The 48,875-nt window shown below is 72.1% G+C and carries 44 protein-coding genes and 1 riboswitch; of the genes, 13 read left to right on the top strand and 31 right to left on the bottom strand.

Annotation, left to right across the window (positions count from 1 at the left end; translation table 11 throughout):
* Positions 1-109 precede the first annotated feature (109 nt).
* Complete coding sequence (locus ACZ5GT_RS35695; protein ID WP_469034815.1) at positions 110-1,462, bottom strand: class II 3-deoxy-7-phosphoheptulonate synthase; 1,353 nt, start codon at positions 1,460-1,462, stop codon at positions 110-112.
* A gap of 67 nt (positions 1,463-1,529) precedes the next feature.
* On the opposite strand from ACZ5GT_RS35695, the gene ACZ5GT_RS35690 reads away from it, so the two are divergent.
* Together ACZ5GT_RS35690 and ACZ5GT_RS35685 are read left to right on the top strand one after the other, a co-directional pair.
* Complete coding sequence (locus ACZ5GT_RS35690; RefSeq protein ID WP_469034813.1) at positions 1,530-1,628, top strand: trp operon leader peptide; 99 nt, start codon at positions 1,530-1,532, stop codon at positions 1,626-1,628.
* Between the two features lie 103 nt (positions 1,629-1,731).
* Positions 1,732-3,612: an anthranilate synthase family protein gene (locus ACZ5GT_RS35685; protein ID WP_469034811.1), complete on the top strand. Its 1,881-nt coding sequence runs from the start codon at positions 1,732-1,734 to the stop codon at positions 3,610-3,612.
* Here the strand turns inward: ACZ5GT_RS35685 and ACZ5GT_RS35680 are convergent.
* The 5 genes from ACZ5GT_RS35680 to ACZ5GT_RS35660 form a co-directional block, all read right to left on the bottom strand.
* Positions 3,564-4,559 carry a 2-hydroxyacid dehydrogenase gene (locus ACZ5GT_RS35680; protein WP_469034809.1) on the bottom strand — a complete coding sequence of 332 codons (996 nt, stop codon included), beginning with the start codon at positions 4,557-4,559 and terminating at the stop codon, positions 3,564-3,566. The genes ACZ5GT_RS35685 and ACZ5GT_RS35680 overlap by 49 nt on opposite strands.
* Before the next feature lie 197 nt (positions 4,560-4,756).
* Positions 4,757-5,782, bottom strand: coding sequence for a 6-phosphofructokinase (locus ACZ5GT_RS35675; RefSeq protein ID WP_469034807.1), 1,026 nt, complete (start codon positions 5,780-5,782; stop codon positions 4,757-4,759).
* A gap of 80 nt (positions 5,783-5,862) precedes the next feature.
* Positions 5,863-6,540, bottom strand: a complete 678-nt coding sequence (locus tag ACZ5GT_RS35670; protein WP_469034803.1) for a response regulator — start codon at positions 6,538-6,540, stop codon at positions 5,863-5,865.
* A complete protein-coding gene (gene macS, locus ACZ5GT_RS35665; RefSeq protein ID WP_469034800.1) occupies positions 6,537-7,796 on the bottom strand; it encodes a MacS family sensor histidine kinase in 1,260 nt (419 codons plus the stop codon). Before macS ends, ACZ5GT_RS35670 begins: the two co-directional genes overlap by 4 nt.
* Positions 7,797-7,830: 34 nt before the next feature.
* Positions 7,831-8,589, bottom strand: a complete 759-nt coding sequence (locus tag ACZ5GT_RS35660; RefSeq protein ID WP_324783766.1) for a lysophospholipid acyltransferase family protein — start codon at positions 8,587-8,589, stop codon at positions 7,831-7,833.
* 132 nt (positions 8,590-8,721) lie between these two features.
* On the opposite strand from ACZ5GT_RS35660, the gene ACZ5GT_RS35655 reads away from it, so the two are divergent.
* Together ACZ5GT_RS35655 and ACZ5GT_RS35650 are read left to right on the top strand one after the other, a co-directional pair.
* On the top strand, positions 8,722-9,501 hold the full coding sequence (locus ACZ5GT_RS35655) for an alpha/beta hydrolase (RefSeq protein WP_469034798.1): 780 nt from the start codon (positions 8,722-8,724) through the stop codon (positions 9,499-9,501).
* Positions 9,494-10,063 carry a hypothetical protein gene (locus ACZ5GT_RS35650; RefSeq protein WP_469034796.1) on the top strand — a complete coding sequence of 190 codons (570 nt, stop codon included), beginning with the start codon at positions 9,494-9,496 and terminating at the stop codon, positions 10,061-10,063. The genes ACZ5GT_RS35655 and ACZ5GT_RS35650 overlap by 8 nt, the downstream gene beginning before the upstream one ends.
* Before the next feature lie 264 nt (positions 10,064-10,327).
* Here ACZ5GT_RS35650 and ACZ5GT_RS35645 read toward each other — a convergent pair whose 3' ends face one another.
* From ACZ5GT_RS35645 to ACZ5GT_RS35620, 6 genes are all read right to left on the bottom strand, one after another.
* Positions 10,328-11,074, bottom strand: coding sequence for an endonuclease/exonuclease/phosphatase family protein (locus ACZ5GT_RS35645; protein ID WP_469034794.1), 747 nt, complete (start codon positions 11,072-11,074; stop codon positions 10,328-10,330).
* Between the two features lie 72 nt (positions 11,075-11,146).
* A complete protein-coding gene (locus ACZ5GT_RS35640; protein WP_469034791.1) occupies positions 11,147-12,100 on the bottom strand; it encodes an ROK family glucokinase in 954 nt (317 codons plus the stop codon).
* A gap of 122 nt (positions 12,101-12,222) precedes the next feature.
* On the bottom strand, positions 12,223-12,789 hold the full coding sequence (locus ACZ5GT_RS35635; RefSeq protein WP_469034788.1) for a DUF5304 domain-containing protein: 567 nt from the start codon (positions 12,787-12,789) through the stop codon (positions 12,223-12,225).
* A gap of 57 nt (positions 12,790-12,846) precedes the next feature.
* The gene (locus ACZ5GT_RS35630; protein WP_469034785.1) at positions 12,847-14,025 is read right to left on the bottom strand and encodes an ArsA family ATPase; all 1,179 of its coding nucleotides are present in this window, start codon (positions 14,023-14,025) and stop codon (positions 12,847-12,849) included.
* Between the two features lie 69 nt (positions 14,026-14,094).
* On the bottom strand, positions 14,095-14,616 hold the full coding sequence (locus ACZ5GT_RS35625) for an SRPBCC family protein (protein ID WP_469034783.1): 522 nt from the start codon (positions 14,614-14,616) through the stop codon (positions 14,095-14,097).
* 117 nt (positions 14,617-14,733) lie between these two features.
* Positions 14,734-15,531 carry a metallophosphoesterase family protein gene (locus tag ACZ5GT_RS35620; RefSeq protein ID WP_469034781.1) on the bottom strand — a complete coding sequence of 266 codons (798 nt, stop codon included), beginning with the start codon at positions 15,529-15,531 and terminating at the stop codon, positions 14,734-14,736.
* 294 nt (positions 15,532-15,825) lie between these two features.
* Between ACZ5GT_RS35620 and ACZ5GT_RS35615 the strand changes: the two genes are divergently transcribed.
* On the top strand, positions 15,826-17,622 hold the full coding sequence (locus ACZ5GT_RS35615) for an AMP-dependent synthetase/ligase (RefSeq protein WP_469034780.1): 1,797 nt from the start codon (positions 15,826-15,828) through the stop codon (positions 17,620-17,622).
* Positions 17,623-17,664: 42 nt separating this feature from the next.
* On the opposite strand, the gene ACZ5GT_RS35610 is transcribed toward ACZ5GT_RS35615, so the two are convergent.
* Positions 17,665-19,296 carry a GMC oxidoreductase gene (locus ACZ5GT_RS35610; RefSeq protein WP_469034779.1) on the bottom strand — a complete coding sequence of 544 codons (1,632 nt, stop codon included), beginning with the start codon at positions 19,294-19,296 and terminating at the stop codon, positions 17,665-17,667.
* 39 nt (positions 19,297-19,335) lie between these two features.
* Positions 19,336-20,478 (bottom strand): glycosyltransferase family 4 protein, encoded by a 1,143-nt coding sequence (locus ACZ5GT_RS35605; RefSeq protein WP_469034776.1) that lies wholly within the window; start codon positions 20,476-20,478, stop codon positions 19,336-19,338.
* Positions 20,479-20,669: 191 nt separating this feature from the next.
* Between ACZ5GT_RS35605 and ACZ5GT_RS35600 the strand changes: the two genes are divergently transcribed.
* On the top strand, positions 20,670-21,899 hold the full coding sequence (locus ACZ5GT_RS35600) for a glycosyltransferase 87 family protein (protein WP_469034774.1): 1,230 nt from the start codon (positions 20,670-20,672) through the stop codon (positions 21,897-21,899).
* 99 nt (positions 21,900-21,998) lie between these two features.
* Here the strand turns inward: ACZ5GT_RS35600 and ACZ5GT_RS35595 are convergent, their stop codons facing one another.
* The 5 genes from ACZ5GT_RS35595 to ACZ5GT_RS35575 all read right to left on the bottom strand — a co-directional run bounded on the left by ACZ5GT_RS35595 (position 21,999) and on the right by ACZ5GT_RS35575 (position 27,292).
* Positions 21,999-23,189: a hypothetical protein gene (locus tag ACZ5GT_RS35595; RefSeq protein ID WP_469034771.1), complete on the bottom strand. Its 1,191-nt coding sequence runs from the start codon at positions 23,187-23,189 to the stop codon at positions 21,999-22,001.
* Between the two features lie 32 nt (positions 23,190-23,221).
* Positions 23,222-24,235, bottom strand: a complete 1,014-nt coding sequence (locus ACZ5GT_RS35590; RefSeq protein ID WP_469034769.1) for a C40 family peptidase — start codon at positions 24,233-24,235, stop codon at positions 23,222-23,224.
* A 186-nt stretch (positions 24,236-24,421) separates the two neighbouring features.
* A complete protein-coding gene (locus ACZ5GT_RS35585; protein WP_469034767.1) occupies positions 24,422-25,456 on the bottom strand; it encodes a C40 family peptidase in 1,035 nt (344 codons plus the stop codon).
* A gap of 212 nt (positions 25,457-25,668) precedes the next feature.
* Positions 25,669-27,012, bottom strand: a complete 1,344-nt coding sequence (locus tag ACZ5GT_RS35580; protein ID WP_469034763.1) for an NYN domain-containing protein — start codon at positions 27,010-27,012, stop codon at positions 25,669-25,671.
* 37 nt (positions 27,013-27,049) lie between these two features.
* Positions 27,050-27,292 (bottom strand): hypothetical protein, encoded by a 243-nt coding sequence (locus ACZ5GT_RS35575; protein ID WP_324783782.1) that lies wholly within the window; start codon positions 27,290-27,292, stop codon positions 27,050-27,052.
* Positions 27,293-27,456: 164 nt separating this feature from the next.
* On the opposite strand from ACZ5GT_RS35575, the gene ACZ5GT_RS35570 reads away from it, so the two are divergent.
* The gene (locus ACZ5GT_RS35570) at positions 27,457-28,236 is read left to right on the top strand and encodes a rhomboid family intramembrane serine protease (RefSeq protein WP_469034761.1); all 780 of its coding nucleotides are present in this window, start codon (positions 27,457-27,459) and stop codon (positions 28,234-28,236) included.
* Complete coding sequence (locus ACZ5GT_RS35565) at positions 28,233-28,514, top strand: Lrp/AsnC family transcriptional regulator (protein WP_469034759.1); 282 nt, start codon at positions 28,233-28,235, stop codon at positions 28,512-28,514. Before ACZ5GT_RS35570 ends, ACZ5GT_RS35565 begins: the two co-directional genes overlap by 4 nt.
* A gap of 45 nt (positions 28,515-28,559) precedes the next feature.
* Here ACZ5GT_RS35565 and ACZ5GT_RS35560 read toward each other — a convergent pair whose 3' ends face one another.
* The 6 genes from ACZ5GT_RS35560 to ctaE form a co-directional block, all read right to left on the bottom strand.
* Complete coding sequence (locus tag ACZ5GT_RS35560; protein WP_469034757.1) at positions 28,560-29,921, bottom strand: aminotransferase class V-fold PLP-dependent enzyme; 1,362 nt, start codon at positions 29,919-29,921, stop codon at positions 28,560-28,562.
* 199 nt (positions 29,922-30,120) lie between these two features.
* Positions 30,121-30,237, bottom strand: a riboswitch (SAM riboswitch).
* 74 nt (positions 30,238-30,311) lie between these two features.
* A complete protein-coding gene (gene trpD / locus ACZ5GT_RS35555) occupies positions 30,312-31,376 on the bottom strand; it encodes an anthranilate phosphoribosyltransferase (RefSeq protein WP_469034755.1) in 1,065 nt (354 codons plus the stop codon).
* Between the two features lie 123 nt (positions 31,377-31,499).
* On the bottom strand, positions 31,500-33,137 hold the full coding sequence (gene qcrB, locus ACZ5GT_RS35550) for a cytochrome bc1 complex cytochrome b subunit (protein WP_469034753.1): 1,638 nt from the start codon (positions 33,135-33,137) through the stop codon (positions 31,500-31,502).
* Entirely contained in the window at positions 33,134-34,192 is a 1,059-nt protein-coding gene (gene qcrA / locus ACZ5GT_RS35545; protein ID WP_469034751.1) for a cytochrome bc1 complex Rieske iron-sulfur subunit, read from the bottom strand. Before qcrA ends, qcrB begins: the two co-directional genes overlap by 4 nt.
* Positions 34,189-34,998 (bottom strand): cytochrome bc1 complex diheme cytochrome c subunit, encoded by an 810-nt coding sequence (gene qcrC / locus ACZ5GT_RS35540; protein WP_469034749.1) that lies wholly within the window; start codon positions 34,996-34,998, stop codon positions 34,189-34,191. The genes qcrA and qcrC overlap by 4 nt, the downstream gene beginning before the upstream one ends.
* 79 nt (positions 34,999-35,077) lie before the next feature.
* A complete protein-coding gene (gene ctaE / locus ACZ5GT_RS35535; RefSeq protein ID WP_360745116.1) occupies positions 35,078-35,698 on the bottom strand; it encodes an aa3-type cytochrome oxidase subunit III in 621 nt (206 codons plus the stop codon).
* Between the two features lie 199 nt (positions 35,699-35,897).
* Here ctaE and ACZ5GT_RS35530 point away from each other — a divergent pair, with 199 nt between their 5' ends.
* Complete coding sequence (locus tag ACZ5GT_RS35530) at positions 35,898-36,299, top strand: response regulator (protein WP_469034746.1); 402 nt, start codon at positions 35,898-35,900, stop codon at positions 36,297-36,299.
* A gap of 34 nt (positions 36,300-36,333) precedes the next feature.
* On the opposite strand, the gene ACZ5GT_RS35525 is transcribed toward ACZ5GT_RS35530, so the two are convergent.
* The 4 genes from ACZ5GT_RS35525 to ctaC all read right to left on the bottom strand — a co-directional run bounded on the left by ACZ5GT_RS35525 (position 36,334) and on the right by ctaC (position 40,835).
* Positions 36,334-37,593, bottom strand: coding sequence for a L,D-transpeptidase (locus ACZ5GT_RS35525; RefSeq protein WP_469034742.1), 1,260 nt, complete (start codon positions 37,591-37,593; stop codon positions 36,334-36,336).
* A gap of 154 nt (positions 37,594-37,747) precedes the next feature.
* Positions 37,748-38,146: a cytochrome c oxidase subunit 4 gene (locus tag ACZ5GT_RS35520; protein WP_469034739.1), complete on the bottom strand. Its 399-nt coding sequence runs from the start codon at positions 38,144-38,146 to the stop codon at positions 37,748-37,750.
* Positions 38,143-39,879 carry an aa3-type cytochrome oxidase subunit I gene (gene ctaD, locus ACZ5GT_RS35515; RefSeq protein WP_469034737.1) on the bottom strand — a complete coding sequence of 579 codons (1,737 nt, stop codon included), beginning with the start codon at positions 39,877-39,879 and terminating at the stop codon, positions 38,143-38,145. Before ctaD ends, ACZ5GT_RS35520 begins: the two co-directional genes overlap by 4 nt.
* Positions 39,876-40,835: an aa3-type cytochrome oxidase subunit II gene (gene ctaC, locus ACZ5GT_RS35510; RefSeq protein ID WP_469034734.1), complete on the bottom strand. Its 960-nt coding sequence runs from the start codon at positions 40,833-40,835 to the stop codon at positions 39,876-39,878. The genes ctaD and ctaC overlap by 4 nt, the downstream gene beginning before the upstream one ends.
* 1,253 nt (positions 40,836-42,088) lie before the next feature.
* Between ctaC and ACZ5GT_RS35505 the strand changes: the two genes are divergently transcribed.
* Positions 42,089-43,465: an aminotransferase class V-fold PLP-dependent enzyme gene (locus ACZ5GT_RS35505; RefSeq protein ID WP_469034731.1), complete on the top strand. Its 1,377-nt coding sequence runs from the start codon at positions 42,089-42,091 to the stop codon at positions 43,463-43,465.
* Between the two features lie 43 nt (positions 43,466-43,508).
* Here ACZ5GT_RS35505 and ACZ5GT_RS35500 read toward each other — a convergent pair whose 3' ends face one another.
* Positions 43,509-44,483 carry a carbohydrate kinase family protein gene (locus ACZ5GT_RS35500; protein ID WP_469034728.1) on the bottom strand — a complete coding sequence of 325 codons (975 nt, stop codon included), beginning with the start codon at positions 44,481-44,483 and terminating at the stop codon, positions 43,509-43,511.
* Positions 44,484-44,614: 131 nt separating this feature from the next.
* Here ACZ5GT_RS35500 and ACZ5GT_RS35495 point away from each other — a divergent pair, with 131 nt between their 5' ends.
* Positions 44,615-44,824, top strand: coding sequence for a hypothetical protein (locus ACZ5GT_RS35495; protein ID WP_469034725.1), 210 nt, complete (start codon positions 44,615-44,617; stop codon positions 44,822-44,824).
* A gap of 168 nt (positions 44,825-44,992) precedes the next feature.
* Positions 44,993-46,894 (top strand): hypothetical protein, encoded by a 1,902-nt coding sequence (locus tag ACZ5GT_RS35490; protein WP_469034723.1) that lies wholly within the window; start codon positions 44,993-44,995, stop codon positions 46,892-46,894.
* Between the two features lie 91 nt (positions 46,895-46,985).
* On the opposite strand, the gene ACZ5GT_RS35485 is transcribed toward ACZ5GT_RS35490, so the two are convergent.
* Complete coding sequence (locus tag ACZ5GT_RS35485; RefSeq protein WP_023551351.1) at positions 46,986-47,342, bottom strand: iron-sulfur cluster assembly accessory protein; 357 nt, start codon at positions 47,340-47,342, stop codon at positions 46,986-46,988.
* Between the two features lie 243 nt (positions 47,343-47,585).
* On the opposite strand from ACZ5GT_RS35485, the gene nadA reads away from it, so the two are divergent.
* On the top strand, positions 47,586-48,770 hold the full coding sequence (nadA, locus tag ACZ5GT_RS35480) for a quinolinate synthase NadA (RefSeq protein ID WP_469034720.1): 1,185 nt from the start codon (positions 47,586-47,588) through the stop codon (positions 48,768-48,770).
* Positions 48,771-48,875 lie beyond the last annotated feature (105 nt).

Raw genomic sequence — 48,875 nt, 5'->3', positions numbered from 1 at the left:
CACCACCCCCCCCCCCCCCCCCCCCCCCACGCCCCCCGCCACCCCCCCCCCCCCCCCCCCCCCCCCCCCCCCCCCCCCCCACTTCAGGTCCCGGTGACGGGGTGAGCCGTCACTGGTCCCGGTACATCTCGGCGACCAGGAAGGCCAGGTCGAGCGACTGGCTGCGGTTCAGGCGCGGGTCGCACGCCGTCTCGTAGCGCTGGTGCAGGTCGTCGACGAAGATCTCGTCGCCGCCGCCCACGCACTCGGTGACGTCGTCGCCGGTGAGCTCCATGTGGAGGCCGCCCGGGTGGGTGCCCAGCGACTTGTGCACCTCGAAGAAGCCCTTGACCTCGTCCAGCACGTCGTCGAAACGGCGCGTCTTGTGGCCGGAGGCCGCCTCGAAGGTGTTGCCGTGCATCGGGTCGGTCACCCAGGCCACCGTCGCGCCCGACGCCGTGACCTTCTCGACCAGCTCGGGGAGCTTGTCGCGGACCTTGTCGGCGCCCATGCGGACGATGAAGGTCAGCCGGCCCGGCTCGCGGTCCGGGTCGAGGCGCTCGATGTACTGCAGCGCCTCCTCGGCCGTCGTGCTCGGGCCGAGCTTGACGCCGATCGGGTTGCGGATCTGCGAGGCGAACTCGATGTGCGCGTGGTCCAGCTGCCGGGTGCGCTCGCCGATCCACACCATGTGCGCGGAGACGTCGTAGAGCCGCCCGGTGCGCGAGTCGACGCGGGTGAGCGCCGACTCGTAGTCCAGCAGCAGCGCCTCGTGCGACGAGTAGAACTCGACGGTCTTGAACTCCTCCGGGTCCGCGCCGCAGGCCTGCATGAAGTTCAGCGCGTTGTCGATCTCGCGGGCCAGCTGCTCGTAGCGCTGGCCGGAGGGGGAGGACTTCACGAAGTCCTGGTTCCAGGCGTGCACCTGGCGCAGGTCGGCGTAGCCGCCGGTGGTGAAGGCGCGCACCAGGTTGAGCGTGGAGGCGGAGGCGTTGTACATCCGCTTCAGGCGCTCGGGGTCGGGGATGCGGGCGGCCTCGGTGAACTCGAAGCCGTTGACGGAGTCGCCCCGGTAGGTGGGGAGCGTCACGCCGTCCCGGGTCTCGACCGGCTTGGAGCGCGGCTTGGAGTACTGGCCCGCGATGCGGCCGACCTTCACGACCGGCACGGACGCCGCGTACGTGAGGACGGCACCCATCTGGAGCAGCGTCTTGAGCTTGTTGCGGATCTGGTCGGCGGACACCGCGTCGAAGGCCTCGGCGCAGTCGCCGCCCTGGAGGAGGAACGCCTCTCCCTTGGCGACGGCCGCCATCCGGGCGCGCAGCTGGTCGCACTCGCCCGCGAAGACGAGCGGCGGATACGACTCGAGGTCCGCGATCACTGCGCGCAGAGCCTCGGTGTCGGGGTACTCGGGCTGCTGCGCCGCGGGCAGGTCTCGCCAGGTGTTGCCAGCACTCGCGCTGGTCTTAGCGTTCACGGTCACCCTGTAAACATTACGGGGTCGTGTCGCGTGGTTTGTCTCCGGTTCGCCAGATGAGACGGACCGATCAATGGCCGGACGGACCGCCCGCCGGTGCGGTAGGGTGCCTGGCATGTTCGCGCTTTCGACCCAGAACTGGTGGTGGACCGCTCATCCGGCGGCCCACTGACTGCGCGTACGCACAGACTTCGCGAAGGCCGCCCGAGGGGCGGCCTTCCGCGTTTCCCGGGCCGTTCCTCTCCGTCGATCGAGATCGAGAAGGACACGGACCCATGAACCTGCCGGACCTGCTGCACGACCCCCGCCCGTTCGCCCTGCTGCGCCGCCGCACGCCCGGCCGCGACCAGGACGTCGTCGAGCTGCTGCTCGGACCGGTCACGGTGCACGACCGCCTCGCCGACCTGCCCGACGAGGGCCTCGCGCTGGTGCCGTTCCGGCAGATCCGCGAGCGCGGTTTCGACGTCCGCGACGACGGCACCCCGCTGGCGGTGCTCAGGCCGGAGGAGACCCACGTCCTGCCGCTGGAGGACGCGCTGGCCCAGCTGCCCGCCCACGACGTCGAGGTCCGCGCCGGCGGCTTCGACGTGGCGGACGAGGAGTACGCGGAGATCGTCGGGCGCGTGCTCCGCGAGGAGATCGGGCGCGGCGAAGGCGCCAACTTCGTGATCCGGCGGACGTACCAGGGCGAGATCCACGGCTTCTCCCGGGCCGACGCGCTCGCCCTGTTCCGGCGGCTGCTGGAGGGGGAGCGCGGCGCGTACTGGACGTTCGTCGTGTGCACCGGGGAGCGGACGCTGGTCGGCGCCAGTCCGGAGGTGCACGTGCGGATGTCCGGCGGGACTGTCGTCATGAACCCGATCAGCGGGACCTACCGGTATCCGGCCGAGGGGCCCACCCCCGAGCACCTGCTCGGCTTCCTCGCCGACGGCAAGGAGATCGAGGAGCTGTCGATGGTCGTCGACGAGGAGCTGAAGATGATGTGCACCGTCGGCGACCGGGGCGGGGTCGTCGTCGGGCCGCGGCTGAAGGAGATGGCGCACCTCGCGCACACCGAGTACGAGCTGCGCGGGAAGTCCTCGCTGGACGTCCGGGAGGTGCTGCGGGAGACCATGTTCGCGGCGACGGTCACCGGCTCGCCCGTGCAGAACGCCTGCCGGGTGATCGAGCGCCACGAGGTGGGCGGGCGCGGCTACTACGCCGGCGCGCTGGCCCTGCTCGGCCGGGACTCCGGCGGCGCCCAGACCCTCGACTCCCCCATCCTCATCCGCACCGCTGACATCGACGCCGAGGGGCGGCTGCGGGTGCCGGTCGGCGCCACGCTGGTGCGCGGGTCGGACCCGGCGGGCGAGGTCGCGGAGACGCACGCGAAGGCGGCGGGCGTGCTGGCGGCCCTCGGCGTACGTCCGTCCCGGCCGCGGTCGGAGCACACGCGCCCCCGGCTGGCCGACGACCCCCGGGTGCGGGCCGCGCTGGACGGGCGCCGGGCCTCGCTGGCGCCGTTCTGGCTGCGGATGCAGGAGCGGTCGGACGAGCTGGAGGGGCACGCCCTGGTCGTCGACGGCGAGGACACGTTCACGGCGATGCTCGCCCACGTGCTGCGCTCCGGCGGGCTGGAGGTCACCGTCCGGCGCTACGACGAGCCCGGCCTGCGGGAGGCGGTGCTCGCGCACCCGGGGCCGGTCGTGCTGGGCCCCGGCCCCGGCGACCCGTCCGATCTGGCCGACCCCAAGATGCGGTTCCTGCGGGACCTGGCCGCGCGGGTGGTGCGCGACCACCGGCACGGCGTGCTCGGCGTCTGCCTCGGGCACGAGCTGATCGCGGCCGAGCTGGGGCTGGAGATCGTGCGCAAGGAAGTGCCGTACCAGGGGGCGCAGACGACGATCGACCTGTTCGGGCGCGGCGAGACCGTCGGCTTCTACAACAGCTTCGTGGCGCGCTGCGACGACGAGGCGGCCGAGGAGCTGGCCGCGCACGGCGTGGAGGTGTCCCGGGCCGCGAACGGGGAGGTGCACGCGGTGCGCGGGCCCGGCTTCGCCGGCGTGCAGTTCCACCCCGAGTCGGTGCTCACCCTGAACGGCGCCGCCGTCGTCGTCGGGCTGATGGGTCAGATCCGCGGCACGAGGACGTTCTCGGAGCGGCGGCCCTCGGTGTAGTCCAGGACGTTGCCGACCGTGGCGTCGATGATCTGCCGGACGGCGTCCACGGTGTAGTACGCCTGGTGGGAGGTGACCAGGACGTTGGGGAAGGTGACCAGGCGGGCCAGGGTGTCGTCCTCGATGGCCTGGAGGGACTTGTCGAGGAAGAACAGGCCCGCCTCCGCCTCGTACACGTCGAGGCCGACGCCGGTGAAGCGGCCCTCGCGCAGCTCGGCGACGAGGGCGGCGGTGTCTATGAGGCCGCCGCGGCTGGAGTTGACCAGGATGGCGTCGTCCTTCATCGCCTTCAGCGCGGCGGCGTCGATGAGGTGCTGGGTGGCGGGCATCAGCGGCACGTGCAGGGTGATCAGGTCGGACTCGGCGAGGAGGCGCTCCTTGGGGACGTACTCCATGCCGAGTTCCACGCAGGCCGGGTTCTCGGCGACGTCCCAGCCGAGCAGCCGCATGCCGAAGCCGTGGGCGATCCGGGCGAACGCCTCGCCGATCTTGCCGGTGCCGAGGATGCCCGCGGTGCGGCCGTGCATGTCGCGGCCCATCAGCCCGTTGAGGCGGAAGTCGAAGTCGCGGGTGCGGATGGAGGCGCGGACGATGCGGCGGTTGACCGCCATGGCGAGCGTCCAGGCGAACTCGGCCACGGAGTACGGCGAGTAGTACGACACGCGGGCGACCGTCATGGCGAGGCGTTCGGCGACCGGGAGGTCGATGTTGTTGAAGCCGGTGGAGCGCTGGGCGATCATCTGCGTCCCGCCGACCGCCAGGGTCTGCAGCACGTGGTTGTCCAGGGCGCAGTTGACGCTGGTGCAGATGATCTCGTAGCCGGACGCGATCGGGGCGGTGTCCTGGTTGAGGAAGACGTCCAGACAGCGGACCTCGTGGTGGCCCTGGAAGGCCTCCTCGATCAGGGGCTTCTCGTCCGCCTGCACGCCGAAGGCGAGAATCTCCACGACTTCTCCGTTCTGCTGGGGCGCCCCCTCCGCCGGGGGGCACCCCACCGAATATATGCCGGACGTATATGCCGACTCCGGCTCGACACATCTGCCGGCTCGGGCCCGGCGCCTGTGCCGGCTCGGGCCCGACAGGTAGTCCGGTAGTCCGGTAGTCCGGTCCGGCCCGACGGTCACACCGAGTCCGGTGCCGCCGGTCAGCCGAAGAACACGCTGACCTCCTGGTAAAGCGCCGGGTCCACCCTCTTCGGGCCGGCCGCCGCCTGGGTGATCGGGACGCGGACGATGTCCGTGCCGCGCAGGGCCACCATCGTGCCGAAGTCGGCGTCGTGGACGGCGTCCACGGCGTGCAGCCCGAACCGGGTGGCCAGCCAGCGGTCGAAGGGGCTGGGCGATCCGCCGCGCTGGACGTGGCCGAGGACCGTGGTGCGGGCCTCCTTGCCGGTGCGGTGCTCGATCTCCCTGGCCAGCCACTCCCCCACGCCGGACAGCCGCACGCCGGAGGCGGGACCCGCCACCGGCGTGAGCACCGCCCGGCCGTCCCGGGGCGCGGCGCCGTCCGCGACGACCACGATCGGCGCGTACGACGCCCGGAAGCGGGAGGTGACCCAGGCGCACACCTGGTCCACGTCGAAGGGCTGCTCGGGGATCAGGATGGCGTTGGCGCCGCCGGCCAGGCCGGAGTGCACGGCGATCCAGCCCGTCTCGCCGCCCATCACCTCCACCACGAGCACACGCTTGTGGGACTCGGCGGTGGTGTGCAGCCGGTCGATGGCCGCGGTCGCGACGCCGACGGCGGTGTCGAAGCCGACCGTGCGGTCGGTGCCGTGCAGGTCGTTGTCGATGGTCTTGGGTACGGCGACACAGGGCAGCCCGTGGTCCTGGGCAAGGACGGCCGCCGTGCCGAGGGTGTCCCGGCCACCGATGGTGATGAGGGCCTCCACCTCGAGCTTGGCGAGGTTGTCGCGGATGCGGCGGACGCCGTCCGGGTGCTCCAGGGGGTGGGTGCGCGAGGTGCCGAGGAGGGTGCCGCCGCGGGGCAGGGTGCCGCGCACGGCGGGGATGTCGAGGGCGACGGTGTCCCCTTCGAGGGGGCCGCGCCAGCCGTCCACGAAGCCGACGAAGTCGTAGCCGTACTCCTGCACGCCCTTGCGGACGACGGCCCGCACCACGGCGTTCAGGCCCGGACAGTCACGGCCTCCGGTGAGCACTCCGACACGCATGGATCTCCCCGTCCCTTCGCTCCGGCTTCCGTTTCCCGTGGCTCCACGCTAGTCGCGTCGCCCCGCTCGCGGTGCCCGGTTCACTCGTCGTCCAGCCCCCGTTCGATCGCATAGCGGACCAGTTCCACCCGGTTGTGCAGCTGGAGCTTGCCCAGGGTGTTCTGGACGTGGTTCTGCACGGTGCGGTGGGAGATGACGAGGCGTTCGGCTATCTGCTTGTAGCTCAGGCCCTTGGCGACCAGCCGCAGCACCTCGGTCTCGCGGTCGGTCAGCCGCGGGGCGTCGGGCCGGCCGGGGTCGGCGGCGGGCGCGGGATCGGCGGCCAGGCGCCGGTACTCGCCGAGGACCAGGCCGGCCAGGCCGGGCGTGAACACCGGGTCGCCGACGGCCGTGCGGCGCACCGCGTCCAGCAGTTCCTCGGTGGACGCCGACTTCAGCAGGTAGCCGGTCGCGCCCGATTTCACCGCCTCCAGCACGTCGGCGTGCTCGCCGCTCGCGGACAGCACCAGCACGCGCAGCGCCGGGTCGTGGCCCACCAGTTCCTTGCAGACCTGCACGCCCGGCTTGGCCGGCAGGTTGAGGTCGAGCACGAGGACCTCGGGTGCGGCGGCCTTGGCCCGGCGTACGGCCTGCTCGCCGTCGCCCGCGGTGGCGACCACCTCGAAGCCGGACTCGGCCAGGTCGCGGGCCACGGCGTCGCGCCACATGGGGTGGTCGTCGACCACCATGACTCTGATCGGGTCCCGCTGTTCACTCATCGCTGCTCCGCCTTCCCCCGCCGGTCCTTCGCGTCCTTCGCGTTCTTCGTTTCCTTCGCGTCCTTCGGCACCGTGAGCTCCACCTCCGTGCCCTGCCCCGGCACCGAGATGACCTCGGCGCTGCCGCCGAGGTCGCGCAGCCGGCCCCGGATCGACAGGGCCACGCCGAGCCGTCCTTCGCCCTCGGCCTGGGCGAGCCGCCCCTCGGGGATGCCGGGCCCGTCGTCCCGTACGGTCACCACGACCTCGCCGGGCTCGTCCTCGACGAGGATCCACGCGCGCGCGTGCTCGCCGGCGTGCCGGCGGACGTTGTCCAGGGCCGCGCCGACGGCCGCGGCCAGCTCGCGCGCCGCCGCGGGCGCCAGCGGCACCGGCGCGCCCGGCTCGGCGAGGCTGACCCTGGCGCCGGCGTACGGGGCGAGCAGCGAGCGCAGGTCGACGGTGGCGTTCGCGTCGGGTCCGTCGGGCTCGTCGACGGTGGTCACGAGCGCCCCCGCGGTGGCGTCCGCGGACACCCGTGGCGCCGGCAGCAGCCCGCCGGAGACCAGGGTGCGCAGCGCCACCTCCTGCTCGCCGGCCATCCGGCCCAGCTCCGCCGCCTCGCCGCCGATGACCGCGCCGCGCCGCTGCACCATGGCGAGCACCTGCAGCACGCTGTCGTGGATGTCCCGGGCGAGCCGTTCCCGTTCCCGGGTCGCGGCCTCGATCTCCAGGGCGCGGGCGAGGGTGCGCTCGGAGGCGCGGGCGACCTCGACGACGTAGCCGATGGCGATGGAGGCGACCCAGACCAGGATCACGTTGTGGACGGTGTCGCGGGCCGGGGTGCCGCGTTCGATCAGGTTGGCGGCGGCGACCGGTGTGGAGGCGAACGCGGCCCAGCGCCAGCCGCCCTTGATGGCGTACGCGAGCACCGAGCCTGCGGTCCATATCGACGGCAGGGTCGGGCCGCCGTCGTTGATGTGCTGCTCGCTGACGGCGAGGGGGGTGAGCACGATGCCGGTCAGCGCGACGGCGAGGTCGACGGCCAGGAAGGGCTTGGTGCAGGCGGCCGCGTTCTGTACGCGCGGCAGGGTGGCGAGCGTCCACCCGCACAGGACGGTGTAGAAGGCGATGGCGACGGCAGGGCGGTCGTAGGTGTCGTAGACGGCGACGCACAGGCCGACCGCGTACAGCATGGTCAGCACCCGGTAGGCGGTCAGGGCACGCCACAGCGGCTGCTCGACCGACATCCTCACGACCCGCTCGCGCTTCGGCACGTCCCCCACCCCCCGGCCAGGACGGCCCGGGGCCTCACGCCCCGGACTTGTCCTTCCTGGCCTGTTCCCTGGCCTGTTCCTTCCCGGCCTTCGCCGCCTCCGCGAGCTGCCGCTTGGCGGCCGTCGCGTAGATGTCGACGTACTCCTGGCCGGAGAGCTTCATGATCTCGTACATGACCTCGTCCGTCACCGCGCGGAGCACGAAACGGTCGTGTTCCATGCCCTGGTAGCGGCTGAAGTCCAGGGGCTTGCCGATGCGGATGCCGGGCCGCATCAGCTTGGGCATCACCTGGCCGGGCGGCTGGATCTTCTCGGTGTCGATCATGGCGACGGGGATGACCGGCGCGCCGGTCGCCAGCGCCACGCGGGCGAGGCCGCCGGGCTTGCCGCGGTAGAGGCGGCCGTCGGGCGAGCGGGTGCCTTCCGGGTAGATCCCGAACAGTTCACCGCGCTGCAGGACCTCGATGCCGCTCCTGACGGCCGCCTCGCCCGCGCCGCGCGCGCCGGAGCGGTCCACCGGGAGCTGGCCGACGCCCTTGAAGAAGGCGGCCGTCAGCCGGCCCTTCACGCCGGGGGTGGTGAAGTACTCCGCCTTCGCGATGAAGGTGACCTTGCGGTCCAGCACCGCGGGCAGGAAGAACGAGTCGGAGAAGGAGAGGTGGTTGCTCGCCAGGATCGCGGGGCCCTCGGCGGGAATGTTCTCCAGACCCTCCACCCAGGGCCTGAAGGTGACCTTCAGCGGTCCCCCGATGGCGACCTTCATCGCGCCGTACAACAACCGAGTGCCTCCCATGTCCGTGGGCTAGACCTTAACCCGGCCCGTCGGGAAGGCGTCGACGGGCCTGGTCGGTGTCGGTGCCGTCGCGTACCGTGAAGGTCCTGCAATGCCAAGTGCCAGCCCCATTCCACGAACAGGAGACCGATGGTGCCGGTCCTTCCTGGAGCCGAGCCGTACCGCCACGAGGGCGGCGAGGTCGGAGTCCTCCTCTGCCACGGCTTCACCGGTTCCCCCCAGTCGCTGCGCCCCTGGGCGGAGCATCTCGCCGCACACGGCCTGACCGTGTCGCTGCCGCTGCTGCCCGGGCACGGCACCCGCTGGGAGGACATGCAGCTCACCGGCTGGCAGGACTGGTACGCGGAGGTGGACCGGGAGTTGCGCGGCCTGCTCGATCGCTGCTCGGAGGTGTTCCTGGCGGGCCTGTCCATGGGCGGCACGCTGGCCCTGCGGCTGGCCGCGATCCACGGGGACGCGGTGCGCGGCCTGGTGCTGGTGAACCCGGCGAACCGGATGCACGGCCTGGCCGCGCACGCCCTGCCCGTCGTCCGGCACCTGGTCCGCTCGACGAGGGGGATCGCCAGCGACATCGCCAAGGAGGACAGTACCGAGCTGGGTTACGACCGGGTGCCGCTGGGCGCCGCCCACTCCCTGCGCGCCTTCTTCCGGCTGGTCGACGGCGAACTGCCGCAGGTCACCCAGCCGCTGCTGGTGCTGCGCAGCCCGCAGGACCACGTGGTGCCGCCGGCCGACTCGGCGCGCATCCTGGGCCGCGTCTCTTCCCTGGACGTGACGGAGATCCTGCTGGAACAGAGCTACCACGTCGCGACGTTGGACCACGACGCGGACCGGATCTTCGCGGAGAGCCTCGCGTTCATCGGCCGGCTCGCGACCCGTGTCGGCAAGGAAGGGACGGCGGCAGGTGGCTGAGCATGACTCCGACCGGGAGGACCGGGAGCCGGAGGAGCAGGGCGTGCCGTTCGACGAGGCGGCCGCGTGGGCGGCGATCGTCGCGGGGTACGGCGAGGAGCCTCCGGACCCGCCGGGCACCAAGCCCTTCAAGTCGGTCGAGGACCTGGCGCTGCTGGAGCCCGTGACGAACGACGGCGACGGCGGTGACGACCCGCCGAAGAGGGACGAGCCCGCCAAGCCGCTGGGCGCGTCGGTGGCCTTCGCGCCGGGCGTCGGCCCGCGGGACCACACGGCTCCCGAGGCGTCCGAAGACGACTTCGACGATGACGACGAGGGCCATTTCGTCCCGCCGGAGCCACCGCCGCTGCCCTCCGCCGACGCGACCGCGAAGTTCGCCTGGCTGGCGGTGATCGGCGGGCCGATCCTGCTCCTGCTGGCGGTGGTGCTCGGCTGGGACATGACCTGGTGGCTCGCCACCCTCGGCATCGGCGGCTTCCTGGGCGGCTTCGCCACCCTGGTGACGCGGATGAAGACGGACGACGAGGACGACGGCGACCCGGGCCGGGGCGCCGTCGTGTGAGCCCCGTCTCCGGCTGGGCTCCGGGACTCTGAGCGGGCCGGGCGAAGTCCGCGCCGGTGCGCCCCGAAGGGGCGCGAGGAACTGCGCGACCAGCCACGACGACGTCAGCACGCGACCGACGGCGTGACGCGGCACGCCCAGCGCGCCGCTCAGCCCGCCGGAGGCCTCGGCGGCCGCCCCCCAAGGGGCGCGAGGAACTGCGCGACCAGCCACCACGGCGCGGCAGGCGACCGACGGCACACTGCGGCACGCCCAGCGCGCCGCTCAGCCCGCCGGGATTCTGAGGGCGGCCAGGGTCGGAAGGTGGTCCGTGGCCGCCCTCAGGTCCGTCTCCGTCACGCCGGGGTGACCGACAGGCACTCCGCAGCCGAGCACCGAGACATCCTTCGTGGCGAAGATCGCGTCGATGCGGCGGTGCGGCCGGCTGCGCGTCCAGGTGTGCTCGCCGCCCCAGGGTGCCGCGGCCCGGCAGTCCTGGAGCGTGCCGGCGAGACGCCGGAAGGTGCGGCCGCCGGGGGGTTCGTTGAGGTCGCCGCCCGCGACGGCCTGCCGCACGCCCAGGCCGGCCAGCCGGTCCAGCAGCATGCCGCCCTGCTCGTACCGCTCGTCGCGGTGCAGGGAGAGGTGGCAGCTCAGCACGCCGAGGCGGGCGCCGCCGAAGCGGACCACCGCCGAGGCGAGGCCGCGTCGATGCTGTCCCGGGGTGAGCGGGAGCAGCACGTCCTCGGTGCGCTCGACGGTGGCCCGGAGGCTGCACAGGAGCGCCGGCCCCGCGGCGGTCGCCCCGCCGCCGAGGACGACCTGCCCCGAGGCCGCCGCCAGCCGGGCGAGCTTCTTGCGCCAGCGGAAGAAGCGGGGCGCTTCCTGGAGCAGGACGAGGTCGGGGGCACAGGCGGCGATGACGCGGGCGAGGGCGTCCGTGTCGTCCCGCATCGAGCGGATGTTGTAGCTCAGGACCCGGATGACGGCTGAACCGTCGGGTTCGGTACGGGAGTTGGGGAGCGGCTCCATGCGGGTCAATCTACGCCCGCAGGGCCGGGGCGCGAGGTGTTCCCCGCGCCCCTCGGGTCGTCCCGGAGGACGTCACATGATGGGATCGGGCTCCCGGGCCAGGTCCGCGGCGCCCACCAGGCCGGCCTTGTTGCCGAGCTGGGCCGCGATCACGTCGGCGACCGGGCGCCAGTTGCCGCCCACCAGCCAGCGCTTGTAGGACTTGCGGATCGGGTCCAGGACCAGTTCGCCCTCGTCGGAGAGGCCGCCGCCGACGATGAAGGCGGACGGGTCGAAGAGGGAGGCCAGGTCGGCGAGGCCGGCGCCGGCCCAGCGGGCCAGCTCGCGGTAGGAGTCGACGGCGACCGGGTCGCCCTGGCGGGCGGCCATGGAGATGTGCTTGCCCTCGATGCCGTCCGGGGTGCCGTCGCCCAGCGACAGCAGCAGTTCGGCGTTCTCGGGGGTGGCGTTGGCGCGCTGCTTGGCGTAGCGGACGAGCGCGCGCCCCGAGGCGTACTGCTCCCAGCAGCCCTGCGAGCCGCAGCCGCACAGCAGGCCGTCCGGGACCATGCGGATGTGGCCGAACTCGGCGGCCACGCCGAAGTGGCCGCGGCGCAGCTTGTTGCCGATGATGATGCCGCCGCCGAGGCCGGTGCCGAGGGTGATGCAGATGACGTTGCGGTGGCCCTTGCCCGCGCCGAACTTGTACTCGCCCCAGGCCGCCGCGTTCGCGTCGTTCTCCACGACGACCGGCAGGCCCACGCGTGCCTCGACCTCGTCCTTCAGCGGCTCCTGACGCCAGTCGATGTTCGGCGCGAAGTAGACGGTGGAGCGCTGCCGGTTGACGTAGCCGGCCGCGCCGATGCCCACGCCGACGATCTCGTGCCCGGCCCGCGCGCCCTCCACCGCCGAGGAGATGGCGTCCACGATGGCCTCGGGCGTGGTGGGGGTCGGCACCTTGAAGGTCGAGAGGATGTTGCCTTCCTCGTCGACCACGCCGGCCGCGATCTTCGTGCCGCCGATGTCGACGCCGATGGTGAGTCCCATGAATCCCTCAGTTCCGGTCGAGCCCCGCTACGGCCAACCGTACCCGAGGCCCTGCCGTCGATTCCCCGTCGTCCGGCCGCTGGACAGGCCGAAATCCGGCGGCCGGGGCCGTGCGGGGACCCTCAGTCGAGATCGATGCGCTGGCCGGGGCCGGTGCCCTCGTCCGGGCCGGGACGCTCGTCCGGGTCCTTGCCCCAGCGGTCCTGGTGGCCCTCACGGTCCTCGCGGACCGCGCGGTCCTCGCGGTCGTTGCGCGGGTCGCTCGCGCCGTGGGTCCAGCGCTGTTCCTGGGCCCGGACCGCGGAGCGGTAGGCGGCGAGCAGTTCGCTGCCGGCCGCGGCCAGATGGTCGAAGACGTCCGGGTTGCGTTCGATGACGGGTTCCACGGCGGCCTTGGCCTGCTGGACGGCCTGCCGCACCGCCTGCTGCGCGGCGGGTCCGGCGACCGCGCCGAGCAGCGGCGAGCGGAACCCCGAGAACCCGGAAAGCCGGTCCGCGACGGTGTCGACCAGCCGGCGCAGTTCCTCGGCGGCCGAGCCCGGCGGCGGGCCGTAACTCGCGCGGCGGCGGGCCTTCTCGGCCGCGAGGTCCTCGGCGCACGCGGTCGCCCAGGCGTCGGCGTCGGTCGCCCGCACCGCGTCGTCGGCCTCGCGGTCACCGGCATCCGACGTGGGGAGCTCTTCGCTCATGACGGACTCCTGACTACGGTTCGTCCCTACGACGTTACCCGAATGGACGTACGTCGTTCAGGGCCGTCCGGGCCACAGCTGCGGGTCCGGCGCGAACCGGATCAGCAGCCGGCCCTCCCGCAGGGCGGCGCCGTCGACGGTGCACCGGCGCAGGGCGGACGGCAGCGGGACGATGCGGTGGAACGGCCCGGCGCTGACGACGAGTTCGTCGCCCCGCCGGATGAGGTCCAGCTCCTCGCGTATGGCGCCGGGCAGCGGGATGTCCCAGACGAGTACGCCGTCATCGGCGAGCCGGTCGACGACGGGCCACTCGACCGTGGAGGTCGTGTCGTTGACGCCGGGCACGGGGAGCGCGGCGAGGTCGTCGGTGCCGCGCGGGTCGCGGCCGAGGTGGGCGACGCGGTGGACGTCGTAGGACTCCCGCCACTCGGCCAGGGTCTTGCGCTGCTGGGCGAGGGGGCCGGCGAGCCAGGTGTCGGCGGCGTGCTCGGGCAGCACCCGGTTGGCGACCAGCGTCTCGGGGCGCAGACCGCGCAGGGCGAGGGCGAGGCCGGCGGCGCGTACGGCGTCGGCACCGGCCGGGCCGGGTTCGGCGACCAGCCGGACGACGGTGCCCGGGTCGGCGAGGACCGCCTCGACGGCGCCGAGCTCCAGGTCCCAGCGGGCGGCGGTCTCGTACAGCCACTCCGCGGGCATGGGGACGCCGGCCAGGCGGCCGAGGACGGGCCGCAGGGCGCGGGCCGCCTGCCGCTCGGGCGGCAGGAGACGGCGCAGGTAGCGGCGGAGTTCCTCGGGCAGGGCCAGCAGCGCGAGCGCCTGCGGGGTGGGCGGCAGGTCGACGACCAGGAGTTCGTGCGGGTCGCCTCGCTCGGCGAGGGCTGCGTCCCGCAGGGCGCGCAGCAGGGCGAGCTCGGCGGCGCCGGGCAGCGGGGTGACCTCCTCGGCGTCCAGGCGGGAGGCGCCCAGGAGGTCGAGGACGTTCGCGGCGCGCTCCTGAAAGGCGGCGAGGTCGTCCCGGAAGCCGGCCGCGGCGTCGGGGCGCCAGGCGGTGAGGTTCGGCGCGACCTGCCGGGGGACCGGGCCCGTCGGCGCGCCGAGGGCCGCGCCGAGGGTGTCGGTGCGGTCGGCGCTCAGGACGAGGGTGCGGGTGCCGTCGCCCGCGGCACGCAGGGCGGTGGCCGCGGCGACGGTGGTGCGTCCGCAACCGCCGGGGCCCGTGATCAGGATGGTGCGCATGGGGTGACGGTACCGGTACCCGGCCGGCCGGCCGGGCCGCCGCGAGGGCGGTTCCCGGCCCGGTTCCGGCTACTTCTCGAGGGAGGTCTTCCCGTCGTTCGTGCCGGGCTCCCCGGGCTCGCCGGTCTCCTCGGGCTTGCCGGCGTCCCCGGCCTCCCCGGACTCCACGCGCTTCTTCAGGCCCGCCAGCGCGCGGTCGATGATCACCTTCTCCGCCTTGCGCTTGATCATCCCGAGCATCGGGATCTTGACGTCGACGGTGAGCTGGTAGGTGACCTCGGTGGCGCCCCGGCCGGCCGGCCGGAGGAGGTAGGAGCCGTCGAGGGAGCGCAGCATCTGGGACTTGACCAGGGTCCAGGAGACCTCGTCGGCGCCGCCCCAGGTGTACGCGAGGACCTGGTCGTCCTTGATGGCGCCGGCGTCCATGACGAGGCGGACCTGTTCGGCGCGGCCCTGGGCGTCGGTCTTGAGCACCTCCGCCTCCTTCACCTCACCGGTCCAGTCGGGATAGCGGGCGAAGTCGGCGATCACCCCCATGACGTCGGCCGGTGCCGCCTCGATCGTGATGCTCGAGCTGGTGTGTTCCGCCATCGCCGTGGCTCCTCCAGATGCGGGCCGGAAATCAGGTCGTGCGCACGTGTGTGCAGCGTGAAGGCTACCGCGCTCCGACCAGCCGACTTCACCGCGTACCCGGCACACCGGGACGGGTCACCATTCCAGGGCCCACGGCTTGCCGCTGCCGGCGAAGTGCCCGACGTTGACGCATTCGGTCGGGCCGATCCGCATCCGCCTGACCAGTGGCTGGTGGACGTGGCCGAACAGGGAGTACCGGGGCCGGGTGCGGCGGATCGCGTCGAGCAGGGCGCGGCTGCCGCGTTCGAAGCGGCGCGCGACGGTGTCGTAGACGAGTTCCGGCACTTCGGGCGGGATGTGCGTGCACAGCACGTCGACCTCGCCGACGGCCTCGATCTTCGCCGCGTACTCCTCGTCGGTGAGCTCGTACGGCGTGCGCATGGGCGTCTTCAGGCCGCCGCCGACGAAGCCGAAGACCCACCCGCCGATCTCCACCCGCTCCCCGTCCAGCACCGTCGTGCCGGGTCCGGCGTACTCCGGCCACAGGGGCGGCATGTCGACGTTGCCGTAGGTGGCGTACGTCGGCGCGGGGAACGCGGCGAACATCTCGGCGTACTGCCTGCGTACCGCGCGTTCGATCACCGCGGCCCGGTCCGCGCCGATGCCGGCCCACAGCCGGGCCCCGAACTCCCGCGCCTCCTCGAAGCGGCGGGCGGTGCGCAGCGCGACGATGCGGTCGGCGTTCTCCTCGCCGAACAGGTCGGGAAAGATCCCGCGCGAGTGGTCGGCGTAGTCCAGGAAGAGGACCAGGTCACCCAGGCAGATCAGGGCGTCGGCGCCGTCCTTGGCCCTGGCCAGGTCGCGGGCGTTGCCGTGCACGTCGCTGACCACATGGACACGGGTCCTCCGGTTGCCGGACGGTGCGGTTGCCATGGCGATCAAGAGTAGGGCCGAGCGGCACGGGTGAACAGTGCCGCCGCCACCTGCGGTTACTGGCCAGTCAAGAAGGTGGTGGACTACCGTGCAGAAAGGAATACCAATCTGTGTGACGCAGCGAACATATCGTCGGGACCCCCTGTCGAAAGAGCTATACCGGCGGGTAACGTCCGGGCCGTCCAGTCGTGCTCAGGATTTCAACCAGTGAACTCTGAGCACTGCCCGAGCCGTGGACCGCACCGTCGCATCGCACAACGTCGTGGCGCCGGCGCCCTATGAGGAGCAGCAGTCTTGCGCGAGTTCAGCCTTCCGGCTTTGTACGAGGTCCCTGCGGACGGCAATCTGGCCGACATCGTCCGCAGAAACGCCGCGCAGCATCCCGACGTCGCCGTCATCGCCCGCAAGGTGGACGGCGTATGGCAGGACGTGACCGCCACGGCCTTCCTGGCCGAGGTACGCGCCGCCGCCAAGGGGCTGATCGCCTCCGGTGTCCAGCCGGGCGACCGGGTCGCGCTGATGTCCCGCACGCGCTACGAGTGGACGCTGCTGGACTTCGCGATCTGGAGCGCGGGCGCGATCACCGTGCCGGTGTACGAGACCAGCTCGCCGGAGCAGGTGGAGTGGATCCTCTCCGACTCGGGCGCGACGGCCTGTGTCACGGAACTGGACGCGCACGCGGCCGCCGTCGAGTCGGTGCGCGACCGGCTGCCCGACCTCAAGCACGTCTGGCAGATCGAGGCCGGCGCGGTCGAGGAGCTGGGCGCGCTCGGCGCGGACGTCACCGACGCCGCGGTCGAGGAGCGCAGCTCGCTCGCCAAGGCCGACGACCCGGCGACGATCGTCTACACCTCGGGCACGACCGGGCGGCCCAAGGGCTGTGTGCTGAGCCACCGCAGCTTCTTCGCCGAGTGCGGGAACGTCGTCGAGCGCCTGCGTCCGCTGTTCCGCACCGGCGAATGCAGCGTGCTGCTGTTCCTGCCGCTGGCGCACGTCTTCGGGCGTCTCATCGAGATCGCGCCGATGATGGCGCCGATCAAGCTGGGCAACGTCCCCGACATCAAGAACCTCACCGACGAGCTGGCCGCCTTCCGGCCGACGCTGATCCTCGGCGTGCCGCGGGTCTTCGAGAAGGTGTACAACTCGGCGCGGGCCAAGGCACAGGCGGACGGCAAGGGCAAGATCTTCGACAAGGCCGCCGACACCGCGATCGCGTACAGCAAGGCGCTGGACACGCCGTCCGGCCCGTCGCTCGGCCTGAAGATCAAGCACAAGGCGTTCGACAAGCTCGTCTACGGCAAGCTGCGGGCGGTGCTCGGCGGCCGGGGCGAGTACGCGGTCTCGGGCGGCGCCCCGCTGGGCGAACGGCTCGGGCACTTCTTCCGCGGCATCGGCTTCACCGTCCTGGAGGGCTACGGCCTGACGGAGTCCTGCGCGGCGACCGCGTTCAACCCGTGGGACCGGCAGAAGATCGGTACGGTCGGCCAGCCGCTGCCGGGCTCGGTCGTCAGGATCGCGGACGACGGGGAGGTGCTGCTGCACGGCGAGCACCTGTTCAAGGGCTACTGGAACAACGAGGCCGCGACCGCGGAGGCGCTGGCGGACGGCTGGTTCCACACCGGTGACATCGGCACCCTCGACGAGGACGGCTACCTCCGGATCACCGGCCGCAAGAAGGAGATCATCGTCACCGCGGGCGGCAAGAACGTCGCCCCGGCCGTGATCGAGGACCGCATCCGGGCGCACGCGCTGGTCGCGGAGTGCATGGTGGTGGGCGACGGGCGGCCGTTCGTGGGCGCGCTGGTCACCCTGGACGAGGAGTTCCTGGCCCGCTGGTGCGCCGAGCACGGCAAGCCGGCCGGTGCCACCGCGGCGTCGCTGCGCGACGACCCGGAGCTGCTCGCCGCCGTCCAGACGGCGGTCGACGACGGCAACGCCGCGGTGTCGAAGGCGGAGTCGGTGCGGAAGTTCCGCGTTCTGTCCTCCCAGTTCACGGAGGAGTCGGGCCACCTGACGCCGTCGCTGAAGCTGAAGCGGAACGTGGTGGCGAAGGACTTCGCGGACGAGATCGAGGCCCTCTACGCCAAGTGAGGCACGCCGTCCGGCTCCGCGCCGACGCCCGGGTGGCGCGGCTCACGCCACGGCGTCCTCGGCGAGGACCCGTTCCATCGTCCGTTCGGCCAGCGCGGTGATCGTCACGAACGGGTTCACCCCGATCGAGCCGGGCACGAGCGAGCCGTCGGTGACGTACAGCCTCGGATATCCCTTCACCCGGCCGTAGTCGTCGGTCGCCCTCCCCAGCACGCAGCCGCCCAGCGGGTGGTAGCAGAAGTCGTCCGCGAAGACCTTGCCGGACGAGCCGAACAGGTCGTACCGGTAGATGGTGGCGTTGGCCGCGTTGATCCGGTCGAACAGCTTCTTGGCCATGGCGACGGAGACGGCGCTCTGGGCGGCGCTCCAGTCGAGCCGCAGCGTCCCGTCCGTGTACGAGAAGGAGCCCCGCTCCGGGTTCTTGGTGATCGCCAGGTAGAGGCTGACCCAGTGCTCCAGCCCCATCGGCAGCGGGGCTATCTCGGCGAAGACGGGGTTGGCGGCGTTGTCCCAGTCGTCGATGCCCATGACCGGCATGGTCGACTGGTCGGCGCCGACGGTGTCCCAGACGTGGTTGGCGCGGCCCAGCATGACGTTGCCGTTGGTGCCCCAGCCGGTGCCGACGCTCGCGTCCAGGTCCGGCAGGGTGCCCGTCTCCCGGGCCCGCAGCAGGAGTTCGGTGGTGCCGAGGCTGCCGCCGCCGAGGAAGAGGTACCGGCAGCCGTACTGCTTGGTCTCGACGACCGCGCCGGTGGCGTCGATGCGGTCGGCGATCAGCACCCAACTGCCGTCGCCCGCACGGCTGATGCCGGTCACCCGCTCCAGGGTCTGGACGGTGACGTTGCCGGTGCCGAGCGCCTCGGCGAGGTAGGTCTTGTCGAGGCTGCGCTTGCCGTGGTTGTTGCCGTAGATGACCTCCTGGGCGAGCGCGGACCTGGTGGCCGTGCCGGCCGCCTCCTGCTGCATGTAGCCGAAGTCGTAGACGTTCGGCACGAACGTGGTCTTCAGCCCGGCGTTCGCCGCGGCCTTGCGGGAGGTCCGGGTGAACCGGTACCACTCCGTCGACTCGAACCACGCCGGGTCGACGGAGTTCACGCCGAGCATGGAGCGGGCGCGCGGGAAGTAGGTGCCGTACATCTGCGCCGCGTCCACGGTGGGGAACTGCTCGGTGAAGTACGCCTGCGGCGGGGTGACCGCCATGCCGCCGTTGACCAGGGAACCGCCGCCGACGCCCCGGCCGACGTAGACGGACATGTCCGCGAAGTGCACGCGGTCGAGGACGCCGGGGTAGGGGCTGATGTCCCGGTCGACGACGTCCAGCCACAGGAAGGTGGCCAGCGGCGCCTCGGTGCGGTTGCGGAACCACATGGACCGCTGGTCCGGGGCGATGGTGGAGCAGAAGACCTTGCCGTCGGAGCCGGGAGTGTTCCACAGCTTGCCCATCTCCAGCACCAGGGTGCGGATGCCGGCCCGGCCGAGGCGGAGGGCGGCGACCGCGCCGCCGTAGCCGGAGCCGACCACGACGGCGGGGGCGGATTCGACCGCGGCGGGCTCGGCGGCCCGGGCCGACTGGAGGCCGACGCGGGTGAAGCCGAGGGCCGCGGCGGTCTGCAGGGCGGCCATGCCCAGGATGTGACGTCTCGTCAGCTGACGCTGCATCAGTTTTTCTGTCATGCGCGCAGCATCGGCGGAATGACACGCTCCGGCCAGTGCCTAGAGCAACGTCTTCAACTTCTCGGCCAGCAGGTCCCAGCGCCACTTCTCCTCGACCCACTCCCGTCCCCGCTCCCCCATGCGGCGGCGCAGCTCGGGGTCGCCGAGCAGCGTGACGATGCGGTCGGCGGCCTGCGCGGGGGAGCCGCCGGGCACCACCCAGCCGGTCTCGCCGTCGAGCACGGCGTCGGGCGCGCCGCCCGAGTCGCCGGCCACGACGGGCAGCCCGGTCGCCGAGGCCTCCAGGTAGACGATCCCGAGCCCCTCCACGTCCAGTCCGCCCCGGCGGGTGCGGCACGGCATCGCGAAGACGTCCCCGGCGCCGTAGTGCGCAGGCAGCTCGGACCAGGGCACGGCGCCGGTGAAGCGCACCGAGCCGGCCACGCCGGTCTCGGCGGCGAGCCTGCGCAGGTCCTTCTCGTACGGGCCGCCGCCGACGATCAGCAGCACGGCCTCCGGCTCGGCGGCGAGGATGCGGGGCATGGCGAGGATGAGGGTGTCCTGCCCCTTGCGCGGCACCAGCCGGGACACGCACACCACCACCGGCCGGTCCGTCAGCCCGAGCCGGGCACGCACCTCGTCGCCGCCCGACGACGGGTGGAAGACCTTCTCGTCGACCCCCGGCGGCAGCTGCACCATCCGCGCGGCCGCCTCGGGGGTCAGCGCGGCCGCGATCCGCGAGCGGGTGTACTCGCCGAGGTAGGTGATGGTGTCCGTGGACTCCCCGATCCGGCGCAGCAGGCTCCGCGCGGCCGGCAGCTGGGCCCAGCCCGCCTCGTGGCCGTGGGTGGTGGCCACCAGGCGCCGCGCGCCCGCCTTGCGCAGGGCCGGCGCCATCAGCCCGAGCGGCGCGGCCGCCCCGAACCACACCGAGGTGCAGCCGTGCTCCCGCAGCAGCCCGGCCGCCCGCCGGGTCGCGGCCGGCGTCGGCAGCAGCATCGTCGTAGCGTCCCGTACGACCGTGAAGGGCTGCTCGGCGTCGAACGCGGCCGTGGCCTCGGTCCCCTCCCGCCCGCGCTTCCAGGTGGAGGCGTAGACGACGAGACGCTCGGGGTCGAGCCGCAGCGCCATGTTGTGCAGGAACGCCTGGATGCCGCCCGGGCGGGGCGGGAAGTCGTTCGTCACTATCAGCGTCTTGTGCATCGCGGCCGACCTTATCCAACGCCACCCGCACGGCGCCCACGGGCGGCCGGACGGAGGGCTTTCCGCCACCCTGGGAGGCGGGCGCGGGCGGGCGGCCCGCGACTCCCGGTGCGTGCTGCGGCTCGCGCACAGGTCGGCGGGACATCATGGCTCCCCGGGCGAGGAACGGATGGACAGGGGCACAGGTGGAGATGACGGGCGCGACGCGCTCCCTGGCCGGGCTGCTGGGGACCTGGACCGTGAGCCGGCTGGTGCTGCTGCTGTTCGTCTTCGGGGTGCTGCGCTTCCCGGGGCCGGACGTCACCACCGACGTGTCGGTGATCTACCGGGGCTGGTACGAGGTGCTGCGTCAGGGCGCCTTCCCGCTCGACGACGTCACCTGGCAGTACCCGCCCGCCGCCGCCCTGGCGATCCTCTCCCCCGCCCTGCTCGGCTTCCTGGACTACGCGGCGGCCTTCTTCGTCCTCGCCTTCCTCGCCGACCTCACGGCCCTGTGTCTGCTGCTGTACGCGGGCCTGCGCCCCGGCAAGCGGCTGCGCGGGGCCTGGGTGTGGGTGGCGGGCGTCCCGCTGCTGGGACCGACGGTGTACGCCCGCTACGACGTGATGGTGACCGCGGTGGCGGTGGCCGCGCTGCTCGCGGGCGCCCGGCATCCGCGGGCGATGGGCGCGCTGGCCGGCTTCGGCGCGATGCTCAAGGTGTGGCCGGTGCTGCTGCTGGTCGGCGCGCGCGGGCGGAGCGCCTGGGGCGCGGCCGCGGCCACCGGCTGCGCGCTGGCGGCGCTGTTCGCCGTATCGATGCCCGGGGCCTTCTCCTTCCTGGCCTTCCAGCGGGAGCGGGGCACCGAGGTGGAGTCGCTGGGCGCGCTGGTCCTCCACCTGGCCCGGCAGTTCGGCTGGCGCGGTGAGGTGCTGCTGCACTACGGCTCGGTGGAGTTCCTCGGCCCGTACGTGAGCGCCGTCAGCACGGCCGCCCTGGGGCTGACGGTGGCCGCCTTCGGCTGGCTGCTGCTGTGGCGGCTGCGGGCGGACCGGTTCTCGCCGCACACCCTCGCGGACGCGGCGTTCACGGCGGTGCTGCTGTTCACCGTCACCAGCCGGGTGATCAGCCCGCAGTACATGGTGTGGCTGGTCGGGCTGGCGGCCGTCTGCCTGTGCTTCCGCGGCAGCCGGATGGGGCTGCCGGCCTGTCTGGTGCTGGTGGCGGCCTTCCTGACGGTGCTGGAGTTCCCGGTCTGGTTCGGGCACGTCGTCGCGAGCGACCCGCTCGGGGTCGCCCTGCTGATCGCCCGCAACGGCCTGCTGGTGGTCACCGCCCTGCTGGCGGCCCTGGAGCTGTGGCAGTCGACGGCTTCCCGCACCCCGGTCCCGTCCCTCCCCGCCCAGACCACCCGCGCGCGGGAGACGTCGGCGTCCTCGTGACCGGACCCCGGGGCCGGGTGAGCCGGAACTCCTGACCGGACCCCGGGGCCGGACGAGCCGGAGCGGACGCGGCTCCGCGCAGGCCGGCGCCCGGCGAGATCAGGTCAGCCGGTCCTCCGCGTAGGCCCGCCACTGGGCGGTGAACCGCTCCGGTGTCGTCCCCAGCACCTTCCGCATCGCGTCCTCGACCGCGCCCGCCCGCCGCTCGTGGTCGCCCACGGCCCGGTAGAACTCCCGCAGCCGTACCTCGCCCCACCGCTCGGCGATCAGCCGGCAGGCCAGCCAGCCGCTCTCGTAGGCCCGCGCCAGCTCGCCGGAGTCCCCGTTGAAGGCGAAGTCCTTGTCGGTGGGCAACGCGGCCGGCAGGTCCCCTTCGGCGGCGGCGCGGGCCAGTTCGGGCGCCGCCTGCGCGGCGGTGCGCCCGGTGCCGCGGTAGCCGGCCCAGTCGGCGTACCCCTCCGACAGCCACAGCGGCGTCGCGGCGGAGGTGTGGGCGCGGGTGGCGACGTGGGTGGTCTCGTGGGTGAGCACCACCTGCTTGCCGAGGCCGCCGAGGACGGCGTAGGCGTCGGGATTGACGATGATGCGGTCCGCGGGCGCCGTGGGCGGGCCGCCCACCTCGCCGGTGGTGACGGCCGCGATCCCGCGGTAGGAGGAGGCCGGCGAGCCGAGCAGACCGGCCATGCCCGCCAGCGACTTGGGCACCAGGACGACGACGCGCCGGGCCCAGTCGGTGCCCCAGGCCGCGGACACCGCCGGCACCGCGCGGTCCGCGAGATCGGCGTACCGGTGCAGCGCCTCGCCGGACTGGCCGACCCCCAGGACGATCCCGTGCCGGGCGCGCACCACGTCCACCTCGCCCTGGTCCCACAGCTGCTGGGCGGACTTCTTCGCGGGCGTCTCGGCGTCCACGTACCACTGCCCGTCCGGCCGCCGGGACAGCGTGAGGGTGCGGCCGGCGGTGACGGGAGCGTGGTCGTAGCCGAGGACGCGGTAGCGCAGCTCGGCGTCGGCGGTGGCCCGGTCGCCGGTGCGGTGCAGCGCGGTGAGGCGGTAGGACCAGCCGGCGAACGGCACCCCGCGCAGGTTCTCGAACCAGCTCAGGGCGCCGGTCCGCAGGAAGGCCGCCTGGTCGCGGTCGAGGACCGCGGCCGCCCGCCGGTCGAGGATCCGCTGCACGTCGGCCCGGGCGCTGTCGGCCGCGGGCCGCCCGCCGCAGGACACCAGGCAGACGAGCAGCAGCGCGAGCGCGACCACTTGGCGCACCGGCGCCCGTCTGCGACCTCCCACCCTCCCGATCGTAAGGCCGGGCCGCCGTCCGGTCAGACCCTCGTGACGGAGGAGACCGGCATCATGTCCACCGGGTCGTAGCGCACCGGCGCGCCGGGATGGGGTGCGTGGATCACCTGGCCGTTGCCGACGTACATCGCCACATGGCTGGCGTCGGACCGGTAGGTGACCAGGTCGCCGGGGCGTGCCTGGGACAGCGGGATCAGCCGGCCGGCGTGCCGCTGCGCCTGCGAGGTGCGCGGCAGGGCGACCCCGGCCCGCGCGTACGACCACTGCATCAGGCCCGAACAGTCGAAACCGGCGGGGCCGTTGGCGCCCCACACGTACGGCCTGCCGAGGGCGGAGCGGGCCGCGGCGACGGCGGCGGCCGCGCGGGCCGAGGACGGGAGGGCCTCGCCGAGAACGGGGAGGCCGGCGCGGCCGCCGCGGGAGGCCCGCTGGTAGGCGACGCGTTCGGCGTACGGCAGGGAATCGAGCAGCCGCCGCGCCCGGGCGAGTTTCTTCTCGACGGTCCGCTTGTGCCCGGCGACCGCTTTGCGGCTCTTGTTCAGTTCGGTGAGTTTTCCGCTCACCTCCGCGCGCTCCTGGGCGAGTTCACGCATCGCCGACCGCAGTCTCCTGAGCTCGCCGGCCTGGCGGGCGTCGATGCGGTCGAGGACGGAGGCCTTGTCGAGGTAGTCGTCCGGGTCGTCGGAGAACAGCAGGGCCAGCGAGGGGTCCAGGCCGCCGGAGCGGTACTGGGCGCCGGCGAGCGCGCCCAGCGCCTCCCGCATCCGGTTGATCCGCTCCTGCTGGCGGGCGACGCGGTCCTGCACCGTGCTCACCTGCTCGCGCAGCCTGTCGGCCCGTTCGTCGGCCTTGTCGTAGGCCTCGGTCGCCTTCTCGGCCTGCTCGTAGAGGCGGTCCACCTCGGCGCGGGTGTCGCCGTGCGGCGCGGCCGAGGCGGGTACCGGGCCGAGGGCGGCGGCCGCGGCGGACAGTACGCCGAGGGCGGCGCAGGCGCCGCGGTCGAATCCGGACGGTGCAAGGCGGCGATGTGACCCCACGGGAAGCCGCACTCCTTCCGCTGGCGGACGAGGAAACGCGGCAGACAGTAGCCCCGGGCGCGGCCACTGCCAAAGACCCGGGCGACCACACAGCGTGACGCCCCGCCTCTGACACGCAGGTCATGGGCGGGGCGCGGGGGTCAGCGCGGGATCACGCGATTCGCCCGTTCGGGCGGAAGGCGGCTGTCAGATCCGGACGCCGAACTGGAACGGCATGTTGTTGATCGACTCGTAGCGCACGACGGTGCCGGTGCGCGGGGCGTGCAGCACCTGGCCGTTGCCGGCGTAGAAGCCGACGTGGTGCTGGTCACCGTAGAAGATGACCAGGTCGCCGACCTGGAGGTCGCTCTGGCTGTAGATGCGGGTGCCGGCGTTGGCCTGGGCCTGCGAGGTGCGCGGGATGGAGACGCCGGCCTGCGCGTACGCCCACGAGGTGAGGCCGGAGCAGTCGAAGGAGCTCGGGCCGGAGGCGCCGTAGACGTAGGGCGAGCCGATCTTGCTCTGGGCGGCGGAGAAGGCCGCGGCGGCCCGGCTGGAGGCGGGGGTGGAGTTGCCGAGGTCGACCCGCGAGCTGGCGGAGCGGCTGGCGCGGGCGTCCTCGGCGGCGATCGCCGCCTTCTCCGCGGCCGTCAGGGAGTTGAGCAGTTTCTGCGCCTCGGCGAGCTTGCTCTGGACTTCCTTCTTCTTCTTGCCCAGCTCGGTGCGGGTGGCCGCGAGGTCCTTGAGCTTGTCGGAGGCCTCGGCGCGCTCCTGGGCGAGCTCGCGCTGCTTCTCCTGGATCTTCTTCAGCGCCTCGACCTGCTGGGCGCTGAGCTGGTCCGCGGTGGACGCCTTGTCCAGGTAGTCGTCCGGGTTGGACGACAGGAACAGCTGGAGGGAGGAGTCGATGGTGCCGGAGCGGTACTGCGCCGCGGCCGCCAGGCCTATGGAGTCGCGCAGCTCGTTGAGCTCCTCCTGGCCGCGGGCGACGTCGTCCTGGATGGTGGAGATCTCCTTCTGGAGCTTCTCCTGCTTCTCCTTGGCCCCGTTGTACTTCTCGGTGGCCTGCTCGGCCTGCTCGTAGAGCTTGTCGACCTTCGCCTTGACCTCGTCCTTGCTCGGCTTCTCGCTCGGCGCGGCGTTGGCGGCCTGCGCACTGATGGCGACGGCGGCGGCTGCCGCGGTGGTCAGCACGGTCACACGTGCCCGGCTCGGCTGCTTGGGTCGACGATGGGACGCCACGGAGGCGAACTCCTTCTTCCGAGGGATCACCCGCTTGGAGGTTCGAGGCCAGACCCTAGTGATGTTCCTGTGATCAGTTCAAATCCTCACACCAAAAAACCCCGTCACGCAATGCATTCTTTGCACGCAACTCACATGAGGTGACACAGGGTTGACGCTACGTTGCGTGACGGTCCCGTCAATTCGGGCATTAAACCTCGACTTTGACGTTTTCAGGACAGGCGCTTGAGAAGCACCGCAGAAGCCACCGGCCGCGCCCCGGCCCGGGCCACCCCGTCGGCGACCTCGCGGTCGGTCGAGGCGACGATGACCGGCCGGCCGGGCGGCTCCGCGCGCACCAGCTGGCGGATCAGCTCGTCGGCGGTGACGCCCGGCTTGGAGAACAGCACCCGCACCCCGCGCGGCGGCGCCAGCAGCACCGGCGCGGCCAGTTCGGCCCCGTCGAAGACGCACGTCACCTCGGCGCCGGTCTGCGCCGCGAGCTGCGAGAGCTGGCCGAGCAGCCGGAGCCGCTGCTTCTCCAGGGGCATCTGGGGATAGCCGGTCTTGGTCACGTTGTAGCCGTCGACGACCAGATGCGCCTGCGGCAGCGCGAGGAGCTGGTCGAGGATCGCCGGGTCGTGCTCGGACAGCGCCCGCGCGGCGATGTCCTTCGGGCTCATCCGCCCCGGCTCGACCGCGTCGACGGTCTCGGCGGGCCGCACGGACACCGGCGGCAGGGCGAGTTCGCGCCGCAGGCCCTGCGCCGCGTCCAGCACGGTGTCCAGGAGCAGCCGCACGCGCATGTCCTCGACACTGCGCCCCTCCCGCGCCGCCTTGCGGGTGGCCTCCAGGGCCGCCTCCGCCTCGCCGAGCCGCGCCTTGAGCCGCCGGGTCTCGCTCTCCGCGGCGGACACCTGGGCGTGCCCCTCGGCGCGCGCGGCCTCCATCTCGGCCTGCGCCTTGCGCAGCGCCGCCTCGCCGCGCTTGACGTCGCTGAGGGCGGCGCGCAGCTTGCGCTGAAGCGATTCGGCCTCCTTGCGGGCCGCGTCCAGCTCGGTGCGCAGCCGCTCGGTCTCCGCCCGGGTCTGCTCACGGGCGCGGGCCAGCTCCTCGCGCAGCCGCTCCAGCTCGGCCCGGCTCTCCTCGCCGGCGCGTTCGGCGTCGGCCCGCTGGGCCTCCTCGCCGGCCGCGGTCACCAGCTTCACCCAGCCGGCGGGGCGCAGCACATAGGCCGCGGCCGCCACGTCGAGCGGATCCGCGGCCGGGGGCGGGGAGCCGGAGTCGAGGGCGCCGGCCAGCTCCGGCTGGGTCTCTCTGAGCTTCTCCCCGATGCGCTGGCGGAACAGCGGATCGGTCTCCAGGGCCGCCGCCATGGCGTTGCCGGCGAACTTCGCCCGCCGGTTCGGCGCGAACCGCGCGTACTGTCTGAGCTGCGCCGGCAGTTCCCCGACGGTCAGCCCGCCGAACCCGTCCGAGACGATCTGGACGACCCGCTTGCGCACTCCGTCGGGCAGCGGACGGTCGAGCACCTCAGCGGCGCCGTCGCCCGGCCCCCCGCTCTCGGTCTCCACCATCGGTCACACCCCACTAGCTGTGCGGGGCCCGCTCCCCTCAGGAGGAGCCGGCACCCGGCCTGTCCACGAGTTCCACCTGGTCCACGGCGTTGCACCAGCGGCAGCGCACCGATTCGATGGTCTCACTGACCACCTCGCGCTCCTCGACCGTCGGCTCACCTGCGAGGTCGAGGTGGACGTACTCGACGACCTTCGACGAGCGGGTCACGTCGAAGCGCGTGAGGTTGCCGCAGAGGGTGCAACGCCACCGCGTCGTGGCGGTCGGCAGGGGAACCGTCATCGTGACTGTGCTCTTTCCTTCTCGGTCTTCCATTGTCGGCGACGCCCCGGCTCGGCGGAGCGTGTGGCCGTAACCCTACGGCCTGGCGGGTAGTCGCCGCTGGCCTGTCCACGGCGGCGAGGCGGTACGGATACTTGCGTCCCGTTACGTCATGCTCTGTGTTCGTGATCGGCAACTGGAGCGTGACCGTCGGCAGAGCGATCCGGGCCCCCTCGGCCCCGGTGACGTACGGGCTGATCGCCCTGTGCTGCCTGATCTTCGTGATCGGCCCGGCGGCCGGCCTGAACCCCGCCTACGGCTCCGGGGACACACTGCTCGCCGCCCAGCGGGCCTACTTCCGCCGCTGGGGCGTGGTGCCCGCGCAACTGTTCGAGGGCTCGGCGCGGGCCGCGCTCACCCCGGCCACGGCCCTCTTCGTCCACGGCAGCTGGGTCCACCTGCTGGGCAACATGCTCTTCCTCTACGTCTTCGGCGTGATGACCGAGGAACGGATGGGCCCCGTGCGGTTCACCCTGTTCTACGTCGGCTGCGGCTACCTCGCCCTGCTGGGCTACTCCGCGGCCGATGCCGCCTCCGAGCAGTCGCTGGTCGGCGCGTCCGGGGCGATCTCGGCGGTCCTCGGTGCGTTCCTGTACCTCTTCCCCAGGGCACGGGTGACCAGTCTCCTGCCGTTCCTGCTGTTCCTGCCGCTGCGGTTCCCGGCATGGGTCGTGCTGCCGTTCTGGGCGGCCCTGCAGTGGGTGGCGGCGGGGCGGGCGGCCCAGGGGCCCGGCGTGGCCTATCTGGCGCACCTGGTGGGCTTCGGGCTGGGGTTCGTGCTGGCCTGGGCGCGGCATGGGAGGCCGAAGACCTGTAGCGGGCCTCGGAAGGGTGGCGGGTGCGACGGGCGGGCTAAGGTGAAGTCCGCCCCAGCTCCGGCCACCGAGGGAGAGAACCAGCCGTGATCACCGCGATCGTCCTCATCAAGACCAGCGTGGACCGGATCCCCGAGATCGCCGAGTCGATCGCCGCGCTGGACAGCGTCAGCGAGGTCTTCTCCGTGACCGGCACCTACGACCTGATCGCCATGGTGCGGGTCAGGCAGCACGAGGACCTGGCGGAGGTCATCCCGGGACGCATCAGCAAGATCCCGGGCGTGGAGGCGACGGACACGCACGTCGCCTTCCGCACCTACTCCCAGCACGACCTGGAGGCGGCGTTCGCGATCGGCCTGGACTCCTGACCGGCCTGGACAAGTCCTGACCGCCGCCCCGCGGACGCTCCCGGCTCAGACGGCGGGGACGCAGCGGCCGTCCTGCGTCCGGTAGCGCAGCTTCGCGCCGTCGCGTACCAGTTCCCGCACGGCGCCGACGAAGCGCTCGACGTGTTCGTCGGGCGTTCCGGCGCCGAAGCTGACCCGGACGGCGTTCAGCGAGTTCTCGCCCGGCGTGGCCTCGGGGGCGCCGCACTCGCCCTGGGTCCGCGGGTCGCTGCCCAGCAGGGTGCGGACCAGGGGATGGGCGCAGAACAGACCGTCGCGGACGCCGATGCCGTACTCGGCTGACAGGGCGGCGGCGAAGTGGGAGCTGTTCCAGCCCTCCACGACGAAGGAGATGACGCCGACGCGGGGCGCGTCGTCGCCGAACAGCGACAGCACCCTGACCTCGGGTACGTCGGCCAGGCCCGCCCGCACCTTGCCGATCAGGTACCGCTCGCGGGCGACCAGTGTGTCGAAGCCGGCCTCGGTGAGCGCCTCGCAGGCCGACGCGAGCGCGTAGGCGCCGATGACGTTCGGCGAGCCAGCCTCGTGCCGGGCGGCGCTGTCGTGCCACTCCACGTCCACTCCCCCGTCCGCGCGCCGGGTCACCCGGCGGCTGGCGCCGCCGCCCGCGAGGTACGGCTCGGCCTCCCGCAGCCAGTCGGCGCGGCCGGCCAGGACGCCGGAGCCGAAGGGGGCGTACAGCTTGTGGCCGGAGAGGGCGACCCAGTCGACGTCCAGCTCCCGGACGCTCACCGGGTGGTGCGGGGCGAGCTGGGCGGCGTCCAGGACGATGCGGGCGCCGTGCGCGTGGGCGGCGGCGGCCAGCTCGCGCACCGGCCACAGCTCGCCGGTGACGTTCGAGGCGCCGGTGACGCACACCAGGGCGGGCCCGTGCGGGTCACGGGCGGCCAGGGCGCGCTCCAGGGTCTCGACGGCCTGGCGCGGGCCGCGCGGGGCGTCGAGGAAGGTGACGCGGGCGTCCCGCCACGGCAGCAGCGAGGCGTGGTGCTCGGTCTCGAAGACGAAGACCTGGCAGCCGGCCGGGAGGGCGGCGGCGAGCAGGTTGAGCGAGTCGGTGGTGGAGCGGGTGAAGACCAGCTGGTCGTCGGCGCGGCAGTCGAGGAACCCGGCGACCGTCCGGCGGGCGTTCTCGAACAGGTCGGTGGACAGCTGGGAGAGGTGGCCGGCGCCGCGGTGGACGCTGCCGTAGTACGGCGCGTACGCGGCCACGTCGTCCCAGACGCGCCGCAGGGCGGGGGCGCTGGCCGCGTAGTCGAGCGCGGCGTAGGCGACCTCGCCGCCGGTGGCGAGCGGCACGGTGACGTCCCCGCCCAGAACGGGCAGCGGGGAGCAAATGGTCCGGGCGGCGGCAACGGTGCAGACGGACATGGCGAACTCCTGTGGAAGGCAAGGGAATTCACCGCGCGAGCGGTACGGCTCAAGGACGAGCGGGTACGGCTCAAGGTGAGCGGGTACGGCTCGAGCGCGGGAAAGGTGAAGGGGGTACGCGGAGGCGGGGCTCTACGCCCTATCGCATTCGCTTGCTCACAGAAGGCTCCTCGACGACCAGGACCCCTGGTGTACGAGGGGTCCGCGCTTGCCGTGGACCTCGCTGCCCACGGCCTGGTCCTCACCCGGGGCACCCCGCCACGGACGGAGGGTTGCCGGACAGTCGGCCGGGGCCTTGTGACTGTCACTCATGACCTGGACAGGAACGTACGCGAGGTGATCGCGGTCCCGCAACTCCTGTCCGGATCGCGGGACCGCGCTTCACCTCGGTCAGGCGTTGCTGGCGGCCACCCAGCGCTCCAGCGTGCGCTTGGCCGCGCCGGAGTCGATCGACTCCGCGGCCTTGGCCATGCCCTCGCGGATCTGCTCGGCGAGCGTCCCCGAGCCCGGCTCCAGGGCCACCAGCGCGGCCGCCGCGTTCAGCAGCACGGCGTCCCGTACGGGCCCGCTCTCGCCCTCCAGCAGCCGCCGGGCGACCTCCGCGTTGTAGGACGCGTCGGCGCCGCGCAGCGCCTCCACCGGCACCAGGTCGATGCCGACGTCGCGCGGGTCGAAGACCTCCTCGCCGACCTTGCCGTCGCGGACCACCCAGACCCGGGAGGTGGCGGTGGTGGTCAGCTCGTCGAGGCCGTCGTCGCCGCGGAACACCAGCGAGGAGTGGCCGCGCTCGGCGAAGACGCCCGCCACGATCGGTGCCATCCGCGGGTCGGCGACGCCGACCGCCTGCGCCTTGACCTTCGCGGGGTTGGTCAGCGGGCCGAGCGCGTTGAACACCGTGCGGATGCCCAGCTGCCCGCGGGCGGCGCCCGCGTGGCGCAGCGCCGGGTGGAACTTGATCGCGAAGCAGAAGGTGATGCCGGCCTCCTCGGCGACCGCCGGGACCCGCGCCAGCGGCAGTTCCAGGTTGACGCCCAGCTTCTCCAGCACGTCGGACGCGCCGGAGGCGGAGGAGGCGGCCCGGTTGCCGTGCTTGACGACCTTCGCGCCCGTGCCGGCCACCACGATCGACGACATGGTGGAGATGTTGACCGTCTTCGCGCCGTCGCCGCCGGTGCCGACGATGTCGACGGCCGCGCCCGGCACCTCGATGACGTTGGCGTGCTCGTACATGGTGCGGACGAGTCCGTTGATCTCCTCGACGGTCTCGCCCTTGGCCCGCAGGGCCACCACGAAGCCGGCGATCTGCGCGTCGGTCGCCTCGCCGCGCATGATCAGGTCCATCGCCCAGGCGGTGTCGTCGGCGCTCAGGTCGCGGCCGGCCAGCAGGCCGTTCAGCAGGGCGGGCCAGGAGCGGCCCGCCGCGGTGTCGCCTCCAGCGGGGGTCACAGCGCTCATAAGGCCGCTCCAGACGTCGTAGAAGAGAGTGTGCCTCCACCCTATCCAGCCGGGCGGCACGGCAGAGGGCCCCGTCCGTAGACCGGACGGGGCCCTGTGCGGGGCGTGGCGACGCCTCAGCGATCAGTGGTGGCCGTGGCCGCTCGTGATCTCCTTGTACTCCTCGACGGTCGGCTTGGCGATCTGCGACTCCTCGCCGTAGTACGCCTCGCTCAGCTTGGCGCGCAGCTTGGTGGAGCTCTTCACCTTGCGCTCGACGCCGTTCTCGTCGACCGTCGGGCCGATCTCGAGCGGCTTGTACTGCTCGTGCGCCGTGAGGGTGTGCAGCTGCTCCTGGCTGAGCGGCTCGTGGACCTCGATGAACTCACCGTGCGGCAGGCGCTTGATGATGCCGGCCTCGCGGCCGTGCAGCACCTTCTCCTTGTCCCGGCGCTGCAGGCCGAGGCAGATCCGCTTGGTGACGATGAACACCAGCACCGGCACGACGAAGAACGCGACCCGGACGAACCAGGTGATGGCGTTGATCGACAGGTGGAAGTGCGTGGCGATCAGGTCGTTGCCGCCGCCGATCAGCATCACGAAGTACCAGGCGATCCACGCGGTGCCGAACGCGGTGCGGGTCGGGGCGTTGCGCGGGCGGTCCAGGATGTGGTGCTCGCGCTTGTCGCCGGTGACCCAGGACTCGATGAACGGGTAGACCGCGATGGTGACCAGCACCAGCGGGAAGATCACCAGCGGGATGAACACGCCCAGGACGAGCGTGTGGCCCCAGAAGTTGATCTCCCAGCCGGGCATCGTACGGATCAGGCCCTCGGAGAAGCCCATGTACCAGTCGGGCTGGGCGCCGGTGGACACCTGGTCCGGACGGTAGGGGCCCATGGCCCAGATCGGGTTGATCGAGGCGATCGCCGCGACGGCCGCGATCACGCCGAAGACCAGGAAGAAGAAGCCGCCGGCCTTCGCCATGTACACCGGCAGCAGCGGCATGCCGACGACGTTGTTGTTCGTCTTGCCGGGACCCGCGAACTGCGTGTGCTTGTGGTAGAAGACCAGGATCAGGTGGCCGACCACCAGGCCGAGCATGATGCCCGGCAGCAGCAGGATGTGGATCGAGTAGAAGCGGGCCACGAAGTCGCCGCCCGGGAACTCGCCGCCGAAGAGGAAGAACGACAGGTACGTGCCGACGATCGGCACGGACAGGATCGCGCCCTCCATGAAGCGGACACCGGTGCCGGAGAGCAGGTCGTCCGGGAGCGAGTAGCCGGTGAAGCCGGTGAACATGCCCAGGACGAACAGCAGGAAGCCGAACAGCCAGTTGATCTCACGCGGCTTGCGGAACGCGCCGGTGAAGAACACGCGCATCATGTGCACGAACATGCCGGCGAGGAAGATCAGCGCGGCCCAGTGGTGGATCTGCCGGATGAGCAGGCCACCGCGCACGTCGAAGGAGATGTGCAGGGTCGAGTTGAACGCCTCGGACATCAGCTGGCCCTGCAGCGGGATGTAGCTGCCGTGGTACTCCACCTCGTTCATCGACGGGTGGAAGAACAGCGTCAGGTACACACCCGTGAGGATGATGATGATGAAGCTGTACAGGCAGATCTCGCCCAACATGAACGACCAGTGGTCGGGGAAGATCTTGCGCATGTTGCTCTTGGCCAGGGAGTAGATCCCCAGCCGGCCGTCGGCCCAGTCGGCGAGGCGCTCGCCGCCCGAGGCCTTCCCGCGGGTGCGGGACTCTTGGTTCGTTTGAGTGCTCATCCGCGCTCCCAGAAAGCAGGACCGACGGGCTCCTCGAAGTCGCCGAGCGCCTCGAGGTAGCCCTCGTCGTTCACGCCGATGCGCAGCTGCGGCAGGGCGTGACCGGCGGGGCCGAAGATCACCCGGGCACCGTCGGAGAGGTCGAAGGTGGACTGGTGGCAGGGGCACAGCACGTGGTGCGTCTGCTGCTCGTACAGCGAGATCGGGCAACCGACGTGGGTGCAGATCTTGGAGTACGCCACGATGCCTTCGTGCGACCACTCCAGCTCGCGCTTGTCCTTGATGTTGTCCGGCTGGAGCCGGACGATCATCAGGGCCGCCTTGGCGATCTCGGTCTGGAAGTTCTCGTCCTTCTCCTCCAGGCCCTCGGGCTTGGCGAAGGTGAGCGAGCCGACCGCGACGTCGGAGGGGCGCAGCGGCTCGTTCGTGTTCATGTTGACGAGCAGCTTGCCCTTGGACCACATGGTGTGGCGCAGCTTGGTGCCGGGCAGCGGACCGAGGTCGCGCAGCAGCATCAGGCCGGAGAGCGGCACCAGGGTGAGCGCGCCGAGCATCGTGTTGCGGATCAGCTTGCGGCGGCCGATCACCGACTCCTTGGCGCCCTGCGCGAAGTCCGCGTGGACCTTCGCGCGGACCTCGGGAGAGGCCTCGATCGGGTGACGCTCGTCGACGATCTCGACGTCCGACATCAGGGTGCGGGCCCAGTGGACCGCGCCCGCGCCGATGCAGAACAGCGCCAGTCCGAGGGTCAGGCCCAGCGCGAAGTTCAGCGCGCTGATGTGCCCGATCGGGAAGACGTAGATCGACTTGTCCGCGGGGACCGCCACGTAGGAGGCGATGAAGCCGATGGTGGCCAGCATCGACACCGTGAACAGCAGGGCGACCGTGCGCTCGGACCGCTTGGCGGCCCGCTCGTCGATGTCCTGGATCCGGTGCTCGTGGGGCGGCAGGCCCGGGTCGGCGAACGGGTCCTTCTCGTCCGCGACGCTCACCGCGCCCAGCGCGGTCTCCTGCTCAGCGGGCAGGTTCTCTTCTGGAATGTCTTGGCTACTCATGACTTCTTGGCCTTTGCGGTCCGAGCGGCGACCCAGACGGCGACCGCGATCAGCGCGCCGAGTCCGAAGACCCACGCGAACAGACCCTCACTGACCGGGCCGAGTCCGCCCAGCTCGAGGCCACCGGGGCTCTCGGTCTTGTCCCCGTTGACCGCGTTCAGGTACGCGATGATGTCCTTCTTGTTCTGCTCCGACAGCGTGGTGTCGGGGAACGACGGCATGTTCTGCGGGCCGGTCTGCATGGCCTCGTAGATGTGCTTCGGGTTCACGTCCGCGAGGCTCGGCGCGAACTTGCCGTGCGTCAGCGCACCGCCCTTGCCGGTGAAGTTGTGGCACTGCGCGCAGTTGGTGCGGAACAGTTCACCGCCCTTGGCGATGTCCGCGCCCTGCGCACCGAACTTGTCCTCGGACGGGACGGCCGGGCCGGCGCCGAGCGAGGCGACGTACGCGGCGAGCTGGTCGATCTCGGCCTGCGTGTAGACGACCTTCTTCTTGGGGACCTGCGCGCCCGGCTGCTGGGCCGGCATACGGCCGGTGCCGACCTGGAAGTCGACGGCCGCGGCGCCCACGCCCACGAGGCTCGGACCGTCGGAGGTGCCCTGACCGCCGGTGCCGTGGCAGCTGGCACAGCCCACGGAGTAGAGCTTCTTGCCCTCGTCGATGGCGAGGGACTGGGCGGTGTCGTCGGCCTGCGCCTTGCTCGCGGGCGCGAACACGGCGTACAGCCCCCCGGTGGCCGCCAGCGCGAGGAGTAGGACGACGACTGCCGCCAGCGGATGGCGTCGTCGTGCGGAGAGCTTTTTCACGGATTACCCCGGTGTCAGGATCTTCTGCGTCGATGCTTCTGGGATGTGCGCCGTGCGGCGCACGCGGGAACGGGCCCTGCTACTTGATCAGGTAGATCGTGGCGAAGAGGCCGATCCAGACGACATCGACGAAGTGCCAGTAGTAGGACACGACGATGGCCGCGGTCGCCTGCTCGTGGGTGAACCTCCTGGCCGCGTAGGTGCGCCCGAGGACCAGCAGGAAGGCGATGAGGCCGCCCGTCACGTGCAGTCCGTGGAAGCCGGTGGTCAGGTAGAACACCGAGCCGTACGGGTCGGAGGAGAGCGAGAGCCCGTCCTTCTTCACCAGCTCCGTGTACTCGAAGATCTGACCGCCGATGAAGATCGCACCCATCACGAAGGTGACGATGAACCAGCCCCGGAGCTTCTTCACGTCCCCGCGCTCGGCGGCGAACACGCCGAGCTGACAGGTCAGGGAGGAGAGCACCAGGATCGTGGTGTTGGTCGCGGAGAACGGAAGGTTGAGGGCACTTGCCATCTCCTTCCAGTGATCCGGACCGGTCACCGATCGAAGGGTGAAGTACATCGCGAAGAGGGCCGCGAAGAACATCAGCTCGGAACTCAGCCAGATGATGGTTCCGACGCTGGTGAGGTTCGGCCGATTGACCGACGGGTGCGCGTGCCCGGTTTCTACTGTCGTTGCTGTCGCCACGACCGACATTATGTCGGTCGCTTATCCCGCCCTCACGCCGGGGGGTGCTGTTCGGGGTGTCCGCACCGTGTGTACTGCCCGGATGGCTCAGCGAAGCGGTGTACGGACGGCTGCGGACGGCTGTTGACAAGGGGTGCGAGGGAGTAGCATCCGCCGCATCGGGCTGAGCCCGTCCCTCGCCGTACGACGCTGACGTCTCGGAGGAACAATGCAGCCGACCGCCACGGTGCTGGTCTACAGCGACGACTCCAACACCCGCGAACAGGTGCGGCTGGCCTCCGGCAAGCGGCCGGCCCCGGACGCCCCGCTGGTCGAGTTCATCGAGTGCGCGACCCCGGCCGCCGTCCTGAAGGAACTGGACAGGGGCGGCATCGACGTCTGCGTCCTGGACGGCGAGGCCGTGCCGATGGGGGGCATGGGGATGTGCCGGCAGATCAAGGACGAGGTCTTCGACTGCCCGCCGGTGCTCCTGCTCATCGGCCGTCCGCAGGACGCCTGGCTGGCGACCTGGAGCCGCGCCGACGCGGCGGTGACGCTGCCGGCGGACCCGGTGGAGTTCGCCGCCGCGCTGGCCTCCCTGCTGCGTCGGAAGAAGGCCGTGAGCGCCTGAGCGGCGCTCACGGACCGTTCCTTCCGGACCTGTCCTAGACCGAATCGGGACGCAGCCTCGCCCGGACCTCCGGGCGGGGCGCCTCCGGGCTGCCCGCGGCCAGCGCGCTGCCTTCACGCCACTGCTTCCAGTCGAGGTTCCAGTCGCCGAAGCCGTTGCCGAACGGCGCCATCATCTCGCCGTTCGAGTTGACGACCTTGACGACGTCGCCCTCGCGGACGGTGTCGAAGAACCACTCGGCGTTGGCGGTGCTCATGCCGGTGCAGCCGTGGCTGACGTTGGCGTTGCCCTGTGAGCCCACCGACCAGGGCGCGGCGTGCACGTACTCGCCGCTCCAGGTCAGCCGGGTCGCGTAGTAGACGGGCAGGTCGTACGACTCCGAGGAGCCCTCGGCGATGCCGACGGTGCTGCTGCGCATCTGTACGAAGTACTCCTTGCTCAGCACGACCTTGACGCCGTTGCGGGTATCGAAGCCGGGCTTGCCGGTGGTCACCGGGATCGTCTTGATCTCCTGGTCGTCCTTGTAGACCGTCATGGTGTGCGCCGCGGCGTCCGTGACGGCGACGACGCGGTCGCCGATGGTCAGGTTCAGCGGCTTGGACGCGCCGCCGCGCAGGCGGTCGCCGATCTTGATGCCGTCCAGGTCGCTGCGCACCCGGACGGTCGCGTGGGCGGGCCAGTAGTCCTTGGGCCGGTAGTGGAGCTGCTTGTCGTCCACCCAGTGCCAGGCGCCCTCCACCTTGGGCGCCGAGTCGACCCTGAGGGCCCGTTCGACGGCGGCCCGCTGCTCCTTGTCCTTGACGGGCTCGCTGAGTTCGGCGGTGACGGGCTGTCCGACGCCGTAGGTGCCGCTCTTGGGTCCGAACTCGACCGTCAGGCGCTTGCTGACGGTGGGTCTGCTGGTGTCGAAGGTGAGGACCTTGCGGCCGGGCGCGCCGTCCTCGTCCTCCGTGCTCACCCGCACCGTGTAGTGGGCGTCTGCGGCGAGCGGGGAAGTGCTGTGCCAGCGGGCGCCGTCGGCGGAGAGTTCGCCCGTCACGTGACGGCCCGTGGCGTCCACGGCGGTGACGTCGGTGATGCGGCCGTCGTCCTCGAGGGTGACCTCGAGCGGCTTGTCCGGGTCGGCCTTCTTGCCGCCCTCGCCGGAAACGCTGAAGGAGATCTGGTCCGTCGCGTCGTACGGCTTCGCGGACAGCGGGCTGCCGCCCGTGCCGCAAGCGGTGCCGCCCGCGCCGAGGGCGATCACCAGCAGCGTGCAGCTGACGACGGTGCGGGTGCGCGGAGATTGGCTCATGGGTTCACGCTAGGGAGCCTCGTCAACGGCGGCGCGCCGGGTGATGCGTACGGGTGACCGGCGTTGCGCCGAACGCAGGAGCCCGGACCCTCCTGACGGAGTGTCCGGGCTCTCGGGCGCTCGGCGCGTGTTACTGGGTGCCGGTCACCGGGTGCTACTGGGTGCGGTTCTCACCGCGGTAGTACTCGAAGACCCAGCCCCACAGCCCGACCAGGATCAGCGGGGCCGAGAAGAACATCAGCCACCAGCCGATCGCGATCGACAGGAAGGCGAGGGCGCCACCGGCCGCCAGGGCCAGCGGCTGCCAGCTGTGCGGGCTGAAGAACCCGACCTCGCCGGCCTCGTCGGCGACGTCCGCCTCCTTGTCGTCCTGTGCGCCCGCGTCGACCCGCCGGGCGGTGAAGCCCAGGTAGAAGCCGACCATGATGCTCAGGCCGAAGGTCAGGAAGAGGGCGGTGGTACCGGCCGGCTCCTTCGCCCACACGCCATAGACCACTGCCATGGCGAGGAAGAAGACGCTCAGCCACATGAACATCTTGCCCTGGATCTTCACTTGCCGGCCTCCTTGCCACCGAGCGCAGCCAGCTCGCCGTGCGGGGCGTTCTCGAGCTGGTCGAGGGCGGCGATGTCAGGGTGGTGCAGGTCGAACGCCGGGGATTCGCTGCGGATCCGCGGCAGGGTGAGGAAGTTGTGCCGCGGCGGCGGGCAGGACGTGGCCCACTCCAGGGAGCGGCCGTAGCCCCACGGGTCGTCGACCTCGACCGGCTTGCCGTACTTGGCCGTCTTCCACACGTTGTAGAGGAACGGCAGCATCGACAGGCCGAGCAGGAACGAGCTTATCGTCGAGACCGTGTTCAGGGCGGTGAAGCCGTCGGCCGCGAGGTAGTCCGCGTAACGACGCGGCATGCCCTCGACACCCAGCCAGTGCTGCACCAGGAACGTGCCGTGGAAGCCGACGAACAGCGTCCAGAACGTGATCTTGCCGAGGCGCTCGTCGAGCATCTTGCCGGTGAACTTCGGCCACCAGAAGTGGAAGCCGGAGAACATCGCGAACACGACCGTACCGAAGATCACGTAGTGGAAGTGGGCCACCACGAAGTACGTGTCCGAGACGTGGAAGTCCATCGGCGGCGCGGCCAGGATGACACCGGTCAGACCGCCGAAGAGGAAGGTGACCAGGAAGCCGGTCGCCCACAGCATCGGCGTCTCGAAGGACAGCGACCCCTTCCACATGGTGCCGATCCAGTTGAAGAACTTCACACCGGTCGGGACCGCGATCAGGAAGGTCATGAAGGAGAAGAACGGCAGCAGCACACCGCCGGTGACGTACATGTGGTGCGCCCACACCGTCACGGACAGACCCGCGATGGCGATGGTGGCGCCGACCAGGCCCATGTAGCCGAAGATCGGCTTGCGGGAGAAGACCGGGATGACCTCACTGACGATGCCGAAGAACGGCAGCGCGATGATGTACACCTCGGGATGGCCGAAGAACCAGAACAGGTGCTGCCACAGCAGCGCTCCGCCGTTGGCGGGGTCGAAGATGTGGGCGCCGAACTTGCGGTCCACCTCCAGCGCGAACAGCGCGGCGGCCAGCACCGGGAAGACGATGAGCGCCAGCAGGGCGGTCAGCAGCACGTTCCAGGTGAAGATCGGCATGCGGAACATCGTCATGCCGGGGGCGCGCATGCAGATGATCGTGGTGATGAAGTTGACCGAGCCGAGGATGGTGCCGAAGCCGGAGAGGGCCAGGCCCATGATGCCCATGTCGGCGCCGATGCCGGGGGTGTGGATCGCGTCCGACAGCGGGACGTACATGAACCAGCCGAAGTCGGGGGCGCCGTTCGGGGTCAGCAGGCTGGCCGCCGCGATCAGCGAGCCGAGCAGGTACAGCCAGTAGGCGAACATGTTCAGCCGCGGGAAGGCGACGTCAGGGGCGCCGATCTGCAGCGGCATGATCCAGTTGGCGAAGCCGGCGAACAGCGGCGTCGCGAACATCAGCAGCATGATCAGGCCGTGCATGGTGAAGGCCTGGTTGAACTGCTCGTTGGAGAGGATCTGCAGGCCCGGACGGGCCAGCTCGGCGCGCATGAGCAGCGCCATCACGCCACCGATGCAGAAGAACGCGAACGACGTGACCATGTACAGCGTACCGATGGTCTTGTGGTCGGTCGTGGTCAGCCACTTGACCACGACACTGCCGCGGTTCTGGCGCCGGACCGGCAGCTCGTCCTCGTAGTAGGACCCTGCTGCCGCGGCACCCTTGGGTTCGTTGACGGTGCTCACAGGTTGTTCGTCTCCCGGTTCTTCTCGTGGCTCGTCTGCGCGATGCCGGCGGGAACGTAACCGGTCTGCCCCTTCTTCGCGAGGTCCTTGAGGTGCTGCTCGTAGCGCTCAGGGGAGACGACCTTCACGTTGAACAGCATCCGGGAGTGGTCGACGCCGCAGAGCTCGGCGCACTTGCCCAGGAAGGTGCCCTCCTTGTTGGGGGTCACCTGGAAGGCGTTGGTGTGGCCCGGGATGACGTCCACCTTCATCAGGAACGGCACCACCCAGAAGGAGTGGATGACGTCCCGTGAGGTGAGGACGAAGCGGACCGTCTTGCCCTTGGGGAGCCACAGCGTCGGGCCGGGGTTGCCGGTCTGCGGGTTCCGCGTGGCCGGGGTGCCGATGTCGTACACGCCGCCCGCGTTGGCCGGGAAGTCGTCCTTGTACCGCTTCGGGACGGCGTCCAGGTTCTTGTCGGTCTTCGCGTCGCCCGTCGAGCCGGCGACGGGGCTGATGTAGTTGAACGCCCAGCTCCACTGGAAGCCGACGACGTTGACCGTGACGTCGGGCTTCTTCTTCAGGTCGAGGAGCTTCGACTCGTCCCGGGCGGTGAAGTAGAACAGCACCGAGACGATCAGGAGCGGGACGACCGTGTACAGCGCCTCGATGGGCATGTTGTACCGGGTCTGCGGAGGGACCTCGACCTTGGTGCGGCTGCGCCGGTGGAACATGGCGCTCCACAGAATCAGACCCCACACCAGCACGCCGACGACGAGCGCGGCGGCCCAGGATCCCTGCCACAGGGAGAGGATCCGCGGAGCCTCCTCCGAGGCCGGGTCGGGCATACCCAGGCGAGGAAAGTCCTTGTATGTGCAACCGGTGGCGGTCGCCAGGACCAGGGCCGCGGTCAGTGCCTGCAGCAGCTTCCGCCGCATCGGGCGCCGCGGCGAGCGGTCGGAGCCGTTGGGACTCACGTAGCGCCTTCCCGAGAGTCTCGCCCGCGCGGATCGGCTGCGGCCTTCTCGCTGGTCGGTCGCCGCCCTGCGTCGGGCAGGGGTTTGGATGTTTATGCGGACCAAACCCTAGCCGACGCCATTTGGGGTCGCGCGGGGAGGGTCCCCAACGCGCCGCACTCTCAGCCGAAGGGGTCGGCCGCCGCGCCACGACCCCCCGGTGACACCCGCTCAGCACCCTCGCCGGACCGACGAGACGGCGAGCGGGGGCCCCTGCGGGGGCGTCGGCGGGGGCGTCGGGCGCAGGCCCGTGGACGCGGTGCGGCGGGGCGGCCTGCGGCGCGGCGAGGCGGTGGGCGCGGCCCGGCGAAGTCGGACCTGCGGCACGGCGACGGGGCGGCCTGCGACCGGACAAGGCGTGGGCGCGGCCGGGCAAGGCGTGGGCGCGGCCCGGCGGCGGGCGCGCGGCGCGGCGGCGGGCGCGCGGCGCGCCGAGGACTGCGGGCGCGGACCGGTGCGGCGGTGGGCTCGGTGGGCGCGGCGCGGCGAGGGGGTGCGGAGCCGCGAAGTCGGGGCCTGCGTGTGGCCAGGGCCGGGGCGGCGGCTCAGTCCGGGGCGGGCGCGGCGGGCGTGGCCCGGCAAAGTCAGGGCCTGCGTGCGGCCCGGCGGGCGCGGCCCGGGGCGGACGCGGCCCTGCTGCGCGGCGGGGGTGCGGCCCCGGGAGTGGGCGGGAGCAACTCGGCGGGACGATGGACTCGGCCTGGCAGGACAGCGGGCGCAGCCCCGGCGGGAGGGCGGCACGGCACCGGTGAAGGGTGGCGGGCGCGGCGCCGTCGGGGGGCGCGGCGCCGCGAAGTCAGGGCCCGCACGGCAGCGAGCGTGACGCGTCGAAGTCGGAGCCTGTAGCCCCGGCGGGGTGGCGAACAAGGCCCAGCAGCGGAGATGTGGCCCAGCGAGTCGCCGGCGCAGCACGGCGGGGCGGCCTGCGGCCCGGCGAAGCGGTGGGCGCGGTCCGGCGGGTCGGCCTGCGGCCCGGGGGCACTGCGCGGCGGCGTGGGCGCGGCTCGGCGGGACCGCGAGCGCGGCGCGGAGGGGCAGGCGCGGCGGCGCAGCGGGGGCGGCCCGGCGAGGGCGGCCTGCGGCCCGGCGGGCGGGCGCAGCCTGACGGGGCGGCGGCGGAGGTGCGGCACGGCGGGGCGGCCGGGGTGTGGTCCGGTGAGGAGGTGGCGGGCCCCTCCGGGGGGTTGGGGCGGGTGGGGTCCTAGCGTTGGTGTGTGTCCTACTTCGACGCGGCTTCCGCCGCTCCTCTGCATCCCGTGGCCCGTCAGGCGCTGCTCGCCTCGCTCGACGAGGGCTGGGCCGATCCGTCGCGCCCCTACCGGGAGGGGCGGCGCGCCCGGCTGCTGCTGGACGCGGCCCGCGAGGCGGCCGCCGAGGCCGTGGGCTGCCGGCCGGACGAACTGGTCTTCACCTCCTCCGGCACCCGCGCCGTGCACACCGGGATCGCGGGCGCGCTGGCCGGCCGGCGGCGGGTCGGACGTCACCTGATCGTGTCAGCCGTCGAGCACTCCTCGGTCCTCCATTCGGCGGAGGTTCTCGAGGCGGACGGCGGAACGGTGACCCAGGTGCCCGTGGACCGCGCCGGCGCGGTGACCGTACAGGCGTACGAGGATGCCCTGCGCCCGGACACCGCGCTGGCGTGCCTTCAGTCGGCCAACCACGAGGTGGGCACCGAGCAGCCGGTGGCGGCCGTGGCCGAGGCGTGCCGTGCGGCGGGCGTGCCGCTGCTGGTGGACGCGGCGCAGTCGCTGGGCTGGGGACCGGTCGACGGCGACTGGTCGCTGCTGGCGGCGAGCGCCCACAAGTGGGGCGGCCCGTCGGGGGTCGGGCTGCTCGTCGTACGCAAGGGGGTGCGGTTCGCGCCGCAGGGCCCGGCGGACGAGCGGGAGTCGGGACGCTCCCCCGGCTTCGAGAACCTGCCGGCCGTGGTGGCGGCGGCCGCCTCGCTGCGGGCGGTGCGCGCGGAGGCGGAGCGGGAGGCGGTACGGCTGCGGGAACTGACGGAGCGGATCCGGTCCCGGCTGCCGGCGCTGGTGCCGGACGTGGAGGTGGTCGGGGATCCCGTCCGCCGCCTGCCCGGGACCGTCACGTTCTCGTGTCTCTATGTCGACGGGGAGACATTGCTGCACGAGCTGGACCGTGCCGGCTTCTCCGTCTCCTCCGGGTCGTCCTGCACGAGCAGCACGCTGACGCCCAGCCATGTGCTCAGGGCGATGGGGGTGCTGAGCGAGGGCAACGTACGGGTGTCGCTGCCGCCGGGGACACCGGCGGAGGACGTCGAGCGGTTCCTTGAGGTGCTGCCCGGGGCGGTGGCGGCGGTGCGGGACAAGCTCGCGACACCGGCGTCCGAGGCGGTCGTCCGGGACGACGCCCTCGTGGTGGACGCCCTCGGCAGGCGCTGCCCGATCCCCGTGATCGAACTCGCCAAGGTCATCGGCGAGGTCCCGGTGGGCGGCCGGGTCCGCGTCCTGTCGGACGACGAGGCGGCCCGCCTGGACATCCCCGCGTGGTGCGAGATGCGGGGCCAGGAGTACGTCGGCGAGGAGCCGGCGGACCGCGGATCTGCGTACCTGGTCCGCCGACTGTCCTGACGCGCCGGCCGGGTGCGGCTGGCCGAGTGCGCCGGCCGAGGTGCTAGTTGAGGTGCTTCTGGACCTCGGAGGCGGCCTCGTCGCCGTAGGCCTTGGTGAAGCGCTCCATGAAGTGGGCGCGGCGCAGCTGGTACTCCTGGGTGCCGACCGTCTCGATGACGAGCGTGGCCAGCATGCAGCCGACCTGGGCGGCGCGCTCCAGGGAGACGCCCCACGCCAGGCCGGAGAGGAAGCCGGCGCGGAAGGCGTCGCCGACGCCGGTGGGGTCGGCCTTGCGTTCCTCGTCGGGGGTGCCGACCTCGATGGCCGGCTCGCCGGCCCGCTCGACGCGCACGCCGCGCGCGCCGAGGGTGGTGACCCGGTGGCCGACCCGGCCGAGGATCTCCTCGTCGCTCCAGCCGGTCTTGGTCTGGATCAGGCCCTTCTCGTACTCGTTCGAGAACAGGTACGTGGCGCCGTCCAGCAGTATCCGGATCTCGTCGCCGTTCATGCGGGCGATCTGCTGGGAGAAGTCGGCGGCGAACGGGATGCCCCGCGAGCGGCACTCCTCGGTGTGCCGGAGCATCGCCTCCGGGTCGTCGGCGCCGATCAGGACCAGGTCGAGGCCGCCGACGCGGTCGGCGACGGTCTTCAGCTCGATCTGCCGGGCCTCGCTCATCGCGCCCGTGTAGAAGGAGCCGATCTGGTTGTGGTCGGCGTCGGTGGTGCACACGAAGCGGGCGGTGTGCAGGGTCTCGGAGATGCGCACCGAGTCGGTGTCGACCCCGTGCCGCTCCAGCCAGGCCCGGTACCCGTCGAAGTCGAAGCCGGCGGCGCCGACCAGGACGGGCTTCGTGCCGAGCTGCCCCATGCCGAAGGCGATGTTCGCGCCGACCCCGCCGCGGCGGACGTCGAGGTTGTCGACCAGGAAGGAGAGCGAGACCGTGTGCAGCTGGTCCGCGACGAGTTGGTCGGCGAAGCGGCCGGGGAAGGTCATGAGGTGATCGGTGGCGATGGAGCCGGTGACTGCGATGCGCACGGCGTGGACTCTCCTGTGGGGAGAAACTGGGTTGACAGTTCACGCTACCGGGTCCGGCACCGCCTTCGAAGCACGGAAACTACCCAATAGTAGATCTTTCTTCGCCGTCTCCGGCGTGCCTACGGTGTTGTATGAGCAACCTCGAAGTCCATCCCTCAGCCCTGGCCGACCTGGAAGGCGGGCTCGCGTCGCTGCGCGGCGACTGCGCCCGGATGGCCCCGCACTGGGCGGTTCCCGACGAGGCCGCCGCCCGTCCGGTCTCCCCCTCGCACATTCACGGCGTGACGGTTCCTCCGGACTCGGCCCGGCTGCTGGAGGCGATGTCGGACTACGGCGACTGATTCCGTCGCGACAGCGCGACTCGGCGCGTTCTGGGAACCGCACGCTCGCCCGCCGCGTCCCATCGCCGTCCCCCGCTGAGGGGAATGCGCGACACGACCCTCCGGCCCACTGTTTTGACAGGGCCGGGTCAGGGTTACACGGGACAGTGCGGCCGAAGGAGCGATGCGGTGAACACCGAGCGACCCGACAACGACGACGTCGTCGGACCCGCCGGCGACGACGGGAGCACAAGGGCCTCCGGCGCCGGCGCGCCCGGCACGGAGGGCTCCGCCCCTGGGCACGAGACCCCCGAGCAGGGCTCCGCCCCCGGGGACCGGGCCCACGCGCAACACGCGCAGGACTCCGCCCCCGAGGACGAACCCGGTACGCAGGGCTCCGCCCCCGAGGACGAGACCCACGACGCTGACTCCGGCCGCGCGGAAGAGCGGGACCCCGCGCCGTCTCCGGCCGACGAGAGCGCGCCCGAAGGCGCCCCCGCGGCCGACGAAGGCGAGGCCGGGATGCCCTCCGCGGCCGGTGCGGACGAACCCGGGGACGTAGCCGGGGACGTAGCCGGAGACGAACCCGGGGTTCCCGATGCCACTCCCGGTCCCGGTGAGCGGCAGGACCACGATGCCGGTGCGCGAGCGCTCCGGCGGCGTTCCCCGGCGGTCGTCGCGTCGGTCGCCGCCGCCGTACTGCTCGTCGGGGTGGGCGGGGCGTATCTCGCCGCCAACGCATCGGACGGGTCCGGCGGCAGCGGTCCGGGGGCGTCCGGCGGCGACGGCACTCCCCCGCCGCTCGCCCTCGACGGCGGCTCCGAGGGCGGCACGAACGGCATCGCGCCCGGCGAGCCGGACCCGTACGGCACGACGTACCGGGTCGACGGCACCCTCCCGGACGGGCCGGACTCGGCGCCCGTGTACCGGGCGGCCGGCCAGGTGACCGAGGAGGAGGTGGCCCGGCTGGCGAAGGCCCTCGGACTCGACGGAACGCCCGTGGCGCGGGGTCAGTCCTGGCGGGTGGGCCCGGCGAAGGACGGGGCGGGGCCCAGCCTGGTGGTGGACCGGCAGGCGCCCGGCGCTTGGACGTTCCACCGGTACGCCGCCGGCACCGACGCCTGCCAGGGCACCCTCGTGTGCACGAAGGACCCCGCGAACCCGGCCGGCCGCACGGTCGGCGAGGCTGCCGCGAAGAAGGCCGCCGCACCCGTGCTGAAGGCGGCCGGCCAGGACACCGCCAAGGTGGACGCGAGCAAGGTGATGGGCGCGCAGCGGGTCGTCAACGCCGACCCGGTGGTCGGCGGACTGCCCACGTACGGCTGGACGACCGGACTGACGGTGAACGCGCAGGGCCAGGTGGTCGGCGGCAACGGCCGGCTGAAGGCGCCGGTGAAGGGCGACACGTACCCCGTGCTGGGGGCGCGCGAGACGCTCGACGCGATGAACGCGGCTCCCCCGGCGGACCACCGGGCGGGCGTCGGGGGCTGCGCCGACCCGGTGCCGCTGGAGGACCGGGCGGCGGCGGCCTGCGGGCAGTCGTCGCCGGGCGCGACGGCCGCGACGACCGCTCCGGCGCGGCCGGTCGCCACGGTCGAGGGCGCGGTGTTCGGGCTGGCCGCGCACGCCGTGGACGGGCGGCCGGCGCTGGTGCCGTCCTGGCTGTTCGCGGTGCGGGCGCCGGGCGCGCGGGACACCGTCACGGTGACCCGTCCGGCGGTCGAGCCGCAGTACCTGACGTCCGGCACGTCCGCCGCCCCCGCCCCGACGGCTCCCACCGCGACGGCGGCGCCACGGGACGTGCGGGTGGAGGGCTACAGCGCCGACGACCGCGAGCTGACCGTCACCTTCACGGGCGGGGTGTGCGCGGACTACGAGGCGAAGGCGAGCGAGAGCCCGCACAAGGTGACCGTGACGGTCACCGAGACGCCGTGGCGGGACAAGGTGTGCATCATGATCGCCAAGCAGTACCGGAAGGTGCTCCACCTCGACGAGCCGCTCGGCGACCGCACGGTGGTGGGCTCCGACGGCAGGCCGATCCCGCGGACGAAGCCCGGGGCCCGGCTGCCCCAGCCGTCCGGGGCGCGGTGACGGCGAGGCACGGCGAAGGCGAGGCACGGCGAAGGCGGCGGCCCCAGGTGTGGGGACCGCCGCCTTCGTGGTGCCGGAGTGGCGGGCGGGCTCAGCTGAAGGAGTCGCCGCAGGCGCAGGAGCCCGTCGCGTTCGGGTTGTCGATCGTGAAGCCCTGCTTCTCGATGGTGTCCACGAAGTCGACGGTGGCGCCGCCGAGGTACGGGGCGCTCATGCGGTCGGTGACGACCTTGACCCCGCCGAAGTCCTTCTCCACGTCGCCGTCGAGGGAACGCTCGTCGAAGAAGAGCTGGTAGCGCAGGCCGGAGCAGCCGCCGGGCTGGACGGCGACGCGCAGGGCGAGGTCGTCCCGGCCTTCCTGGTCGAGCAGGGCCTTGACCTTCGCCGCGGCGGCGTCGGTCAGGATGATGCCGTCGGTGACGGTGGTGGTCTCGTCCGATACGGACATCTACATCTCTCCCGGGTTGTACGGAGACTGCTTGCCGACGGTTGCAACCGGCGGGGCCGCGGATTCATTCCGGGCCGGGTGTCTGTCTTTTGGTTCCCTCATCATGCTCGCACATGCGATGGGAGGCGGAAAACGCCTGACGGGGATTCACGTCACATCGACGCGATGACCATCGTCAAAGTGACATGAACCGGGTTATGATAGATAGCGTCAGTTCGACGAAAAGTAGAAAGGGTGCGTGACGTGACCACCGCCCACACCCAGGAGCTCGACGTACAGCCGACGCCCCTCGCCCTGCTGCTCCTCGGTCGTGAGGCCGATCCGCGCAGCGAGCGGGGCGTCGAGTGTCCCGGGGAGCTCCCGTCGCCGTCCGACCCTGACCTGGTGGAGCGCGCCCGCGCCGCCAAGGAACGGCTCGGCGACAAGGTCTTCGTGCTCGGCCACCACTACCAGCGCGACGAGGTCATCCAGTTCGCGGACGTCACCGGCGACTCCTTCAAGCTGGCCCGGGACGCGGCCGCTCGTCCGGAAGCCGAGTACATCGTGTTCTGCGGTGTGCACTTCATGGCGGAGTCCGCGGACATCCTGACCTCCGACGACCAGAAGGTCGTCCTGCCCGACCTCGCCGCCGGCTGCTCGATGGCCGACATGGCCACCGCCGAGCAGGTCGCCGAGTGCTGGGACGCGCTCACCGAGGCCGGCGTGGCCGAGCAGGTCGTGCCCGTCTCGTACATGAACTCCTCCGCGGACATCAAGGCGTTCACGGGCCGGCACGGCGGCACGATCTGCACCTCCTCCAACGCGCGGCGGGCCCTGGAGTGGGCCTTCCAGCAGGGCGAGAAGGTGCTGTTCCTGCCGGACCAGCATCTGGGCCGCAACACCGCGGTGCGGGACATGGGCATGTCCCTGGAGGACTGCGTCGTCTACAACCCGCACAAGCCGAACGGCGGGCTGACGGCCGAGGAGCTGCGGGCCGCGAAGATGATCCTGTGGCGGGGTCACTGCTCGGTCCACGGCCGCTTCGACCTGCGGTCGGTCGAGGACGTGCGCGAGCGCGTCCCGGGCGTGAACGTCCTGGTCCACCCCGAGTGCCGGCACGAGGTCGTGGCCGCGGCGGACTACGTCGGGTCGACGGAGTACATCATCAAGACGCTGGAGGCGGCCCCGGCCGGCTCCAAGTGGGCGATCGGCACGGAGCTGAACCTGGTCCGCCGGCTGGCGAACCGTTTCGCTCCGGAGGACAAGGAGATCGTCTTCCTCGACCGCACGGTGTGCTTCTGCTCGACGATGAACCGCATCGACCTGCCGCATCTGGTCTGGGCCCTGGAGTCCCTGGCCGACGGCAACCTGGTCAACCGGATCCAGGTCGACAAGGAGACCGAGGCGTACGCGAAGCTGGCGCTGGAGCGGATGCTGGCACTGCCGTAGGGCTCACGTCCCGGGGGGGGGGGGGGGGGGGGGGGGGGGGGGGGGGGGGGGGGGGGGGGGGGGGGGGGGGGGGGGGGGGGGGGGGGGGGGGGGGGGGGGGGGGGG

It is taken from the genome of Streptomyces sp. NPDC031340, assembly GCF_055569945.1.
The sequence above is the reverse complement of the archived record's forward strand: the minus strand, read 5'-3'. Positions and strand labels throughout refer to the sequence as shown.

Excerpts from the sequence above, each read along its gene's own strand:
- ACZ5GT_RS35690 (WP_469034813.1), top strand. The coding sequence starts at position 1,530 with ATGGCCGGACGGACCGCCCGCCGGTGCGGTAGGGTGCCTGGCATGTTC.
- ACZ5GT_RS35685 (WP_469034811.1), top strand. The coding sequence starts at position 1,732 with ATGAACCTGCCGGACCTGCTGCACGACCCCCGCCCGTTCGCCCTGCTG.
- ACZ5GT_RS35675 (WP_469034807.1), bottom strand. The coding sequence starts at position 5,782 with ATGCGTGTCGGAGTGCTCACCGGAGGCCGTGACTGTCCGGGCCTGAAC.
- ACZ5GT_RS35670 (WP_469034803.1), bottom strand. The coding sequence starts at position 6,540 with ATGAGTGAACAGCGGGACCCGATCAGAGTCATGGTGGTCGACGACCAC.
- ACZ5GT_RS35660 (WP_324783766.1), bottom strand. The coding sequence starts at position 8,589 with ATGGGAGGCACTCGGTTGTTGTACGGCGCGATGAAGGTCGCCATCGGG.
- ACZ5GT_RS35645 (WP_469034794.1), bottom strand. The coding sequence starts at position 11,074 with ATGGAGCCGCTCCCCAACTCCCGTACCGAACCCGACGGTTCAGCCGTC.
- ACZ5GT_RS35640 (WP_469034791.1), bottom strand. The coding sequence starts at position 12,100 with ATGGGACTCACCATCGGCGTCGACATCGGCGGCACGAAGATCGCGGCC.
- ACZ5GT_RS35635 (WP_469034788.1), bottom strand. The coding sequence starts at position 12,789 with ATGAGCGAAGAGCTCCCCACGTCGGATGCCGGTGACCGCGAGGCCGAC.
- ACZ5GT_RS35630 (WP_469034785.1), bottom strand. The coding sequence starts at position 14,025 with ATGCGCACCATCCTGATCACGGGCCCCGGCGGTTGCGGACGCACCACC.
- ACZ5GT_RS35625 (WP_469034783.1), bottom strand. The coding sequence starts at position 14,616 with ATGGCGGAACACACCAGCTCGAGCATCACGATCGAGGCGGCACCGGCC.
- ACZ5GT_RS35620 (WP_469034781.1), bottom strand. The coding sequence starts at position 15,531 with ATGGCAACCGCACCGTCCGGCAACCGGAGGACCCGTGTCCATGTGGTC.
- ACZ5GT_RS35610 (WP_469034779.1), bottom strand. The coding sequence starts at position 19,296 with ATGACAGAAAAACTGATGCAGCGTCAGCTGACGAGACGTCACATCCTG.
- ACZ5GT_RS35605 (WP_469034776.1), bottom strand. The coding sequence starts at position 20,478 with ATGCACAAGACGCTGATAGTGACGAACGACTTCCCGCCCCGCCCGGGC.
- ACZ5GT_RS35600 (WP_469034774.1), top strand. The coding sequence starts at position 20,670 with ATGACGGGCGCGACGCGCTCCCTGGCCGGGCTGCTGGGGACCTGGACC.
- ACZ5GT_RS35580 (WP_469034763.1), bottom strand. The coding sequence starts at position 27,012 with ATGGTGGAGACCGAGAGCGGGGGGCCGGGCGACGGCGCCGCTGAGGTG.
- ACZ5GT_RS35575 (WP_324783782.1), bottom strand. The coding sequence starts at position 27,292 with ATGACGGTTCCCCTGCCGACCGCCACGACGCGGTGGCGTTGCACCCTC.
- ACZ5GT_RS35560 (WP_469034757.1), bottom strand. The coding sequence starts at position 29,921 with ATGTCCGTCTGCACCGTTGCCGCCGCCCGGACCATTTGCTCCCCGCTG.
- trpD (WP_469034755.1), bottom strand. The coding sequence starts at position 31,376 with ATGAGCGCTGTGACCCCCGCTGGAGGCGACACCGCGGCGGGCCGCTCC.
- qcrB (WP_469034753.1), bottom strand. The coding sequence starts at position 33,137 with ATGAGCACTCAAACGAACCAAGAGTCCCGCACCCGCGGGAAGGCCTCG.
- qcrA (WP_469034751.1), bottom strand. The coding sequence starts at position 34,192 with ATGAGTAGCCAAGACATTCCAGAAGAGAACCTGCCCGCTGAGCAGGAG.
- ctaE (WP_360745116.1), bottom strand. The coding sequence starts at position 35,698 with ATGTCGGTCGTGGCGACAGCAACGACAGTAGAAACCGGGCACGCGCAC.
- ACZ5GT_RS35530 (WP_469034746.1), top strand. The coding sequence starts at position 35,898 with ATGCAGCCGACCGCCACGGTGCTGGTCTACAGCGACGACTCCAACACC.
- ACZ5GT_RS35525 (WP_469034742.1), bottom strand. The coding sequence starts at position 37,593 with ATGAGCCAATCTCCGCGCACCCGCACCGTCGTCAGCTGCACGCTGCTG.
- ACZ5GT_RS35495 (WP_469034725.1), top strand. The coding sequence starts at position 44,615 with ATGAGCAACCTCGAAGTCCATCCCTCAGCCCTGGCCGACCTGGAAGGC.
- ACZ5GT_RS35485 (WP_023551351.1), bottom strand. The coding sequence starts at position 47,342 with ATGTCCGTATCGGACGAGACCACCACCGTCACCGACGGCATCATCCTG.